Origin of the sequence: Streptomyces sp. NPDC057302, from assembly GCF_042667685.1 — a bacterium.
Lineage (GTDB): Bacteria > Actinomycetota > Actinomycetes > Streptomycetales > Streptomycetaceae > Streptomyces.
The window spans coordinates 1-55,603 of record NZ_JBHUZJ010000059.1; the positions used below are offsets into that span (position 1 = coordinate 1).

The 55,603-nt window shown below is 70.3% G+C and carries 54 protein-coding genes and 1 riboswitch (1 of these 55 cut by a window edge); of the genes, 23 read left to right on the forward strand and 31 right to left on the reverse strand.

All coding sequences use genetic code 11. From position 1 onward, the window contains the following. Positions 1 to 640, reverse strand: a 640-nt coding sequence (locus ACFUPX_RS31220) for a TetR/AcrR family transcriptional regulator C-terminal domain-containing protein (RefSeq protein ID WP_383330297.1), incomplete at its 3' end; no start/stop codon positions are given. A gap of 28 nt (positions 641 to 668) precedes the next feature. Between ACFUPX_RS31220 and ACFUPX_RS31225 the strand changes: the two genes are divergently transcribed. After that, positions 669 to 2,201, forward strand: coding sequence for an FAD-dependent oxidoreductase (locus tag ACFUPX_RS31225; protein ID WP_383330158.1), 1,533 nt, complete (start codon positions 669 to 671; stop codon positions 2,199 to 2,201). 33 nt (positions 2,202 to 2,234) lie between these two features. Further along, a complete protein-coding gene (locus tag ACFUPX_RS31230) occupies positions 2,235 to 2,699 on the forward strand; it encodes a MarR family winged helix-turn-helix transcriptional regulator (protein WP_383330161.1) in 465 nt (154 codons plus the stop codon). A gap of 19 nt (positions 2,700 to 2,718) precedes the next feature. On the opposite strand, the gene leuE is transcribed toward ACFUPX_RS31230, so the two are convergent. Beyond that, entirely contained in the window at positions 2,719 to 3,372 is a 654-nt protein-coding gene (leuE, locus tag ACFUPX_RS31235) for a leucine efflux protein LeuE (RefSeq protein WP_383330164.1), read from the reverse strand. A gap of 84 nt (positions 3,373 to 3,456) precedes the next feature. After that, a complete protein-coding gene (locus tag ACFUPX_RS31240) occupies positions 3,457 to 5,037 on the reverse strand; it encodes a methylmalonyl-CoA mutase (RefSeq protein WP_383330167.1) in 1,581 nt (526 codons plus the stop codon). 163 nt (positions 5,038 to 5,200) lie between these two features. Here ACFUPX_RS31240 and ACFUPX_RS31245 point away from each other — a divergent pair, with 163 nt between their 5' ends. Beyond that, a complete protein-coding gene (locus ACFUPX_RS31245) occupies positions 5,201 to 6,073 on the forward strand; it encodes a L,D-transpeptidase family protein (RefSeq protein ID WP_383330299.1) in 873 nt (290 codons plus the stop codon). A gap of 241 nt (positions 6,074 to 6,314) precedes the next feature. Here the strand turns inward: ACFUPX_RS31245 and ACFUPX_RS31250 are convergent, their stop codons facing one another. The 4 genes from ACFUPX_RS31250 to ACFUPX_RS31265 all read right to left on the reverse strand — a co-directional run bounded on the left by ACFUPX_RS31250 (position 6,315) and on the right by ACFUPX_RS31265 (position 10,660). Then, on the reverse strand, positions 6,315 to 7,496 hold the full coding sequence (locus ACFUPX_RS31250; protein WP_383330170.1) for a hypothetical protein: 1,182 nt from the start codon (positions 7,494 to 7,496) through the stop codon (positions 6,315 to 6,317). Further along, positions 7,496 to 8,161 carry an RNA polymerase sigma factor gene (locus ACFUPX_RS31255; protein WP_383330173.1) on the reverse strand — a complete coding sequence of 222 codons (666 nt, stop codon included), beginning with the start codon at positions 8,159 to 8,161 and terminating at the stop codon, positions 7,496 to 7,498. The genes ACFUPX_RS31250 and ACFUPX_RS31255 overlap by 1 nt, the downstream gene beginning before the upstream one ends. Positions 8,162 to 9,020: 859 nt before the next feature. Next, complete coding sequence (locus tag ACFUPX_RS31260; protein ID WP_383330176.1) at positions 9,021 to 9,689, reverse strand: RNA polymerase sigma factor; 669 nt, start codon at positions 9,687 to 9,689, stop codon at positions 9,021 to 9,023. A gap of 161 nt (positions 9,690 to 9,850) precedes the next feature. Further along, positions 9,851 to 10,660 carry a hypothetical protein gene (locus ACFUPX_RS31265; protein ID WP_383330178.1) on the reverse strand — a complete coding sequence of 270 codons (810 nt, stop codon included), beginning with the start codon at positions 10,658 to 10,660 and terminating at the stop codon, positions 9,851 to 9,853. A gap of 405 nt (positions 10,661 to 11,065) precedes the next feature. Between ACFUPX_RS31265 and ACFUPX_RS31270 the strand changes: the two genes are divergently transcribed. Continuing rightward, complete coding sequence (locus tag ACFUPX_RS31270) at positions 11,066 to 13,687, forward strand: FG-GAP-like repeat-containing protein (protein WP_383330180.1); 2,622 nt, start codon at positions 11,066 to 11,068, stop codon at positions 13,685 to 13,687. Between the two features lie 461 nt (positions 13,688 to 14,148). Here ACFUPX_RS31270 and ACFUPX_RS31275 read toward each other — a convergent pair whose 3' ends face one another. The 8 genes from ACFUPX_RS31275 to ACFUPX_RS31310 all read right to left on the reverse strand — a co-directional run bounded on the left by ACFUPX_RS31275 (position 14,149) and on the right by ACFUPX_RS31310 (position 23,087). Further along, positions 14,149 to 14,808 carry an RNA polymerase sigma factor gene (locus ACFUPX_RS31275; RefSeq protein ID WP_383330183.1) on the reverse strand — a complete coding sequence of 220 codons (660 nt, stop codon included), beginning with the start codon at positions 14,806 to 14,808 and terminating at the stop codon, positions 14,149 to 14,151. A 45-nt stretch (positions 14,809 to 14,853) separates the two neighbouring features. Continuing rightward, positions 14,854 to 15,288: a hypothetical protein gene (locus ACFUPX_RS31280; protein ID WP_383330186.1), complete on the reverse strand. Its 435-nt coding sequence runs from the start codon at positions 15,286 to 15,288 to the stop codon at positions 14,854 to 14,856. Positions 15,289 to 15,391: 103 nt separating this feature from the next. Beyond that, entirely contained in the window at positions 15,392 to 15,835 is a 444-nt protein-coding gene (locus tag ACFUPX_RS31285; protein ID WP_383330189.1) for a hypothetical protein, read from the reverse strand. 97 nt (positions 15,836 to 15,932) lie between these two features. Then, positions 15,933 to 18,947, reverse strand: a complete 3,015-nt coding sequence (locus tag ACFUPX_RS31290; protein ID WP_383330192.1) for an RHS repeat domain-containing protein — start codon at positions 18,945 to 18,947, stop codon at positions 15,933 to 15,935. Between the two features lie 211 nt (positions 18,948 to 19,158). Then, positions 19,159 to 19,746: a hypothetical protein gene (locus tag ACFUPX_RS31295; protein ID WP_383330195.1), complete on the reverse strand. Its 588-nt coding sequence runs from the start codon at positions 19,744 to 19,746 to the stop codon at positions 19,159 to 19,161. Between the two features lie 125 nt (positions 19,747 to 19,871). Then, positions 19,872 to 20,378: a hypothetical protein gene (locus ACFUPX_RS31300; protein WP_383330198.1), complete on the reverse strand. Its 507-nt coding sequence runs from the start codon at positions 20,376 to 20,378 to the stop codon at positions 19,872 to 19,874. A 176-nt stretch (positions 20,379 to 20,554) separates the two neighbouring features. After that, positions 20,555 to 21,397 (reverse strand): DUF4328 domain-containing protein, encoded by an 843-nt coding sequence (locus ACFUPX_RS31305; protein ID WP_383330201.1) that lies wholly within the window; start codon positions 21,395 to 21,397, stop codon positions 20,555 to 20,557. An 82-nt stretch (positions 21,398 to 21,479) separates the two neighbouring features. Beyond that, complete coding sequence (locus ACFUPX_RS31310) at positions 21,480 to 23,087, reverse strand: glycoside hydrolase family 20 protein (protein WP_383330302.1); 1,608 nt, start codon at positions 23,085 to 23,087, stop codon at positions 21,480 to 21,482. Between the two features lie 269 nt (positions 23,088 to 23,356). On the opposite strand from ACFUPX_RS31310, the gene ACFUPX_RS31315 reads away from it, so the two are divergent. The 7 genes from ACFUPX_RS31315 (at position 23,357) to ACFUPX_RS31345 (ending at position 28,791) form a co-directional block, all read left to right on the forward strand. Continuing rightward, on the forward strand, positions 23,357 to 23,920 hold the full coding sequence (locus ACFUPX_RS31315; protein ID WP_383330204.1) for a 2-oxo-4-hydroxy-4-carboxy-5-ureidoimidazoline decarboxylase: 564 nt from the start codon (positions 23,357 to 23,359) through the stop codon (positions 23,918 to 23,920). Between the two features lie 149 nt (positions 23,921 to 24,069). Continuing rightward, entirely contained in the window at positions 24,070 to 24,450 is a 381-nt protein-coding gene (gene sdhC / locus ACFUPX_RS31320; protein ID WP_283779093.1) for a succinate dehydrogenase, cytochrome b556 subunit, read from the forward strand. 8 nt (positions 24,451 to 24,458) lie between these two features. Continuing rightward, positions 24,459 to 24,941, forward strand: coding sequence for a succinate dehydrogenase hydrophobic membrane anchor subunit (locus ACFUPX_RS31325; protein WP_383330207.1), 483 nt, complete (start codon positions 24,459 to 24,461; stop codon positions 24,939 to 24,941). A gap of 16 nt (positions 24,942 to 24,957) precedes the next feature. Then, on the forward strand, positions 24,958 to 26,712 hold the full coding sequence (gene sdhA / locus ACFUPX_RS31330; RefSeq protein ID WP_383330210.1) for a succinate dehydrogenase flavoprotein subunit: 1,755 nt from the start codon (positions 24,958 to 24,960) through the stop codon (positions 26,710 to 26,712). After that, entirely contained in the window at positions 26,712 to 27,482 is a 771-nt protein-coding gene (locus ACFUPX_RS31335; RefSeq protein WP_383330213.1) for a succinate dehydrogenase iron-sulfur subunit, read from the forward strand. The genes sdhA and ACFUPX_RS31335 overlap by 1 nt, the downstream gene beginning before the upstream one ends. Before the next feature lie 337 nt (positions 27,483 to 27,819). Next, on the forward strand, positions 27,820 to 28,077 hold the full coding sequence (locus tag ACFUPX_RS31340) for an SMI1/KNR4 family protein (RefSeq protein WP_383330216.1): 258 nt from the start codon (positions 27,820 to 27,822) through the stop codon (positions 28,075 to 28,077). 258 nt (positions 28,078 to 28,335) lie between these two features. Then, positions 28,336 to 28,791 carry a VOC family protein gene (locus ACFUPX_RS31345; RefSeq protein WP_383330219.1) on the forward strand — a complete coding sequence of 152 codons (456 nt, stop codon included), beginning with the start codon at positions 28,336 to 28,338 and terminating at the stop codon, positions 28,789 to 28,791. Between the two features lie 22 nt (positions 28,792 to 28,813). On the opposite strand, the gene ACFUPX_RS31350 is transcribed toward ACFUPX_RS31345, so the two are convergent. Then, positions 28,814 to 29,434, reverse strand: a complete 621-nt coding sequence (locus ACFUPX_RS31350) for a MarR family winged helix-turn-helix transcriptional regulator (protein ID WP_383330221.1) — start codon at positions 29,432 to 29,434, stop codon at positions 28,814 to 28,816. A gap of 80 nt (positions 29,435 to 29,514) precedes the next feature. Here ACFUPX_RS31350 and ACFUPX_RS31355 point away from each other — a divergent pair, with 80 nt between their 5' ends. Beyond that, positions 29,515 to 30,810, forward strand: coding sequence for an MFS transporter (locus ACFUPX_RS31355; protein ID WP_383330224.1), 1,296 nt, complete (start codon positions 29,515 to 29,517; stop codon positions 30,808 to 30,810). Here the strand turns inward: ACFUPX_RS31355 and ACFUPX_RS31360 are convergent. Continuing rightward, positions 30,750 to 31,193 (reverse strand): Lrp/AsnC family transcriptional regulator, encoded by a 444-nt coding sequence (locus tag ACFUPX_RS31360; protein ID WP_383330227.1) that lies wholly within the window; start codon positions 31,191 to 31,193, stop codon positions 30,750 to 30,752. The two genes, ACFUPX_RS31355 and ACFUPX_RS31360, sit on opposite strands and share 61 nt — an antisense overlap. A 111-nt stretch (positions 31,194 to 31,304) precedes the next feature. On the opposite strand from ACFUPX_RS31360, the gene ACFUPX_RS31365 reads away from it, so the two are divergent. After that, a complete protein-coding gene (locus ACFUPX_RS31365) occupies positions 31,305 to 32,234 on the forward strand; it encodes an SMP-30/gluconolactonase/LRE family protein (RefSeq protein WP_383330230.1) in 930 nt (309 codons plus the stop codon). A gap of 46 nt (positions 32,235 to 32,280) precedes the next feature. Here ACFUPX_RS31365 and ACFUPX_RS31370 read toward each other — a convergent pair whose 3' ends face one another. Continuing rightward, positions 32,281 to 34,758 (reverse strand): MMPL family transporter, encoded by a 2,478-nt coding sequence (locus tag ACFUPX_RS31370; protein WP_383330305.1) that lies wholly within the window; start codon positions 34,756 to 34,758, stop codon positions 32,281 to 32,283. A gap of 170 nt (positions 34,759 to 34,928) precedes the next feature. Here ACFUPX_RS31370 and ACFUPX_RS31375 point away from each other — a divergent pair, with 170 nt between their 5' ends. Both ACFUPX_RS31375 and ACFUPX_RS31380 read left to right on the forward strand, forming a co-directional pair. Next, a complete protein-coding gene (locus ACFUPX_RS31375) occupies positions 34,929 to 35,663 on the forward strand; it encodes a response regulator transcription factor (RefSeq protein WP_383330233.1) in 735 nt (244 codons plus the stop codon). Positions 35,664 to 35,680: 17 nt separating this feature from the next. Beyond that, on the forward strand, positions 35,681 to 37,105 hold the full coding sequence (locus ACFUPX_RS31380) for an ATP-binding protein (protein ID WP_383330236.1): 1,425 nt from the start codon (positions 35,681 to 35,683) through the stop codon (positions 37,103 to 37,105). Between the two features lie 48 nt (positions 37,106 to 37,153). Here the strand turns inward: ACFUPX_RS31380 and ACFUPX_RS31385 are convergent, their stop codons facing one another. The 3 genes from ACFUPX_RS31385 to ACFUPX_RS31395 all read right to left on the reverse strand — a co-directional run bounded on the left by ACFUPX_RS31385 (position 37,154) and on the right by ACFUPX_RS31395 (position 39,229). Next, positions 37,154 to 37,549 (reverse strand): ATP-binding protein, encoded by a 396-nt coding sequence (locus ACFUPX_RS31385; protein ID WP_383330239.1) that lies wholly within the window; start codon positions 37,547 to 37,549, stop codon positions 37,154 to 37,156. 147 nt (positions 37,550 to 37,696) lie between these two features. After that, positions 37,697 to 38,956 (reverse strand): metallophosphoesterase, encoded by a 1,260-nt coding sequence (locus tag ACFUPX_RS31390; protein ID WP_383330242.1) that lies wholly within the window; start codon positions 38,954 to 38,956, stop codon positions 37,697 to 37,699. Between the two features lie 30 nt (positions 38,957 to 38,986). Further along, positions 38,987 to 39,229 (reverse strand): SCO4848 family membrane protein, encoded by a 243-nt coding sequence (locus ACFUPX_RS31395; protein WP_249588213.1) that lies wholly within the window; start codon positions 39,227 to 39,229, stop codon positions 38,987 to 38,989. Positions 39,230 to 39,347: 118 nt separating this feature from the next. Here ACFUPX_RS31395 and ACFUPX_RS31400 point away from each other — a divergent pair, with 118 nt between their 5' ends. Next, positions 39,348 to 40,610, forward strand: coding sequence for a D-alanyl-D-alanine carboxypeptidase family protein (locus ACFUPX_RS31400; RefSeq protein WP_383330245.1), 1,263 nt, complete (start codon positions 39,348 to 39,350; stop codon positions 40,608 to 40,610). Here ACFUPX_RS31400 and ACFUPX_RS31405 read toward each other — a convergent pair. The 4 genes from ACFUPX_RS31405 to ACFUPX_RS31420 are packed head-to-tail and all read right to left on the reverse strand — an operon-like array spanning position 40,558 to position 43,403. After that, positions 40,558 to 41,508, reverse strand: coding sequence for a YihY/virulence factor BrkB family protein (locus ACFUPX_RS31405; protein WP_383330248.1), 951 nt, complete (start codon positions 41,506 to 41,508; stop codon positions 40,558 to 40,560). The two genes, ACFUPX_RS31400 and ACFUPX_RS31405, sit on opposite strands and share 53 nt — an antisense overlap. After that, entirely contained in the window at positions 41,496 to 41,921 is a 426-nt protein-coding gene (locus ACFUPX_RS31410) for a GtrA family protein (protein ID WP_383330308.1), read from the reverse strand. The genes ACFUPX_RS31405 and ACFUPX_RS31410 overlap by 13 nt, the downstream gene beginning before the upstream one ends. Positions 41,922 to 41,947: 26 nt before the next feature. Then, complete coding sequence (locus ACFUPX_RS31415; RefSeq protein ID WP_383330251.1) at positions 41,948 to 42,889, reverse strand: decaprenyl-phosphate phosphoribosyltransferase; 942 nt, start codon at positions 42,887 to 42,889, stop codon at positions 41,948 to 41,950. Next, positions 42,882 to 43,403: a phosphatase PAP2 family protein gene (locus ACFUPX_RS31420; protein WP_383330254.1), complete on the reverse strand. Its 522-nt coding sequence runs from the start codon at positions 43,401 to 43,403 to the stop codon at positions 42,882 to 42,884. The genes ACFUPX_RS31415 and ACFUPX_RS31420 overlap by 8 nt, the downstream gene beginning before the upstream one ends. 166 nt (positions 43,404 to 43,569) lie before the next feature. Here ACFUPX_RS31420 and ACFUPX_RS31425 point away from each other — a divergent pair, with 166 nt between their 5' ends. Further along, the gene (locus tag ACFUPX_RS31425) at positions 43,570 to 44,985 is read left to right on the forward strand and encodes an FAD-binding protein (RefSeq protein ID WP_383330257.1); all 1,416 of its coding nucleotides are present in this window, start codon (positions 43,570 to 43,572) and stop codon (positions 44,983 to 44,985) included. A 20-nt stretch (positions 44,986 to 45,005) separates the two neighbouring features. Beyond that, entirely contained in the window at positions 45,006 to 45,761 is a 756-nt protein-coding gene (locus ACFUPX_RS31430) for a decaprenylphospho-beta-D-erythro-pentofuranosid-2-ulose 2-reductase (RefSeq protein ID WP_383330260.1), read from the forward strand. 25 nt (positions 45,762 to 45,786) lie between these two features. Here the strand turns inward: ACFUPX_RS31430 and ACFUPX_RS31435 are convergent, their stop codons facing one another. Next, entirely contained in the window at positions 45,787 to 46,374 is a 588-nt protein-coding gene (locus ACFUPX_RS31435; RefSeq protein WP_383330263.1) for a 2'-5' RNA ligase family protein, read from the reverse strand. A gap of 85 nt (positions 46,375 to 46,459) precedes the next feature. Further along, entirely contained in the window at positions 46,460 to 47,473 is a 1,014-nt protein-coding gene (gene trpS, locus ACFUPX_RS31440; RefSeq protein ID WP_383330266.1) for a tryptophan--tRNA ligase, read from the reverse strand. 202 nt (positions 47,474 to 47,675) lie between these two features. Here trpS and ACFUPX_RS31445 point away from each other — a divergent pair, with 202 nt between their 5' ends. From ACFUPX_RS31445 to ACFUPX_RS31455, 3 genes are all read left to right on the forward strand, one after another. Continuing rightward, positions 47,676 to 48,257, forward strand: a complete 582-nt coding sequence (locus ACFUPX_RS31445) for an RNA polymerase sigma factor (RefSeq protein WP_383330311.1) — start codon at positions 47,676 to 47,678, stop codon at positions 48,255 to 48,257. Continuing rightward, on the forward strand, positions 48,250 to 49,080 hold the full coding sequence (locus ACFUPX_RS31450; RefSeq protein WP_383330268.1) for a hypothetical protein: 831 nt from the start codon (positions 48,250 to 48,252) through the stop codon (positions 49,078 to 49,080). The genes ACFUPX_RS31445 and ACFUPX_RS31450 overlap by 8 nt, the downstream gene beginning before the upstream one ends. Positions 49,081 to 49,155: 75 nt before the next feature. Continuing rightward, positions 49,156 to 49,950, forward strand: coding sequence for a hypothetical protein (locus ACFUPX_RS31455; protein ID WP_383330271.1), 795 nt, complete (start codon positions 49,156 to 49,158; stop codon positions 49,948 to 49,950). A 70-nt stretch (positions 49,951 to 50,020) separates the two neighbouring features. Here the strand turns inward: ACFUPX_RS31455 and glyA are convergent, their stop codons facing one another. Continuing rightward, positions 50,021 to 51,370, reverse strand: coding sequence for a serine hydroxymethyltransferase (gene glyA / locus ACFUPX_RS31460; RefSeq protein ID WP_383330274.1), 1,350 nt, complete (start codon positions 51,368 to 51,370; stop codon positions 50,021 to 50,023). Between the two features lie 40 nt (positions 51,371 to 51,410). Then, positions 51,411 to 51,501, reverse strand: a riboswitch (ZMP/ZTP riboswitch). Positions 51,502 to 51,612: 111 nt separating this feature from the next. On the opposite strand from glyA, the gene rocD reads away from it, so the two are divergent. Together rocD and ACFUPX_RS31470 are read left to right on the forward strand one after the other, a co-directional pair. Further along, positions 51,613 to 52,815 carry an ornithine--oxo-acid transaminase gene (gene rocD / locus ACFUPX_RS31465; RefSeq protein WP_383330277.1) on the forward strand — a complete coding sequence of 401 codons (1,203 nt, stop codon included), beginning with the start codon at positions 51,613 to 51,615 and terminating at the stop codon, positions 52,813 to 52,815. A gap of 213 nt (positions 52,816 to 53,028) precedes the next feature. Beyond that, entirely contained in the window at positions 53,029 to 53,358 is a 330-nt protein-coding gene (locus ACFUPX_RS31470) for a hypothetical protein (protein WP_383330279.1), read from the forward strand. Here the strand turns inward: ACFUPX_RS31470 and ACFUPX_RS31475 are convergent. The 3 genes from ACFUPX_RS31475 to ACFUPX_RS31485 form a co-directional block, all read right to left on the reverse strand. Then, entirely contained in the window at positions 53,348 to 54,133 is a 786-nt protein-coding gene (locus tag ACFUPX_RS31475) for an SAM-dependent methyltransferase (RefSeq protein ID WP_383330282.1), read from the reverse strand. The two genes, ACFUPX_RS31470 and ACFUPX_RS31475, sit on opposite strands and share 11 nt — an antisense overlap. A gap of 79 nt (positions 54,134 to 54,212) precedes the next feature. After that, complete coding sequence (locus ACFUPX_RS31480; protein WP_383330285.1) at positions 54,213 to 55,406, reverse strand: glutathionylspermidine synthase family protein; 1,194 nt, start codon at positions 55,404 to 55,406, stop codon at positions 54,213 to 54,215. 52 nt (positions 55,407 to 55,458) lie between these two features. Beyond that, positions 55,459 to 55,603: the final stretch of a hypothetical protein gene (locus tag ACFUPX_RS31485; RefSeq protein ID WP_383330314.1), read on the reverse strand. The gene runs 185 nt beyond the window's last position; the window shows 145 of its 330 coding nt (coding positions 186–330); its start codon lies off the right edge, out of view; the stop codon is at positions 55,459 to 55,461.

A 55,603-nucleotide genomic window follows, 5' to 3' on the forward strand; every position in this document is an offset into this window, starting at 1 on the left:
TCGCCCCGATCCCGGCGACCACCGCGGCCAGGCCCTTCTCGAACCCCGCGTCGAAGTCGCGGAACATCTCGTGGCCCGCCGCCGCGGCCAGCGGAAAGCCGTCGAGCCGCCGCGCGCGGGCCGCCAGGTCGTAGCCGCCCTCCTCCTTCACGGGGTCGGGGCCCATGGACTGCTCCTCGATCACGTAGCCGATCGTGTAGCTGTACGCCGTGAACCAGGCGCGGGCCGCGCCGCCGGGCGTGAAGCCCCCCTCGGTGAGTCTGCGCAGGTGGGCCTCCATCGGGACCGCGTACGACATGTCGGTGAAGTGCGTGCCGCTGTAGACCTTCGCGCCGTCGCGATACCTCAGCAGATGGTGCCGCAGACCCCGCATCGCGGCGGCCAGGGTCTGTGACCAGTCGGCGCCGGGGATCGCGTCCGCCGCAAACTCCTCGTTCATGCGCCGCAGCATCACCGTCGCCATCTCGTCGAGCAGCGCCTGCTTGTCCTTGAAGTGCCAGTACAGAGCGGGCGCCTTGACGTCCAGTTCCTTGGCGATGGCGCGCAGCGAGAGCCCGTCGAGGCCCGTCTCGTTCAGGAGCTCCAGGGCGGTCTGCGCGACGCGGGTGCGGTCCAGGGGTGTCGTAGCCACCTTGACAATTTAACACCGTTAAGCGCAGGCTCTGGACATGGCACTTAACAGCGTTAAGGACACCTCGCCCACGAACTCTCCCGCGGGCTCTCTCGCGGACTCCCTCACGACCGACGTGCTCGTCGTCGGCTCGGGGCCCACCGGCCTGACCCTCGCCTGCGACCTCGCCCGGCGGGGGGTGCGCGCCCTGGTCGTCGAGCGGGCCGACACCCTCTTCCCCGGCTCGCGCGGCAAGGGCATCCAGCCCCGCACCCAGGAGGTCTTCGACGACCTCGGGGTCATCGAAGCGGCCGAGGCGGCGGGCGGCGGCTACCCGGTCGGCATGATCTGGCGGGACGGCGAGCGGCAGGGCGAGCACCGGATGTCCGACGAGACGGAGCCGACGCGGGACGCTCCCTACAACCGGCCGCTGATGCTCCCCCAGTGGCGTACGCAGGAGATCCTGTACGCCCGCCTCAAGGAACTCGGCGGCGACGACATCCTGTTCGGCGCCGGTCTGACCGACCTCGCCCAGGACGAGGAGGGCGTCACCGCACGGCTCGCGGACGGGCGCACCGTCCGCGCCGCGTACGCCGTGGCGGCGGACGGCGGCCGTTCGACCGTGCGCGCGGCGCTCGGCATCGGCATGACGGGCGAGACCGTCGACCCGCATCCGATCCTGGTCGCCGACGTCCGCATCCCCTGCCTGGACCGCGACAACTGGCACATGTTCCCGCCCGCCGAAGAGGGCGCGGGCTTCCTGGCGATCTGCCCGCTGGCGGGCACGCCGGACTTCCAGCTGACGGCCCAGTTCACCGACGGCACCGAGCCCGATACCTCGCTCGAAGGCGTACGCAAGGTCGTCGCCGCCCGTACGCATCTCACCGGCGACGAGGTGACCGAGGTGCGCTGGGCCTCCGACTTCAGGCCGCGCGCGGCGATGGCGGACCGGTTTCGCGAGGGCCGCGTGTTCCTGGCCGGGGACGCGGCGCACGTGCACTCACCGGCGGGCGGGCAGGGCCTGAACACCAGCGTGCAGGACGCGTACAACCTGGGCTGGAAGCTGGGCGCGGTGCTGCGCGGCGGCGCGCCCGCGGCCCTGCTCGACACCTACGAGGCCGAGCGCCTGCCCAACGCGGCGCAGATGCTGGGCCTCTCCACCCGCATCCACCGGGGCGAGGAGCGGCGCGGGGGCGCCACGCGCCAGTTGGGCCTGGGCTACCGGGACAGCTCCCTGGCGGTGGAGACCCGTGCGGAACTCCCGGAGGAGGCGCTGCGGGCGGGCGATCGCGCTCCGGACGGGCCGTGCGGCGAGGGAAGGCTGTTCGACGCTTTCAGGGGCCCGCACTTCACGCTGCTCGCGGTCGACACGGATGCTGAACTCCCGCCGCTGGACAAGGAGTTGGTGCACGTACACCGCATCGGCGCCTACGCGCCCTACGGGAAGGGCCTGTTCCTGGTGCGCCCGGACGGGTACGTCGGCTGGGCGGGCGAGGACGCGAGGGGCGCGAAGGACGCGAGGGGTGCGAAGGACGCAAGGGACGCGAGGGGGCTGACGGAGTACTTCGGGCTGTTCAACTCGGGCAGTTGACCTCAATCAAGCTTGAGGTTCTACCTTCTGGGCATGGACACTTTCACGTACTCCCACAGCGACGCGGACCTCATCGACCAGCCCATCGGCTACTGGGCAACGGCGGCGGGCGAAGCCGTCGTCCACCACATCCGCACCATGCTGGCCGAGTCGGGACTCACCCAGCCCCAGTGGTGGATCCTGAACCAGATCCGCGGCGACGAGGGCCGCGACAAGGCGGACGTGGTGGGCACCCTGCGCGGCTACCTGAGCACCGGCGACGGGGCCCTCCTGCACAACATCGGCGCCCTGCACGACCGCGCCCTGCTCACCGAGGACGCCGGCGGCCGCCTCCGCCTCACCGACGCGGGCCGCGCGCTCAGGGACGAGACCGCCGCGCGTCAGCAGAAGACCCGCGCGGAGATCCAGGAGGACATCTCGGACGAGGAGTACGTCCAGGTCATCAAGGTCCTCCAGCGGATGATCCACAACGTGGGAGGAGCGGCCTGGCACCACTGAGGCCCGTCCTCAGTGCCGCTCACCCACTGGCGAGGGACAGCTTCGCCGCGAACCCGAGAAACAGCGCACCCGCCGCCGAGGTGGCTCCCGCCGAGAGCCGCCTGCGGCGGCGGAAAGCGGCCGAGAGCTTGGTGCCGCTGAATATCAGGGCGGTGAGATAGAGGAAGCTCGCCACCTGGGCGAAGGCGCCCAGGACGACGAAGGACAGCGCGGGATAGGCGTATCCGGGGTCGACGAACTGCACGAAGAAGGCGATGAAGAAGAGGATCGCCTTCGGGTTGAGCAGGCTGATCACGAGCGCCCTGCGGAACGGCCGCTCCCCGGCGCTCTCCGCCGCCCCCGGCCCGCTCTCGTCCACCGGCTGCCGCCGCGCCCGCCACAGTCCCCAGGCCGCCCGCAGCATCCCCACCGCGAGCCAGGTCAGATAGCCGGCGCCCGCGTACTTCACGATCCCGAAGAGCACGGCATTGGCCTGAAGGAGCGAGGCGACACCGGCCGCCGACAGCGTCATCAGGACCGTGTCCCCGCACCAGACGCCCGCGGCGGCCGTATAGCCGGTGCGTACGCCACGGCGTGCGGCCACGGAGAGCACGTACAGCGAGTTCGGCCCCGGCAGCAGAATGATCAGGGCGAGGCCCGCGAGATAGGTCGGAAGATCGGTGACACCCAGCATGGGGCGGAGTCTCGCACGCGTGTACGGCATGAAGGACACGGTGTCCGCCAAGCGGACACCCGTCCCGGCCGCGACGCCAGAACGTCAGAACGCGTCCGTCGGCACGTACGCCCCCCACACCTCCCGCAGCGCGTCGCACACCTCGCCCACCGTCGCCCGCGCCCGCAGCGCGTCCTTCATCGGGTAGAGGACGTTGGCCTCGCCCTTCGCCGCCTCCTGGAGCGAGGCGAGCGCCGCGTCCACCGCCGCCTGGTCGCGCTCGGCCCGCAGCTTCGCGAGGCGGGCCGCCTGCCGGGCCTCGATGGCGGGATCGACGCGCAGGGGTTCGTAGGGCTCCTCCTCGTCGAGGCGGAAGCGGTTGACGCCGACCACGACACGCTCGCCGGAGTCGGTCTCCTGGGCGATGCGGTAGGCGCTGCGCTCGATCTCGCCCTTCTGGAAGCCGTTCTCGATGGCGGCCACCGCGCCGCCCATGTCCTCGACGCGCTCCATGAGGCCGAGGGTCGCCGTCTCGACGTCGTCCGTCATCTTCTCGACGACGTACGACCCGGCGAACGGGTCGACGGTGGCGGTCACGTCCGTCTCGTACGCCAGGACCTGCTGCGTGCGCAGGGCCAGGCGCGCGCTCTTGTCGGTCGGCAGCGCGATCGCCTCGTCGAAGGAGTTCGTGTGCAGGGACTGCGTGCCGCCGAGTACGGCACCGAGGCCCTGGACCGCGACCCGGACCAGATTCACCTCGGGCTGCTGGGCGGTGAGCTGGACGCCGGCCGTCTGCGTGTGGAAGCGCAGCATCAGGGATTTCGGGTTCTTCGCGCCGAACTCGTCGCGCATCACCCGCGCCCAGATCCTGCGTGCGGCACGGAACTTGGCGACCTCCTCCAGGAGCGTCGTACGCGCCACGAAGAAGAAGGAGAGGCGGGGTGCGAAGTCGTCGACGTCCATGCCCGCGGCGACCGCCGTGCGGACGTACTCGATGCCGTCGGCGAGGGTGAAGGCGATCTCCTGCGCGGGCGTCGCGCCCGCCTCTGCCATGTGATAGCCGGAGATGGAGATGGTGTTCCACCTGGGGATCTCGGCCCGGCAGTACTTGAAGATGTCCGCGATCAGACGCAGGGAGGGCTTGGGCGGGAAGATGTACGTGCCCCGCGCGATGTACTCCTTCAGGACGTCGTTCTGGATCGTGCCCGTGAGCCGACCCGCGTCGACCCCCTGTTCCTCGCCCACCAGTTGGTACATCAGGAGCAGCAGGGCGGCGGGCGCGTTGATCGTCATCGACGTCGAGACCTTGTCCAGCGGGATGCCGCCGAACAGGACCCGCATGTCGTCGATCGAGTCGATCGCGACGCCCACCTTGCCGACCTCGCCGCTCGCGAGGGGCGCGTCGCTGTCGTGGCCCATCTGCGTGGGCAGGTCGAAGGCGACGGAGAGGCCCGTCGTGCCGTTCGCGATCAGCTGCTTGTAGCGGGCGTTGGACTCGACGGCCGTGCCGAAGCCCGCGTACTGGCGCATCGTCCAGGGGCGCCCTGTGTACATGGAGGGATACACGCCGCGCGTATACGGATAGGCGCCCGGTGCGCCCAGCTTCGTCGCGGGATCCCAGCCGTCGAGGGCCTCGGGGCCGTACACGGGCTCGACGGGCAGTCCGGACTCCGACTCACGCGTCATCGCTCTGTGCCTCCTGCCAGAGATCCTTCTCCGTTACTTCTCCGGTATAGCGGTCCTCCCCCAGCATGCGGCAACGTTCAGGGGTGGTCACTCGCGGGGAACACTCTCAGCGAGTCCGTGGAGCCGAGGAGCGATGGCGGGGGTCATTGTGGGCAAAGGTGCGATAGCCGTGGGAGCCGTGATCGCGGTCGCGCTGGTCGGCGGGTGCAAGGCGCAGGCCGTCGACCAGGACGGGAAGGCGCAACAACCGATCAAGATCTCTCCCACGAAGACGGAGAAGCCGGATGAGCCGGGTGGGTCGGACGGGACAGGCGGGACGGAGCAGTCGGAATCGGGTGGCGCCGATGAGCCGTCCGGGCCGTCGAAGCGGGAGCGGGAGCGGACGGCGACCCCTCAGCCGCCGCCGAAGACGCTGCTCGCCCCGGGCCAGCGCGACGGCCAGGTGCGGGAGCTGCAGGCCAGGCTCCGGCAGATCGAGTGGTTCGTCGAGGACCCCTCGGAGACGTACGGCGCGTCCACGACCACCGCGGTCAAGGGGTTCCAGGAGAAGCGCGGGCTGCCCGCCACCGGTACGACGGACACGGTCACCTGGCAGAGGCTGCTCGCCATGACGCACGAGCCGTCGAAGTACGAGCTGTACTCCGGGGGCGGCATTCCGGCGTCGAAGCCCGACAAGCGCTGCATGACCGGCCGGGTGATGTGCATCAGCAAGGAGAGCCGCACGCTGACCTGGATGATCGACGGCAAGGCCGTCTCGACGATGGACGTGCGCTTCGGCTCGCAGTACACGCCCACCCGTGACGGCACGTTCACCGTCTTCTGGAAGTCCCGCCACCACGTCTCGACGTTGTACGACAGCTCCATGCCGTACGCGATGTTCTTCAGCGGCGGCCAGGCCGTGCACTACTCCACGGACTTCGCGGCGACCGGCTACAGCGGCGCTTCGCACGGCTGTGTGAACGTACGCGACGAGAAGAAGATCGCGAGCCTGTACGCGCAGGTCAAGAACGGCGACAAGGTCGTCGTCTACAAGTGACGCCCGGGATTAATCAGCGTGGGCGGGATCGGGGGAACGTCTCCCGCCCACGCTGGTGGCACTGAGCCAAAGGTACGGGGGGAACCCCTGGCTCGTGCGCGGGCCGATGACCAGTCGGCTCACTTCTTACTGCGCCACTGCTTCAAAAAACGTCACACCCGCGACGAATGATGTTTCCGGGCAGGTCAGGAGCACGGCGGGGGTGGCGCGGGAGGGGTGCGGGAGGGGGTGCGGGACCCGGCTAGGACGCGTTGCCGGGCAGTACGGGCTGGGCGCTGTACGAGGCGGTCGGGGTGGGCGCCGGGTTCGGCCGGTGCGGCACCGAGGGGGCCACGATCGGCGGGAAGGGGCGGCTGCCGCCGTTGCCCCAGTGGTCGTTGCCGCCGCCGGATGATCCGCCGCCGCCGTCGTTGTCGCCGGCGCCGTTGTCGCCGTCGTCGTCACTGCCGCCGTTGCCGCTGTCGTCGCCGCCGTCGTGCTCGCGGTCGCCGCCCGGTCCGTCCAGGACACGGCCGCAGAACTCGGTCACCCGCCGGGATCCCTTGGCGGCTTCCTCCAGGCGGCGCCTCTTCTCGCCCTGGAGCTCTCCGCTGCGGTAGTCGCGACAGGCGGAGACCACCTTGCGGTACCAGTCCCCCGCCTCGTTCTCGCGCTGCGGGTCGCCGGCGCCGGGCTGTGCGGTGTTCGCGCCGCCCTTGGAGGTGCCTTCGTCGGGGTTCTCGACGCCTTCGCCCTGCGGGGGCGGGCTGCTGCCGGGTCCGCGTGGGGGGTCTTCCGGCGTGGTGGTCACGTCGTCGGGCTCCACGTCCGGGCTGCCGCTCGCGTCGTTGGACGGGGACGAGAGCGGTTCGGGCGAGGCGACGGACGAGGCGGAGGCCGCGGGGCCGGGCCTGTCCCGGTCGCCGCCGCCGAACGGCGAGGGAAGCACGCCCGTGCCCGCGGCCACGGCGACTCCGCCGATCATGCAGCCGGCGAGCACCGCGGCGAGTCCGTAGCGCATGGGGCGGGCCCAGCGTGCGGGGCGCGGGGGCTCGGCCGAGCGCCCGATATGCACCGTATCGCCCGCTCCCACGCGCGTAGAAGCCGCCCGTTTCTTCGTCGCCTCAGGGCCGCGGGCCTCCCGGAAGGCCGCGAGGGCGGCTGCTTCACCGGGGAGTTCGGAGGAGATGTCGGCGGGTACGACGGAACCGGCGCGGTCGTCCGCGGCGAGCGCGGCCAGGGCCTTGGCCAGTCGCGCGGCCTGTTCACGCGCGTGATGGCCGGTGCCTGCGCCATTGATGGCGGTGCGGTCGGTGGTGCCTGCACCGTCGACGCCTACGCCGCCGATGCCTGTGCCGTCGATGCCTGTGCCGTCGATGGGCTCACCGCTCAGCAAACGCTCCGCCGTGTCGCGGTCCAGCCACCTGTAATCCTCGTCGGCCATCACATGTCCTTCTGCGCCCGGGAACGCGAATGCGTCACACCGGCGGACGTCACCGCACTCCCGCGCCGTTCCCTCTGGGGCGGTACGGCGTCCAGCGCGCCCTCGCTCGGCGGGTCGTCCGCGCCGAGCAGTTCCGCGAGCCGCTTCAGGCCTCGGTGGGCGGCGGTGCGGACCGCGCCGGGGCGCTTGCCGAGGGTCAGGGCCGCGCTCTTTGCGTCGAGGCCGACGACCACCCGGAGTACGACCGCTTCCGCCTGGTCCTGCGGGAGTTGGGCTATCAGGGCGAGGGCGTCGCTGGTGGCCAGGGACTCCATCGCCTCGTCGGCGGTGTCCGCCTCGCCCGGCTTTCCGGTCAGCTCGGTCTCGTCGCCGCCTATCGCCGGGCGGCGGCCCCGCATGCGTATGTGGTCGAGCGCGCGGTTGCGCGCTATGCGTGCGGCCCAGCCGCGGAACCGGTCCGCGTCGCCGCTGAAGCGGTCGAGGTCCCTGGCTATCTGCAGCCAGGCCTCGGACGCGACGTCCTCCGCGTCCGGGTCTCCGACCAGCGTGCGTACGTAGCCGAGCAGCCGCGGGTGCACGGCGCGGTACACAGTCCGGAACGCGGTCTCGTCCCCGTCCTGCGCCGCAAGCACCGCGGCGGTCAGTTCCGCGTCGTCCCCCAGCACAACTTCTCCCTATGCGCCTACACCGGTCGCGGTCCTGCCCCCGCAGCCTGGCGCGAAGCAGCACGCTACGGGCTGAAGTGGGCCCACGTCCATGTTTGGTACAACGTGCAACTAGCGGGTGACAGAACGCGGTGTGACAGAAAACGCACCGGCGGCGCTGAAGGGAGTACGGACCGCGTGCGGTCCGTCCGCGTGACGGCCGGGGTCTCTCCTGTGGGGGGTGGCGACCCCGGCCGCTCACCTTGGCAGGGGCCTCAACCAGCCCCCCCTTCCTTACCTGCGCATGCGTTTCCGTCTGCACGTGCATGGGGGTTGCTCGCGCAGTTCCCCGCGCCCCTTACGGGGCGCCCAGCCAGGGGCGCGAGGAACTGCGCGCTCGGCCCCCACGCACGTGCACCCGAGAACCGACGGCCACCCCCCCCTCAGGGGCGCGAGGAACTGCGCGACAAGCCCCCACTCGCCCGCACGCAAGACACAACGGACCAGCCCCGTCAGGGGCGCGGGGAACTGCGCGACAAGCCCCCACGCACGTGCAGACGAAACACAACAGGCACCCCCTCAGGGGCGCGGGGAACTGCGCGCTCGGCCCCCACCGGCCCGCGCCCAAAGATCCCCCCAAAGCCCCCCGCCAGGGGTCACCGCCAGTCGTCGTCAGGACGCGTCGGCCGAGCCGAAGCCCCCTCCCCCCGCGCCAACCGAAACGCCGCCACCGCCCGCCGCTGCCCCTCCACATCAACCCACTCCCCCCGCACCGCCTCCCCCAGAACCACAGCAAGCACCTCCCCGAAGGAAGAAGAGAGGGACGAGCCGGAGTCCACCCTCGGGGACTTCCCCCTCGGCGACTCCCCCCTCGCCCCCCTCACCCCGCACCCCCCAACCACTCAGCAAGCCGCTTGAGCCCCCGATAAGAAGCAGTCCGCACAGCCCCCGCCCGCTTCCCGAGCACCCGCCCCGCCGCAGAAGCATCCAGCCCCACCACGACCCGCAACAGCACCGCCTCCGCCTGGTCCCGAGGCAACCCGGCGATCAGCGCGAGCGCCCTCTCCGTGGAGATCGATTCGAGCGCCTGCTCCGACGTGCTGTACGGCCCAGGCAGGTCGAGGATGTCCTGTTCGAGCGCGGACGGACGCGGCCTGACCTTCTGGCGCCGCAGGTGGTCAAGGGCCCGGTGGCGCGCGATGGTCGCCGTCCAGCCCCGGAACCCCGCCCCGTCACCACGGAACCGCCCCAGATCGCGGGCTATCTCCAGCCAGGCCTCGGCCGCGATGTCCTCGGCGGTCTCACCGTCGTACCCGACCAGGCCCCGCAGATAGCCGACGAGCCCCGGCTGCACCAGGCGGTACGCGACGGCGAAAGCCGCCTCGTCACCCTCCTGCGCCCGCGCGACGGCAGCACCAAGACCCTCGTCCCGAGCATCCTGAGCGTCCCGAGCATCACGCGCACCCTGAGCATCACGCCCACCCCGAGCGTCACGCGCACCCCGCGCACCCCGCGCCCGCGCGCGACCGGGTTCCCCTCCTCGACCCACGCTTTCCCATCCGTACCGACGCGACACAGCTCACCGTGTCCATGCCCCCACGCTGAGCTGCGTCAGAGCCCACGGAAATGTCACAGGCCCGGCGGATGACCCGCACCCCGATCCCCGGCCCCCGGCCCCGGCCCCCGGCCCCGGCCCCCCGCCCCCGCTCCTCAGACCTCGAACAGCGAACCGCCACCGACATCCATGCCGAGCGCTTCGGGGTCAAGGACCAGGGACGGGTCAGGGGCGTGCGCGGCGACCGGCTTGTAGTAGTCGGACATCCGCATCTCCATCCGCTCGTCGCCCCGCGTCTGCGTCATGCCGACGATGAACGGCTTGTCGCCCACCGCCAGATAGGCCGTCATGTCGTGTCCGCCGTCCGTCGCGGCGAGCGGCGTGACCTGCTGGCCGTGCCACCGCCTCTCCGGCAGGGCGCGGGCGCCGCTCAGGCCGGAGCCGGACGCCCCCGAGCCGCTGCCCAGCTGCCCGAGAACCTTGTCGAGGTCGCACATCTTCGCCGGCGACGCGGCGCCCGAACTCCCGCTCGCCTTCGGCATCTTCAGATACTTCCCGCGTACGAGATCCGTCCGCTCCCTGGCCGTGGCCGCGACCCCCGGACCTCGCGCCGCGGCGGCATCCCGGATCGCGTCGAGCGACGTGTCCGAGTACCGGATGTAGACGTCGCCGCCACCGACCATGACCAACTCGCCCTGCTGCATGGGCCCCGCGTCGAAGGTGCCCGTGCAGTTGCTCCGGCGGTCCATGTGCAGGGAGACCTCCTGGTGTCCCTCGGGGGAGTTCATCTCGACCCCGATACGGACGGATTCGGTGTCCCTGAGCAGCCCCATGGCCTCCCCGCCGAGCCGCTCGCCCCGCACCTCGTCGGCGGGCTTCGACGGTGCCGTTTCCGTGGGCGTCCGGTCGACGAGCCCCTCGTGCACCTTTCCCTCGCCACCACCACAGGAGGCGAGCGCCCCCATCACGAGAGAGCAGACGGCCCCCCGCACCCACACCCGGCGTCTCTTCCCCACCACAGAACCCACAGCCCCCACCCGCACTTCTTCTCCCACTCCCTGTCCACAGCTGTCAGGGGACCCAGCGCAATCCTGCGTCCACCTGTCACACCCCTGAAGTGCGGGATACGTCACGTCACATTTCACCCACCCGCGTACAACCGTTCAGACCCTCGGGCAGTCGTACGAACTCGCTGTTGTTCAACGTTGTTCGTCCGGCAATTCCGCTAAGGGGTGGGGCATTTGAGCCCGCGCAAACCGCGCGAGTCAGCGCGAACCACGCATGCGTACAGGCCACTGAGCCTCAAGCGCAGGGCGTGGCTGACGATCGGAGCCGTTGTACTGGGGGGCGCGGGGGCCGTCACGTACGCGATGGCGGATTCCTCGACCGGCGAGCCGCCCGGCGGCGAGGTCTCCCGCGACAAGCGCCCGGTGAGCGTGCACGACATCGCGCTCAAGGCCGACGGCGCCAAGGAGAGGGAGCTGCCGCGTACGTCGACGCGGCAGTTCTCGCTGCTCGGCGTCTCGTGGGCCGGCGTGACGAAGGAACTGGAAGGCACGGCCCAGGTCCGCACCCGCTCCATCGAGAGCGCCGGGTGGACCGGCTGGCAGAACCTGGACCTGGAGCTGCACCTGCCCGAGAAGGCCGAGGCGGGCATGCGTGCCGCGTCCGAGCCGCTGTGGGTCGGCCCGTCGGACGGCGTCGAGGTCCGCGTGGTCGCGGCCGACGGCACCGCGAGTGCCGAGCTGCCCAAGGGCCTTGAGGTCAACCTGGTGGACCCGGGTGTGACGTCCAAGGAGGCGAAGAACCCGGCGCTGGACGGTTCGGCGATGGCCCCGGCGGCGTTCGCGGCCGACGAGACGGAGCCGCCGGCCTCGGAGCCGAGCGCCCCGGAGTTTCCCGCGCCGTCACAGGACCCGACGGAGACCCCCGCCTCACCGACCCCCACCCCCTCGAACCCCGCATCACCCGACGCGGACCCGGACCCGGAACCGGACCCGGAGCCCTCAACCCCGACGGCCCCGCCCTCCACCGTCACCAAGCCGCCCGTGATCAGCAGGGCGGCATGGGGCGCGGACGAGTCGCAGGTCAAGGACCCGCCGGAGTACATATCCAAGGTCAAGGCGGTCTTCGTCCACCACACGGTCGGCACGAACGACTACAGCTGCGCCCAGTCGGCGTCCCTGGTCCGCGGCATCATGACGTACCACGTGGAGACCGAGGGCTGGAACGACCTCGGCTACAACTTCCTCGTGGACAAGTGCGGCCAGGTCTTCGAGGGCCGCGGCGGCGGCACCGACCTGCCGGTGCGCGGCGCGCACACGTACGGCTTCAACGGCGAGTCCGCTGGCATCGCGGTCCTCGGCGACTTCGAGGGCAACGAGTCGCCCGCGTCCGGCGAGACGTACAAGAAGGCGGGCAAGCCGAGCCGCGCCGCCCTGGAGTCGGTGTCCCGGGTGGCGGCCTGGAAGCTGGGCCAGTACGGGGGCGACCCGGCCGCCAAGGTCACGCTGACGGCGGCCGACGACACCGGCGTATGGAAGAAGGGCGACACCCCTTCCCTCAACACGGTCTCGGGCCACCGTGACGGCTTCGCGACGGCGTGCCCCGGCAAGAACCTGTACTCCAAGCTCGGCGAGATCCGCCGCTACGCGACGAGCGCGGCCCGCAACTCGGCGATCCCCACCTCCGACTTCAACAGGGACGGCATCACGGACCTGGTGGCGGGCACGCCCAAGGCGTCGGGCGGCGTGGGCAGCCTGACGATCGTCCCGGGCGGCCTCGAAGGCCCGGTCAGCGGCTCCAAGAAGACACTCACCCAGTCAAGCCCCGGCGTCCCCGGCGCCTCGGAGGCGGGCGACAACTGGGCAGCGGCCACGGCCTGGGGCGACATCAACGGCGACGGGTACGCGGACCTGGCGATCGGCGCCCCCGGCGAGGACGACACCACGAACAAGGACCGTGGCGCGGTCACGATGCTCTACGGCCCGGACTTCACCACCGGCACGGACATGCAGCTCGCGGACGACTTCCACTACCCGGGTGCCAAGTTCGGCTCCGCGGTGGCGGTCGGCGACTTCAACGCGGACGGCAAGGCGGACGTCTTCGCGGCGTCCACCGGCACCGGCGGCAGCTGGGCGGCACGCTTCAAGGCGGGCAACGAGGTGGGCGGCACGCTGACGTCGGGCGACACGGCCATCTCGTACGCCGATGCCGTGTCCGGCGACTTCAACCGTGACGGCTACGCGGACGTGGCCCTGAACTACCGCGACCAGTCGGGCGTCGGCCGGGTGCAGTGGTTCAAGGGCACCAGGTCGGGCCTGAGCAGGGTCGGTGCCCTGTCGGTCAAGGGCGGTCGCTCGCTGGCGGTGGGCGACGTGAACGGCAACGGCTACGACGACCTGGTCATCGGCCAGCCCTACACGGCCGAGTCGGGCGCGTTCGCGGGCGGTCAGGTGACGGTGGTCCCGGGCACGTCGACGGGCTTCACGACGACCGGCATGAAGACGGTCCACCAGGACACGACCGGAGTCCCGGGCGTCGCCGAGTCGGGCGACGCGATGGGCTGGTCGGTCTCGGCGGGCGACTTCAACCAGGACGGCTACGCGGACGTCCTGACGGGCGCCCCGAACGAGGACATCACGCGCGCGGGGGCGGCCAAGAAGGACGCGGGAACGTCCCTCCTCCTGAAGGGCACGTCATCGGGCCTGACGGGCGCGGGCGCGCAGGCGTTCAGCCAGGACACGGAAGGCATCACGGGCTCCACCGAGTCGGCGGACCGCCTCGGCTCATCGGTCACACTCGCGGACCTGTCGGGCTTCGGCCGCGCGGATCTGGCGATCGGCGTGGACGGCGAGGACGAGGGCACCGGCACGATCCTCCAACTGGACAGCGGGGCGTCGGGCGTCTCGACGTCGAGCGGGGTCTACTACGGCCGTACGCAGCTGGGCACTCCAGCGGCGGCGCACTTGGGCCAGCTCCTTACGCCGTAACCGAGGTGTGCTACCTCCAAGCGCCGTGCCGCTCCCCGAAGTCGAGGGGGGCGGCACGGCGCTCGGCGTATGCCGCCCCAGGCGCAACGCCCTGCCGCAGGGCAGCACGTACGGCGTTCGCGCCTCGCACGGTGGACCGGACCCCGCCGGAGGTCTCCGCCCGTGCCTGACGGCAGACGGCGCAGAGAACCTCACCGGCGAGGGGCCGAAAGAGCCGAGGCTGAACGTGCGCGCCCGCGCACTCCACCATCTCCGAGACGCCCGCCCCCGAAGCGGGCAGCGCGTCGAGAGGGGGCACCTTCCGCAACACGTACCGGACGAGTCCACCGGGCCGATGGACGGGCGCTCCGGGACCCGGCAGCTAGCGCCGAATCCCGCGGAACGCGGAGACGAGGGTCGAGCAAATGCAAGACATCGACCGTGCGGCAGGCATCCGGGGACGGTTGGAGGCCCCGGTCGCTTCAGCACACCGCCCGTTTCTCCCGCCGCATGGCAAACCCGCTCCCCACGGGACGCCGACGAGGAGGAGGACCGACAGGCTCCGCCTGGCAGGCCAACTGCCGTGCCAGCCGGCGCAGTCCGCGATACGTCGCCGCTCGCACGGCGCCAGGCCGCTTGCCGAGTACTCGCGCGGCTGCAGGACCGTCAAGCCCCACCACGACACGCAACAGCACCGCCTCACCCTGGTCCGGCGGCAGTTCGGCCACAAGAGCCAGCACGCACGAAGTGGTCATCGACTCAAGGACCTCACCGGCGGTGTCATCAGCAGCCGGCAGGGCGAACGCGTCCCACTCCAGGAGGGAGGCCCGCGGCCTGCTCTTCTGGCGGCGGAGGTGGTCAATGGCGCGGTGGCGGGCGATGGTTGCCGTCCAGCGGCGGAAGTCTGCCCCGCTCCCGCGAAACCGCCCCAGATCCCGAACGATCTGCAACCATGCCTCGGAAGCCACGTCCTCGGCGTCCTCACGGACGAGCCTACGCAAATACCCGAGAATCCCAGGCTGGACGCACCGATAGACGGCCGCGAAGGCCGCCTCGTCCCCGTCCCTGGCACCCTCCAGCGCCCGCGTCAGCTCCTCGTCACCGGCCGCCGTACGGCGGTGTTGTTCCCCACCCTGCCCCACGCTCTCCTCTTAACCCCGTTGACACTGTCCACCGTGCCCGTGCCCCTACGCTGCGCGCCGAGAGCGCCCCGGAAGGGTGAGGTAGAAGGTCTGCAATGACTGCTCCGCAGCATCGGCGGCAGCATCAAAGCAATTGACCACTTTCCCCAGGGGATTCCACACCCTCCCGTCCGGCATCCGTACACCCACAGAATGTCCAAAGAACAGACGCTGGCTCTCGTCGAAATCGACCCAGACGGCACCCGCCCGGCGCACCAGGACCTCCCCGACATAGGCGCCAAGACCGAGGAGCGCACCGGCCACCTCATCGCGCCCGCGCCCGCCCTTGCGCAGCCCTTCGATGAGGAAGTCGACGATGCGGAGGCTCGCGACGGAATAATCAAGCGGGAGCCGATTCCGCACGGTCACCCGCGCAACGAACTCCTGGGCCTGCCCCCGCATCTCCCCCGCTCTCGGCACCTGTCTTCCCTCACCGTCCATGACTCCCACCCCTTCAACCCAGTAGTCGGGAGGGCGCACAGCGCACCCTCCCCCTACCAAGCGGAAGTCACCGCTCTCCCGTGACGGCTCCCCTGCCTGCACGTCAGTCCCAGTTGAACGTCGCCAGCGCCTCCTCGACCCCACCCCATACGCCGTAAGTGTTCGCCAGGAGGGAAGTGAGACCTTCCCGTGCCGCAGGAAGCAACAGGGACTCGGCTCGACTCAGAATTCTTTTCTCTCTGAGGAACTGATCATAGACCTCGAAATGAAGCGCCCCCTGCACATATTCGTCCTCACTCAGCGCAAGCCCTTCGATGAAGGCAAAACTACCTTTAAGCAATTCACCATCAGGATGATCCGCGAGGAGCTCCGGCAACAGGGCGGGGCGCATGAACGCGCGGGACAAGAAATCGTACAGGTCTACCCCCGTGGACCACTGCTCAAATTCGGTTCTCACCTCGTCAGGCAACTTCTGCAGCGCTTCAGACCCTTTGGGCACAAGTCGAAGGAATTCGTGGGCAATTTCAGAGAAAGGAATGGGTTCCATATCGATTCCAACGTACCTGGAGGCCTGCCGGGCATACGTGACGTACACCCGGCAGGCTCTCTACGAATGGAGAGTTTTCAAGTACACGTAGTTCCCGCTACGCACAGTTCCCGGAAGCGGGATCACAGATCCCGCCGGAGCCGCTGGGCGACTCCACCGCCTCGTGGAAACCGAACGGATCTATGGAGTCCTTCACGATCTCCCAGGCTCCCACTGCGACTCCGAATTGCCGAATGTAGCTGGGGGCTTGCGCCACGACGCCGACTCCGGCGCCGGCCAAGCCAAAGGCCTTGTACCCGCCACCGAGCTTGGTCGGTTGTCCGACAGGGCGTGGCGCGGCCTTCGGGTGGTGCTGCTCGAAGCCCTGACCCGTGATCTCTGACATCGCCACCGAGTTGACGATGGACTTCCTGTTCTTCCGCACGGCCGCGAGAGTGTTCGGACTGGATTGCACATGAGCGGTCACGGCACCGGTCACATCTCGTGAATTGAGCGCCTTCCACAGGCCATCGGCCTCGGCCCCGGCGACCTTGAGATCGGCCTCGGAGAGCAGACCTTTTCCGCCCTTGAGTCTTGCCTTTCTGTCCTTCTCCAAGAGATCCGCCAATCCGGCCAGCTTGTTGGAAGCCTTCTCTACGTGCCACTTCCCGACAGGCTTGCCCGTATTGTATTCAGCGATCAGAGCGGTAGCCGTACGGCCGTCGCCCGTAACACTGCTGTCAGGAACTTGCTTACGAGCGTAGAGCTCTCCGATGATATTCCGAAGATCCTCGTTGGCCACATTGGGCACGTGGGCACGCGGCTTGCTCATGCCCGGATTGAAGTTGGTCGCGCAGACCATGCACCAGGCTCCGGCACTGGATGCTCCGCCACCGCATGCGCCCTTGATGCCGTCTGCGCACGGCACGTGCCCGTCCATCTCTACGAGACTGGTCGGATTGCCTCCCGTGAACGCGTACCGGTTGCTGGTGTAAGGATCAGCCCCCAGCCCCATATCAGCCAACGCCGCGTTGTACATATCCCGAGTAGTGAACCGGTTCAGCCCCGGACTGTAATCCCGGAACCCCATGTCATACGTTGCCGAAGCCGCGTCCCACCGCTTCGAGTTGAAGCGGTACGGGTTGTACGCGTCCTTCGTGGGGTTGCCCGCGTCCGGCTTGTCGATGCCCGTGAAGTCGGCCTTGTCGTCCGATCCGTACGCCGAATAGCCGTACGTGGCCTTCGTGTTGCCGTCCTTGTCGGTCACTGTCTCGACGTCCGTGTGGCTGTTGTAGCCGTAGTAGGTCGATTCATCCGCGGTACCGCCGGCTCCGTGCTTGACCTGCGAGAGGCGGTCTCCCCACGGCCCGTACTGGTACGACTTCGTGAGCTTGCCGGCGACCTCCTCGCCGAAGACCTCACCCGACATGCCGAGGTAGGTGTAGTCCGTCGACTTGCCTCCCGCGTCCCTCCGCGAAGACGTGCGGTCCAGCGGGTCGTACGCGTACTTCGTCGTCTTCAGCGCACCCGTCCCCGCGTCCGCCTTCTCGTGCTGCTTGACGCGGTCGAAGCCGTCGTACGCGTTGCGCTCGATGACCTTTCCGCCCGCCGTCACCGAGTCCTGACGGCCGAAGGCGTCGTACGTGTGCGATGCCGACGCGCCGCCGGTCGTCGTCTTCAGCAGACGGTTGCGGTCGTAGCCGAACGTCGTCGTCTTGCCCTTGACCGTCTGCGAGATGACGTTCGCGTTGTCGTCGTGGACGTACGTCTCCGTGCCCGCGCCGTCCCCGGTACGGGCGGACTTGGACAGGCGGTCCGCCGGGTCGTACGTGTAGTCCGTCGTCGACGACACGTACTTCGCGTGGTCGTCGGCGTTCATCTTCTTGGCGACGTCCTGCGCCTTGTTGCCGTTCGCGTCATAGGCGTAGGAGTGGGACGAGACCAGTGCGCCGTTGCCCGGCTTCTTCTCCGTCTGGGACTTGAGCGCGCCGTCCAAGTAGTAGACGTAGTCCACCGTGTTCTTGTTGGCCTTGGTCTCCGTCTTGCGCTCGCCCCGGTACGTGTAGTCGTACGACGTGACCTTCGGTGACGCGTCCGACGCCGACTTGCCGACCGTCGCCGTCTTCACCAACTCGCGCAGGTCGTACGTGTACTTCGCGTACTGGTCCGGGTGCTTCAGCGTCTCCGGCTGACCGTTCGCGTCGTAGGTGTACGACGTGGTCTTCTTCTCCTGGCCCGCCAGCGCCTCCGCCACCTTCTCGACCTGGTTCAGACCGCTGTACGACATCGTGTACGCGTCGACCTTCGTGCTGGTCGAGGTGTCGTCGATCGAGGTGAGGTTGCCGTTGACGTCGTACGCGTACGCGAAACGCTTGCGCTCCGTGTCCGCGGCCTTCTCCGCCGAGTTGTCGCGGACCAGCTTCACCGTGTCCGCGGCGGCCTTCAGGTCGGCGTTCTCGCCCTTCTTGTAGGTGGCGGTGCCGAGCTTCGTCCACTCACCCGGCTTCTCGGACTCCGCGTACGCCGTGTACTTGCCCGCCTTGCCGATGTTCAGCTTCCAGGTGTGCGGGGACGACTCCGTTCCCTTGCCCGCGCGAGCCTGCGACTCGTACGCCACCAGCTCGTTGGCTCCCACCGGAATGCCGTCGTCGTCACGCGACTTCAGCTTGCCGTCGGGGTAGTGGCCCCACCGCATGGTCCGGCTCGTCGAGCCGCCCGCCGACGTCAGCTGGCGGGCCGTCTGCTGTCCCAGGGCGTTGTAGTCGTACGTCGTGCGGATGTCCCACACGTCCTGCGACGTCTTGACCCAGCCGTTGTCGTAGTAGCCGTATGTCGTGTCGTTGCGGGTGCTCTCGCCCTCCGAGGGCGGCATCGACGTCTTCTGCACCCGGCCCACGGCGTCGTACGTCGTCTCCGACCAGACCTTCTTGTTGTAGCGCGGGTCCTTCGGGTCGTAGGGCTGGATCTGCCGGGAGGGGCGGTTCAGTGGGTCGTACGTCGTCTCGGCGACGAAATCGTCGGGCTGGTCCTCCGTTGCCACGCCTCTCGGCGTGAAGACCTTGATCTGGTTGCCGACCTCGTCGTAGCCGAACTTCGTCGTACGGACCTTCGCGCCCTCGTGCGGAGCCTCCACCACCGCGAGCTTGCCGCGTATCCGGGGCGAACACAGGCAGCGGGCAACCGCGTTCGGATCCTACGGGCGGGCCACCTGCACCGCCGATATCCCCGAGTAATTCCGGTGCAATGTACGGCGTGATGTCCGGCGTGATGTGCCGGGGAACATTTCAACCGCAGCGGCGGTGAGGAGTGGGCGGCAAGAAAGGGCCGGATCCCTCTGCCCCCGATCAGACCCTGCTCCCCCGCTCCCGCCGCGAAACGACCGCCCGCAGCACCCGCCGCCCCTCGATGGACACCTCCAGCGCCTGCCGCAGCGCCCCGGCGCCCGCGCCCTGGTTGGCGAGCAGTTCGAGGATGCGCGTCTGGCGGCGCAACTCCGCGGCCACCAGCGGTGACATGCCCTCCGTGCGGCCCTGGCGCCTCGCGCCCAGGGGTGATCCCCTGGTGGGTCCGTCCGGGGCGGTGTCGAGCAGGCGGTGGATCTGCAGGGCGGCGACGGAGCAGGCGTCGGCCCACTCCCGTAGTTCGGTGGCGGAACGCGTGGAGGGTGCGGCGCCGAGCATGCGGTAGGCCAGGGTGAGGGCCTCGTCCGCGGAGGAGTCCTCCAGGATGTCCGCGCCGCCCAGCTTCACCCGCACTTCGGCGAGCGCCGCGTCCCAGGCGCGGCCCTCCGCGAGGCTGCCCCACAGCGGGCGCAGCACCTCGTCGCCGCCGCCGAGGAGTGGCACACACCGGTCGAGGCAGGCGAGCCCGCTCGCCGCCAGACCTCTCTCGTCGGCTCCGGCAATCAGCTCGACCAGACTCGGGCCGCCCATGTCGTACGCCTCCCGTTGCGGACACTGCACGTCCCCTACTGCGTGCGGGCCCCCAGGAACGTCACTACGACGGCATGCGCGCACCCAGGAACGTCACTACGACGGCATGCGCGCACCCAGGAACGTCACTGCGGCACCACGCCGAGTCGGTCCAGGAAGCGGAAGAAGAGTTCCTCCGCCGACGGCTCCGCCGCCGCGTTCAGTACGTCGAGGAGCGGCGCCGCTCCGACCGTCCTGCCCGACTCCGCCGCCCAGGTCACCGCGCGGGTCGCCGCGTCGCGCGGTTCGAGGAAGTAGTCGTCCAGGCTCAGGCCGTCGTCGCCGAGGTAGCCGGCCATCGCCTCGCGGGCCAGACACGTTGTCCACACGCCGCTCTCCGGGGCCGCCGCCTCGACGACCACGCAGTCGCTGTCCATGACGTATCCGAAGAGCGCGGGTGAACCCGTCTCCAGGGCCAGGGTGTTCATGTTGCCGACGTCCCGCGTGCCGTCACCGCCCGGCACCTCCCACACCTGCCAGCCGTCGTCGCGCTGGACGAGGAGGCTCAGCTCTTCCCGCACCGCCGCGACCGCCGAGAGCTCCACGAGCGGCCGCTCGCTCCTGCCCACGACGTAGTAACCCCAGTAGCCCATGCCTGCGTCTCCCCGTGTACTCGACTCACCCTGCTCAACCGCGCGCGATGACCGGGCGCTACGGCTGTGCTCACCGATTGCGGTCGGCTTCGGCCGAATACACCACAGACGTAAGCAAGTTCGCCACCAAAAAGCCGAAAACGGATCTCGTGGGCCTCTTGGCCGCAGTGCGCCGATCAGGCCGAAACGTGCCCGCCCGGCAGCGGACCCGCCTTCGCCTTCGCCTCCTGCATCCGCGTCAGACGGCGTACGAAGAGGATCGCCATCACGGCCGCCGCGATGTGCAGGACGTCCGCGAACATCATCCGGGAGATCGCCGCGTCGATCTCGTCGGCCTCCTCCGCGGCCCAGTACCCCGAAGCCGCCCACCGCCCCACGAGCAGACTCGCCACCCACAGCGTCCACCAGCCGTTGATCAGCGGGTGCGTGGCGCGGGTCGTGGGGTCGCCGAGGGTCATCGTGCGGTCGAGGGCCACCGAGCGGTCGCCGCTCGCGTCCCAGATGTCCAGCGCGATCCGCCGCGGGAACCACAGGTTCACCACCGGCACGAACCAGCCACCCACCGTCCAGCCCCGCGTCTTGCTGTGGATGTGCGGTTCGAACACCTCTGCGTTCACGCGGACCCGGTGGAACCAGCAGAGGAAGACGACACAGGTGGCGACGAGCGCGGCCGTCTGGAGCCAGCCGGAGACGGCGTACATCGTGTCGGCCCGTTCGGCGTCCCGCACCAGCTCCGTCGCCCCGTAACCCGCCGTGAAACGCGATTCGATCAGGTCGTCCATCACGTCCTGGACGACCGTGCCCGCCCACAGCGAGTACAGGTCGGCGGCGATGACGACGCCGAGGAGCGCGATGCTCGCCCGTGCCAGTCCGACCGGTGAGCGGAGCCAGGCGGGGCGGGCGACGGACGCGTACCCGGGGCGCGGGGCCGGCTGCGCGTGCGCGGCCGCCCCGACGCAGATGCCGCAGAGGCCGTCCGACGTCGTCGCCGCATTGAACTGACATTCCGTGCACAGCATGACTGAGCGGCCCCCCGCGGGTTGATCCAGATCGACAGAGGCCGCCCGCGTCCCTCCCCAGGGCGCCGACGGCCTGGGGAACCTATCCCACTTGGTCGGCCAGCTTCACGAATTCCGCCCAGGACAGGCCTGGTTTGCGCGCGTCCCACAGTTTCTGGACGGTCGCCTGCAGCGGCAGCCGGATCCCCCGCGCCACCTGCTCCTGCGTCTGCGAGCCCGCCAGGTCGCACCAGACCGCGAAGGAGCCGCCGAGGACCTGGTCGTCGTACTTCGCGTCCACCGGCTTCGTCCCGCGGATCACCAGCGGGGTCCACTGCTCGTAGATCCGCTGCCCGGTCGGATAGCGGAAGGTGTTGGGCTGGCCGAGGACGTAGTAGAGGTACTCGTCGTTGTAATTGATGACCTTGCGGCCCGCCTTCAGGTACTCGGCCGGCTCCCTCGCCCCGATCTCCTTGCCCGTCCAGTAGGCGACATCGAGATCGTCGTCGGCCTTCTCGACCCCGCCACCGAAGAACCCGTCGTTCCAGGCCCTGAGCCCGCGCTCGTAGGGGCGCATGGTCTCGGCCCTGTCGTTGAGCCAGCCGGTCGCGAGGTCCTTGACCCGGGCGCCCGACCCGTACCTCTCGCGGGCGGCGGCGGCCAGCTGCGGATAGCTGGCCTCCGGATTCGCGACCGTGAGGGCGCGGTACTCGTCGGCGCCCAGATGCCAGTAGCGCCCCGGGAAGAGGTCCGCGTACTCCTCCAGGAGGTCGTCGACGATCTCCGCGGCCAGCGGCTTGGAGATGTCGACCGCGCCGCGCGCGGCCACTCCACGGGTGTCGCGGAGCTGGAGCGAGGGGTGCGCGGCGATGACCGTGCCGAGGTGGCCCGGTGAGTCGATCTCGGGCACGACCGTGATGTGGCGGCTCGCCGCGAGCTTGAGGATGCCGCGGACCTGGGCCTTGCTGAGGTGGTCGCGCGAGACGATCTCGGGGTGCGACTTCGACTCGATGCGGAAGGCCTGGTCGTCGGAGAAGTGCAGGCCGAGCTCGTTGTACTTGAGGTCGCCGAGCTCCCGGATCCGGTCCTCGATCCACTTCGCGTCGAAGTGCTTTCGCGCGATGTCGATCATGAAGCCGCGACGCGGTTTGGCGGGGCGGTCGCGTACGACGCCTTCGGGCGCGGTCCTGCCGCCGCGCACCTCCTGCTTCAGGGTGCGCGTCCCGTAGAAGACGCCCGCCTCCTCGGGAGCGCTGATCTTCACGCGCTGCCCCTTCACGGAGAGGGTGTACGACTCGTCCCTGCCGCCCGACGCGTCGGCCTTCTCCGGGGTGAGCGTGAGCTCCACGTCACCCTTGCGGGGGTCTGCGTCACCGGCGTACTTCAGCTTCAGTTCGCCGGCGAGCAGCTTCCCCTCGTCCGCGAGGTCGCCGTCGCCGCCACCGATGACCACGCGGCCACCGTCCTTCGGCTTCCAGCCCGGCCCGCGCGCCGCCTTGTGCTCGTTGACGGCGGGGATCGTGGAGGGGGCCTTGGAGAGGGGGTACGACTTCGTGGGCGAGGGCGTCGGGGAGACGGCGGACTTGCTGTCGGAAGGGGGCGACGCGCTGGACGCGGGCGCCCCGTCCCCGCCGTCGGGCCAGACGGCCACCGTCAGGACCACGGCTCCGGCGGCCACGCCTGCGGCGGCGATGGCGAGGGGGCGGGAGATCACGGGTTACCGCCCTGCGTCGGGTGATGCGCTGCGGGGCGGAAGGACGGGTGGGCGGGAGAAATCCGCCGCGCAGCGGCGGCACGGAGAACCCCCCACCGGGCGGCACAGGCGGCAGTCATCCGCCCACGGTAGAGCGGGGCCCGCGGCCACCTCGTCCACCACGCGAAGCCAAACTCTCCCATCCGGGTGAAATTCACGCATCCGTCAGACAGTCCCCACCAAGCCTCGCTAGCGTTACGACAAATCCCCCCACTCGTCCCTCATCGATGCCCCCTGCCCTGGAGCTCCCGCTGCCCCCGCACCGTTCACCGAGACCCCCGGCGGAGCCGAACCGCGCCCCGGAGCAACTGAACACCGCAGAGCCCGGCGCAGCCGAAGCCGCCTTCCTCACCTGCTGCGGCAGCCACCTCTGGGCCCGCCGCCTGGTCGACCACCGGCCCTATCCCGACCTGGACGCCCTGCTCGCCGCGTCCGACGAAGCGGCGTACGACCTCCCGCCCGGAGACCTCGCCGAGGCTCTGGCCTGCGAACCTCTGCGTCCCGTCATCCCCGGGCAGCGCCCCGGGCAGGGGACGTACACCGCCGCCGACACCGCCCTGCGGGCCGCGCACGCCGCGTACGAGAGCCGCTTCGGTCATGTCTTCGTGATCTGCCTGGACGACGTACCGCCGAGCCAGGCGCTGAACCATCTGCTCGCCGGAATCCGGGCCCGCCTGGCCAACGACCCGGAGGAAGAGCGGGTCCTGGCGGCCGAGGAACTGAGGAAGCTCGCCCGCGGGCGACTCACCCGACTCGTGCACGAACCGAATAGCCCGTACGTGCCTGTTTGATTGCCTGTTTGATCACACCTGGCTACCCCGCGCGAACGAACCGACAACTCGTCGATACGATGACGAGCGGCCGGTGGACCGTACCCGGCCGGGCCCGTCCGACCACCCAAGCCGGCTGGCCCCAATCCCCGCTCCCGGAGGGTTCTGCCGTGCCGGCTGGAACGCTGTACCGCGGCCGGGAAGGAATGTGGTCCTGGGTGGCTCATCGAGTCACCGGCGTCCTCATCTTCTTCTTCCTGTTCGTGCATGTGCTGGACACCGCTCTCGTCCGCGTCTCCCCGGAGGCGTACGACGATGTCGTCAGCACCTACAAGACGCCCCTTGTCGCACTCCTTGAGTACGGCCTGGTCGCCGCCATCCTCTTCCATGCCCTGAACGGCCTGCGTGTCATCGCCGTCGACTTCTGGTCCAAGGGCCCGCGTTTCCAGAAGCAGATGCTCTGGACCGTCGTGGGCATCTGGGTCGTCCTGATGGTGGGGGCGCTCTACCCGGTCCTCGGCCACGCCGTCCGCGAAGTCTTCGGGAGCTGACGCCAGACATGTCCGACACCACGCTCGAGAAGTCCGGAGTGGGTCCCGTCGAAGGCGCATCCCGCTACGACGCCGACAACCCGGCTCCCCTCATCGAGGCACCGCGCAAGCGCACCTCCAAGACCCCGCGCTCGACCCGCGGCAACTTCGAGATGGCCGCATGGCTCTTCATGCGCCTGTCCGGCGTCGTCCTGGTCGTCCTGGTCCTCGGCCACCTGCTGATCCAGCTGGTGCTCGACGGCGGTGTGAGCAAGATCGGCTTCGCGTTCGTCGCGGGCCGCTGGGCCTCGCCGTTCTGGCAGGTCTGGGACCTGCTGATGCTGTGGCTCGCGATGCTGCACGGGGCCAACGGCCTGCGCACGGTCATCAACGACTACGCGGAGCGCGCCAACACGCGCCTGTGGCTCAAGGGCCTGCTGTACACCGCCACGGTGTTCACCATCCTTCTGGGCACGCTGGTGATCTTCACCTTCGACCCGAACATCCGCTAAAGCCGAGGCGAACCCAGTGAAGATTCACAAGTACGACACTGTCATCGTCGGCGCCGGCGGTGCGGGCATGCGCGCGGCCATCGAGTCGACGAAGCGCAGCCGGACCGCGGTCCTGACGAAGCTCTACCCGACCCGCTCCCACACCGGTGCGGCGCAGGGCGGCATGGCCGCCGCGCTCGCCAACGTGGAAGAGGACAACTGGGAGTGGCACACCTTCGACACGATCAAGGGCGGCGACTACCTGGTCGACCAGGACGCCGCCGAGATCCTGGCGAAGGAGGCCATCGACGCGGTCCTCGACCTGGAGAAGATGGGCCTGCCGTTCGGCCGTACGCCCGCCGGTGAGATCGACCAGCGCCGTTTCGGCGGTCACTCCCGCAACCACGGCGAGGCTCCTGTCCGCCGTGCCTGCTACTCGGGCGACCGCACCGGTCACATGATCCTCCAGACGCTCTACCAGAACTGCATCAAGGAGGGCGTGGAGTTCTTCAACGAGTTCTACGTCCTGGACCAGCTCCTCGTAGAGGTCGACGGCGTCAAGAAGAGCGCGGGCGTGGTCGCCTACGAGCTGGCCACCGGCGAGATCCACCTCTTCCAGGCGAAGTCCGTGGTCTACGCGTCGGGCGGCACCGGCAAGTTCTTCAAGGTGACGTCGAACGCTCACACGCTCACGGGTGACGGCCAGGCGGCGTGCTACCGCCGCGGTCTGCCGCTGGAGGACATGGAGTTCTTCCAGTTCCACCCGACCGGCATCTGGCGCATGGGCATCCTTCTTACGGAAGGCGCCCGTGGTGAGGGCGGCATCCTCCGTAACAAGGACGGCGAGCGCTTCATGGAGAAGTACGCGCCGGTCATGAAGGACCTCGCGTCCCGTGACGTCGTGTCCCGCTCCATCTACACGGAGATCCGTGAAGGCCGCGGCTGCGGCCCCGAGGGCGACCACGTCTACCTCGACCTCACGCACCTCCCGCCGGAGCAGCTGGACGCGAAGCTTCCCGACATCACGGAGTTCGCGCGTACGTACCTCGGCATCGAGCCCTACACGGACCCGATCCCGATCCAGCCGACCGCGCACTACGCCATGGGCGGCATCCCGACGAACGTCCAAGGTGAGGTCCTCGCGGACAACACCACGGTCGTCCCGGGTCTGTACGCGGCGGGCGAGGTGGCCTGCGTGTCGGTCCACGGCGCCAACCGCCTGGGCACGAACTCGCTCCTGGACATCAACGTCTTCGGCCGTCGTGCGGGCATCGCGGCTGCGGAGTACTCGGCGAAGAGCGACTTCATCGAGCTCCCCGAGAACGCCGAGGAGCTCGTCGTCGCCCAGGTGGAGCGCCTGCGCGACGCCTCGGGCAACGAGCGGGTCGCCGAACTCCGCAAGGAGCTCCAGGAGACCATGGACGCCAACGTCATGGTGTTCCGCACGGAGCAGACGATCAAGACGGCGGTGGAGAAGGTCGCGGAGCTCCGCGAGCGCTACCTCAACGTCTCGATCCAGGACAAGGGCCGTCGCTTCAACACCGACCTCCTGGAGGCCATCGAGCTGGGCAACCTGCTCGACCTGGCCGAGGTCATGGCGCAGTCGGCCCTGGCCCGCAAGGAGTCGCGCGGCGGTCACTACCGTGAGGACTTCCCGAACCGCGACGACGTCAACTTCATGCGCCACACCATGGCGTACCGCGAGGTAGGCGACGACGGCACCGAGTCGATCCGACTCGACTACAAGCCGGTCGTGCAGACCCGCTACCAGCCGATGGAGCGTAAGTACTGATGGCAACCCCGACCCTCGACAAGGAAGACGCCAAGCCCGAGGCCGGCTTCGCCGACTCCCCGTACATCACGGCCACGTTCCGCATCCGCCGCTTCAACCCCGAGGTCTCGGCGGACGCGACCTGGGAAGACTTCCAGGTGGAGATCGACCCCAAGGAGCGTGTCCTCGACGCCCTCCACAAGATCAAGTGGGAGCTGGACGGGTCGCTGACCTTCCGCCGCTCCTGCGCCCACGGCATCTGCGGCTCGGATGCCATGCGCATCAACGGCCGCAACCGCCTGGCCTGCAAGACCCTGATCAAGGACTTGAACCCCTCCAAGCCGATCACGGTCGAGCCGATCAAGGGTCTGACGGTCCTGAAGGACATGGTCGTCGACATGGACCCGTTCTTCCAGGCGTACCGCGACGTGATGCCGTTCCTGGTCACGTCCGGCAACGAGCCGACGCGCGAGCGCCTCCAGTCCCCGGAGGACCGCGAGCGCTTCGACGACACCACGAAGTGCATCCTGTGCGCGGCGTGCACGTCCTCGTGCCCGGTCTTCTGGAACGACGGCCAGTACTTCGGCCCGGCGGCGATCGTCAACGCGCACCGCTTCATCTTCGACTCGCGCGACGAGGCGGGCGAGCAGCGCCTGGAGATCCTGAACGACAAGGACGGCGTGTGGCGCTGCCGCACGACGTTCAACTGCACGGACGCGTGCCCGCGTGGCATCGAGGTCACGAAGGCGATCCAGGAAGTAAAGCGCGCGCTGATCACGCGCCGCTTCTGATTTCTTCTTCGTCCGTACGCTGACGTGGGCCCCGCTTCTTGAGGAGCGGGGCCCATGTGCGTCGGGGCTGTGTGTACGGGGCCCGGCGGCTGCTGCGGACTGCTGTCCCGCACCCGGGCCGGCGAAGCCCGCGACGGCAAATGCCGCCGGGCTCCGAGGCCTCACGGGCGGCGCCCTCCTGAACGGAACCTTCGACGGGACGCAGGACGTCACTGTCCAGGAGATCCAGTCCATCAACCGATAGACAACGGCACAGCAGAACCGGGGGAGACGGCATGGCGGGGAATCGTCGCAAACCCCAACCCAACCCGCCAAGAGGTCCTCGATCACGTGACCGGTGGCGAGTGAGCTGGGTCAACCCATCCCTTCATCTCTCGCTTCGCTCCTCGCGGAAACCGACGGCATCGATTTCGATGCATTGCTCTTCTTTGGAGACAACGGCGGGGGTGACCAGTTCGCTTTTGTGCGTACCCCGGAGCGGGACGACATTTTCGCGTGGGACCACGGGACAGACTCCCGTAAGTGGATCGCGCCCCATCTGGAAAGCTTCCTGCGGGACGCTCTGGGCAGCGCGGGCGAAGATTGGTACCGATGACGATCCGCTGGACCACACCACCGGCTGGCCCGTAGCCGTGACGCAGGCTGGCGGTCATGTCCGGCACATGGAGTACGGCGCGTGCGGCGAGCCGACCGCCGAAACGGAACGAACCCCGAGAACGTGGCACGTCCGGGGGTTCGGCACGACCCGGCCCGGACGGATCCGCCTCCGCCGTTTGGGCGGCGATTGGTCCGAGCGCCCCGCCGACCATCCACGATGCGGCCGAATCGGCACCTTCCGACCTACTCTGACGAAATGTCAGACAACCAGTCGGTCGGCCTGTCCGTTGACCAGTCCGTTCGTCAATCCGGTGAGCAGTCGACCGAACTGCTCGGCTTCGACAACGTCCTCTTCCCTGTCGGCGACCTCGCCGAGGCCGTCAGCTTCTACGAGCGTGCCGGGTTCCCCGTGGCGCACCGGATCGACGAGATCGGGCTCGCGATCCTGAAGGTGGGCAAGGAGACGCCGGGGATCCTGCTGCGGGTGGAGGACGGGGTCGAGCACCGGCCGTCCGCGTGGTCCACGCCCCGGGTGTGGATCGAGGTGGCGGACGCGCGGGCCGCCGGGCGGGCGCTGGAGGCCGCCGGGGTCAAGGCGCTCGCGCCGCCCTTCTCCGTGGCCACCGGGTGGACGGTCGAGGTCTCCGACCCGTGGGGGAACGTCGTGGGGTTCACCGACTATCGCAAGCGGCCCGAGCTGGCCCGGAGTTAGCCAGAGGGCGCAGGGGCGCGCGTCACTTCCACTGCGCCCCGCCGCCCTCCTCCGCCACCACCATGATGCGGCGCAGCATGTCCGAAAGCTGCGCCCGCTCCTCCTTGGGGAGGACCCCGAGGAGGCGGTACTCCTCGTGGCCCAGTACGTCCATCGCGCCCAGCCAGATCGAACGGCCGGACTCCGTCAGCTCCACGTCCACCCGGCGGCGGTCCGCCTTCGACGGCGTGCGGCGGAGGAGGCCGCGCCTCTCCAAGCCGTCCAGGCGGCCGGTCACCGACGCGGGGGCCAGGTCCAGGTCGGCGGCCAGTTCGGAGGGGGTCGCACGGCCGCCGCGGCCCGCCAGTTTGTGGAGGGTGTCGAACTCGGGGCGCTCCAGGTCGAAGTCGACCAGGGACTGTTCCCGTACCCGGCGCAGATGGACGGTGAGCTTCTTTATGCGGGTGACCGCGCCCTCGATGTCCGGGTCGAGAGTGGGGAGCACCGGCAGCCAGCGCTCCACATGAACGTCGGTCCAGTCGCGTGACGGCCCGTTCACCCGCGCCACCTCGACCTCGGCCTCGGACTCCACCTCGGACTCGACCTCGGACTCAGCCGCGGCCTCGACGCCGCCCGCGTTCTTGCTCCCGTGCTTCCTCGCCATGGACAGCAGCCTACTTCGGCATGCTTCGGTCTCTGATATTTCGTTGACGAATAATTCGGTTCCGAAATACAGTCCTCTCCATGCTGTCGCACCTCCTCCTGCGCAACCGCTCCTTCCGGCTGTTCTTCATCGGCCGCTCCCTGTCCCTCATCGGCGACGCCGTCATTCCCACCGCCCTCGCCCTCGCCGTGCTCCGCGCCACCGGCTCCGCCTCCGCGCTGGCGCTCGTACTCGGCTGCGCGATGGGGACGAGGCTGCTGTTGCTGCCGCTCGGCGGTGTCGTGGGCGACCGGTTCAACGCCCGTACCGTGGCCCTCACCGCCGACGTGGTGCGGTGCGTGACCCAGCTGTTCGTGGGCGTACAACTGCTCGGCGGCGATCCCCACTTGTGGCACATCGCCCTCGCGGAAGCAGTCGGCGGCGCCGCGTCCGCCTTCGCCATGCCGACCCTTTCGCCGCTCGTCACGGGAACGGTCGGCGCGAAGGACCGGCACGCGGCCAACGCCCTCCTCGGCGTGGTCCGCAGCGGATCCCGCGTCGGCGGCCCCGCGCTCGCGGGGCTGCTCGTCTTGGCCGCGGGACCCGGCTGGGCCTTCGTCCTCGACGGCGTCTCCTTCGCCGTCAGCGCGTGCCTCCTCGCGGCCGTCCGTATCCACCGCCCCGCCGAAGAGCCCTCCGACGAACCCGCCGCGCGCCGATCGCTGCGCAAGGACCTCGTCGAAGGCTGGCACGAGGTACGCAGCCGCGACTGGTACTGGACCAGCCTCGTCGCACACTCCGCGTGGAACGGCGCCGCCGCCGTCCTCACCACCCTCGGGCCCGTCATCGCCGTCGAGGAGCTGGGCGGCGAAGGGACCTGGATCGCGATCGTCCAGGCGGGCGCCTTCGGCCTGCTCGGCGGCTCCCTGCTCGCCGGGCGCGCGAGACCCAAGCGCCCGATCCTGGCGGCCAACCTCGGCCTCGCGACGTACGCCCTGCCCCTGGCCCTGCTCGCGGCCGAGGCACCGACGCCGGCCGTGATCGCCGCGTACGCCCTCGCGCAGGCGGGGCTCGGCTTCCTCAGCCCCATCTGGGAGACGTCGGTCCAGGCCGCGATACCGTCCGGCTCACTGGCCCGCGTCACCTCGTACGACTGGCTGCTCTCGCTGGCCGCGATGCCCCTCGCGTACGTCCTGGGGCCGCTCGCCGCGGACGCGTGGGGCACGGCGACCCCGCTGTGGATCGCGGCGGCCGTGGTGGGGGTCGTGTGCGCGGGGACGGCGGCTGTGCCCGGAGTGCGCCGGTTCGGGGTGAGCGACAGCGGGGGTCGGGCGGCTCAGGCCGCCCCCGGGGACACCGGCCTCTCGAAGAAGGTCTCCAGCGACACCGTCGCCTGAGTGCCGCTCACCCCGTCGATCGCGTACAGCCGCCGCAGCACGTCCTGCAGTTGCTCCGTGGTCCCCGTGCGCACCTTGACCAGGACGCTCGCCGCGCCCGCGATGACGTGCGCCTCCTGGAGCTCGGGGATCGCGGCGAAGTCCGCGGCCCTATCCCCCATCCAGGCCGTCGAGTCGACCATGACGAAGGCCAGCACACCCTGGCCCACGGCCGCCGGGTCCACGTCCACCGTCGTGCGGCGGATCACCCCGCGCTCGCGCAGCTTGCGCACCCGCTCATGGGCCGCGCCCGCCGAAAGCCCCACCGCCTTGCCCAGGTTCGCGTACGACTGGCCGGCGTCCTGTTGCAGCAGGGCCAGCAGTTCTCGGTCGGTGTCGTCCATCGGCTGCTCTCCCGCTCCACGTTCGCCCATCCTTGACGTACACCATATCTCGTACTGCAATATCACTAATAAGCCGAACATCATTCACTCATGCATCAGACAGGGGCCGTCATGCCTTCCCAGAAGTTCCCGACGTCGTACGAGGTTCTGGACGAGCGCTTCCGCACAGGACGGTGCGCCAACGGGGACGCCAAGCTGGAAGTCCTGTACGACGACTGCCGGTGGGCCGAAGGGCCGCTCTATCTGCCCGCCTGGCGGCAGCTCGTCTGGAGCGACATCCCCAACGACCGGCTGCTGCGCTGGGACGAGGCGACCGGCACCGTCGGCGTCTTCCGCACGCCCGCCGGGTTCGTGAACGGCAACACCCTCGACAGGGAAGGCCGGTTGATCTGCTCCGAGCAGGGCAACCGGCGCGTCACCCGCACCGAGCACGACGGCCGCGTCACCGTCCTCGCCGACCGCTTCGAGGGCAAGCGGTTCAACAGCCCGAACGACTCCGTGGTCCGCTCCGACGGGTCGATCTGGTTCTCCGACCCCGACTTCGGCATCACCAGCGACTACGAAGGGCATCGCGCGGACGCCGAGATCGGTGGCTGCCACGTCTACCGGATCGATCCCGTGACCGGCGACGTGCGGATCGCCGCCGACGGCTTCGACGGTCCGAACGGACTCGTCTTCTCGCCCGACGAGCGCCAGTTGTACGTCTCCGACTCCCGGGCCGCCCAGATCCGCGCCTTCGACGTGCGTGACGACGGGACGCTCTCGGAGGGGGTCGTCTTCGCCGAGTCGAAGGAGTCGGGCTTCGACAACATCCGCTTCGACGACGGAGGCCGGCTGTGGGCCGCCGCTCTCGGCGACGGGGTGCACTGCTACGACCCCGACGGCACCCTCATCGGGCGGATCACGGTCCCCGAGGCCGTCTCCAACATCGCCTTCGGAGGGCCCAGGAACAACCGGCTCTTCATCACGGCGACGACCTCGCTCTATTCGCTGGTGATGTCCGTGACGGGGCTGCCCCGGGTCAGGACGACGGCCTCCTGACCCAGGACCCGGGGGACCCGCGCCCGCTCCCGCGCTCGCGCCCGCCTCAGTTCACCGCGTCCATCTCGCCCATCGCCAGCTCCACGTCGTACACCAGCGGTTCGTCCGCGACCACGACGTGCCGCGCGCGTGCCGCGTAATGGGGCGCCGTGACAGCCAGCAGATAGGCGCCGGCCGACGGGGCCGCGACGATGTACGAGCCGTCGGCCAGGGAGGTGACGCGGTCCAGCTGGCGGCCCGCCTTGGAGAGGAGGGTCAGGATCGCGCCCTCCACCGGCTCGCCCTCCGCGGTGCGGATGAAACCGTGCACTACGGAGGCGCCGTGTTCGCCGCCGGGCTCCCCCACGCGCGCGTGCGGCACGGGCGCCTTCTTCTCCGCCCCCTCCGTCTCCTCCGTCTCCTGCGGTGCCTCCTGCGGCTCCCGCGGCTCCACCGCCAGGTGCGGCAGGTGCTTCTCCAGGCCCGCGGGGAGCCACCAGTTGGAGCGGCCCAGCAGGTGCATGGCGGCCGGGACCAGCGCCGTGCGCAGGATGAACGCGTCCAGGGCGACCGCCGCCGCCAGGCCGATGCCCGCCATCGCGCCCTCCATGTCGCCGCTCAGGACGAACGCGGAGAAGACGCAGATCATGATCAGGGCCGCGCAGTTGATGACCCTGCTCGTCTCGGCGAGGCCCACCCGCACCGCGCGGGCGTTGTCCTTCGTGTGCACCCATTCCTCGTGCATGCGGCTCACCAGGAACACCTGGTAGTCCATCGAGAGCCCGAAGAGCAGCGACAGCATGATGACGGGCAGGAAGGCCGTGATGGGGCCCTCCTTGCCGATGCCGAGGAGCTCGGTGCCCCAGCCCCACTGGAAGACGGCCACCAGGACACCGAAGGACGCCGCCGCCGCGATGAGGTTCATCAGGGCGGCCGTCAGCGGCACCACCAGCGAGCGGAACGCGATCAGCAGCAGGAGGAAGCCCAGCGCGATGATCACGCCTACGAAGTAGGGCAGCCGGTCGCCCGTCACCGCGGCGAAGTCCTTGAAGACGGCGGTGACGCCGCCTACGTGGGCCTCGACCCCGGCCTCCGGGATCACGTCTCCCCGTAGCCGGTCGATGAGTTGGTCCGTCTCCACCGACTGGGGGGACGTGGTCGGGACGACGTTGATGACCGAGATGCCGTCCGCGGGGGGAGCCGCCGCCACCCTCGCGACGCCCTCCGTCCCACGGATGGCCGTCACCAGGGCTCCGGTGTCGGTCTCTTCGGCCACTACTTGGAGTGGGCCGTTGAATCCCGGACCGAATCCCTCGGCCAGCATGTCGTACGCCTGCCGGGTCGTCGTCGACTCCTGGTGGTTGCCCTGGTCGGTCGCGCCGAGCCGCAAGGAGAGCAGCGGCAGGGCAAGGAAGGCCATCACCACGAAGGCGAGCGCCGCGATCGAGCGCGGGCGCTTTTGGACGTACGAGGACCAGCGCGCCGCCAGGCCGCTCGGTTCGGCGGACTCCGGTCCCGTCGCCGCGAGATGGCGCCGCTGCCTGCGGCTGAGCACCCGGGGGCCGAGCATGCCCAGGAGCGAGGGCAGCAGGGTGATGGCCGCGAGGACGCTCAGGATCACCGTCAGGGATGCGGCGACGACCACGCCGTCCAGGAAGCGCATGTTCATCACCAGCATCCCGGCGAGCGCGATGCACACCGTGCCGCCCGCGAACAGCACCGCGCGGCCCGAGGTGTTCAGGGCCTGCACCGCGGATTCCTCGGGCTCCATGCCGCGCAGGATGCCGCGCCGGTGCCGGGTGACGATGAAGAGCGCGTAGTCGATGCCGACGCCGAGGCCGATCAGCGAGCCGAGCAGCGGGGCCACTTCGGGGATGTCCGTCACATGGCTGAGCAGCATCGTCGAGAGCATGCCGAGGCCCACTCCGAAGACGGCGATGACGATCGGCAGGGCCATCGCGAAGAGCGAACCGAAGGCCAGGAAGAGGACGACGGCCGCCGCCGCGATGCCCACAAGCTCGGAGGTGCCCGTGGGCGGCTCCTGGATGCGGGTGATGGCCTGGCCGCCGAGTTCGACCTGCAGACCGGCCTTCTCGGCCTTCTGAGCGGTGTCCACGGCGTCCTGGACCAGCTCCTTGGGGACCGAGTTCGCCTCCTCCGCGAACGTCACCTGGGCGTAGGCGATGCGCCCGTCCCCGCTGATCTGGGCCGCGCCCGCCTCCTTGGACGCGTACGGGCTCCGGACCTCGCCGACGCCCTTCATGCCGGCGATCTCCTTGAGCGCGGGCTCGATCCGGGAACGTACGTCCGCGTCGCGGGCCGAAGCTCCCTCGTCGACGCGCCAGACGACCGTGTCGGTGTCTCCCGAGCTCTCCGGGAAGGCCTTCGTCATCAGGTCGTACGCACGTTTGGAGTCCGTGTCCGGCAGCGAGAACACATTCGAGTAGTCGGTGCCCGCCGAGGTCCCGGCGGCCCCCAGTCCGAACAGGGCCCCCACCCACAGCACAAGGACCACCAGACGGTGCCGATAGCACCACCGCGCCAATGCCGTCACGATCCGCTCCTCCTTCGCGTCGTCAGGTCCCCCGGGTCCGTGCTTCAGGAGCCTCAGCATCGGCGGCACGGCGCCCGTACGGCGTCGCGCGGCCATGATTCTCAAGTAACTCCAAGGCACGGACCGGGTCTTCGTACAACGCGCGTGCCGATACTGGAGGCATGAGCCACGCCGAAGGCCAGCAGGGAACAGATGTCGGAGTGCCGCGGGGACCGGGCGCCGCGGCCACCGTCCTGGTCGTCGAGGACGAGCCGAGCATCGCCGACGTGCTCGCCATAGCCCTGCGCTACCACCGCTTCGACGTGATGGTGGCGGGCACCGTGCGCGAGGCCCTCGCGCTCGCCGGCCGCACCCGGCCCGACGCGGCGCTCCTCGACGTGATGCTCCCGGACGGCGACGGCCGCGCCCTCGCCAGGGAACTGCGCGCCCGGCGCCCTGACATGGCCCTGCTCTTCCTGACCGCGCGGGACGCGCCCGCGGAGGTCGTGGGCGGGCTCGGCTTCGGCGACGACTACATCACCAAGCCGTTCAACATCGACGAGGTGGTCGCCCGCATCGGCGCGGTCCTGCGCCGCACCGGAGCGCAGGACGTGCTCCCCCAGCGCCCGCCGCTGCGCTACGGAGACCTGGAACTCGACGAGACGACGTACGTGGTGCGCCGCGCGGGCCGCACGGCGCAGCTCACGCCCACCGAGTACGCCCTGCTGCGCTTCCTGGTGCGCAACGGCGGCCGTGTGGTGCCCAAGGAGCAACTCCTGCGCCATGTCTGGCAGTACGAACACCCGGCCGAGTCGACCGTCGTGGAGACCTACATCAGCTATCTGCGGCGCAAGCTGGCCGCCCTCGGTCCGCCGGTGATCACGACCCGGCGGGGTGTCGGATACGGCCTCGCATGAGGCGTGCGCGCCGCGGCATGAGCTCACTGCGCGCCAAGCTCACGTGGGTGAACGTGGCCCTCCTTGCGCTCGGTGTCGTCGTGGCGACCGGGGTGAGCGTCATGGGCATGCGCCACTACCTGCTCGACAGCGTGGACGCCGAGCTGACGCAGTCGCGCACCTCGCTGCTCAGCACCGGGCTCACCATGAAGGACGTCGAGAGACTCAGTGAGCTGGGCATCGCGCTCGACAAGCTCTCACCCGGCGGCAAGGAGCGCGCGAGTGCCCTGCCGCGCGGGGACAGTGTGTTCGTGGCGGTGGACGAGCGCGGCGAGCCCGTCGCCATCGGCACGCTCGCGCCGACCCCGCGCCAGCGCGCCCTGGCCGCCGCCGTCGACGACCCCGATGCGGTCGCGGGCGAGTCCGAGCCGCAGGACGTCACCCTGGACGGCGACGCCCACCGCATGGTGGGCGCGCAGCTCGCCGACGGCACGACGGTTCTGATGGCGGCGGCCACCCAGAACGTGGAATCGGGCATCAAGAAGGCGCTCAAACTCGACGCCGCCTTCGGAGTGGCCTTGTTGGGGCTCCTCGCCGTCCTGACGATGATCTCCGCGCACCACCGCCTTCGCCCCCTGGAGGACATGGTCGAGACCGCGTCCGCCATCGCCGAGGGCGATCTGACCCGGCGCGTGCCCTCCAGCCGCGCCCCGGCGACGGAGACGGAGCAGCTGCGCCTCGCCCTCAACTCCATGCTCCACCAGGTGGAGTCCGCCTTCGAGACCCGGGAGCGCAGCTCGGCCCAGCTGCGCCGCTTCGTCGCCGATGCCTCGCACGAGTTGCGTACGCCCTTGTCGGCGATCCGCGGCTATCTCCAGCTGTACGACAAGGGGATGCTCCGCGACCCGGCGGAACGCACGCGCGCGTGGAGCCGCGTCATCGCCGAGACCGACCGGATGGGACACCTCGTCGACGAGCTGCTCACCCTGGCCCGCCTGGACCAGCAGCCGGAACTGCGCTTCAGGAACGTCGACTTGAGCCGTCTCGTCCGGGACGCCGCCGACGACCTGCGGATACAGCAGCCGCAGCGTCCGCTGACCGTCCGCGCCGACGGGGCGGTGCTGATCCGCGCGGACGAGTCGGGGCTGCGCCAGGTGCTCGGCAACCTGCTGGGCAACGTCCAGGTCCACACGCCTTCCGACGCGCCGGTCACGCTGGGCGTGGAGCGGCGTGACGGGGTGGTGCGGCTCCGCGTGGCCGATCAGGGGCCCGGCCTCGCGGCGCAGGACGCGGCGCGCGTGTTCGACCGGTTCTTCCGCGCGGGCGGCGGCGCGGGCAGCGGCCTCGGCATGGCGATCGTGCAGGGGGTCGTGGCGGCACACGGCGGCGAGGTGGGGGTGGAGACGGCACCGGGGGCGGGGCTGACGGTCGTGGTCACGTTGCCTGCGCGCACCGGGGGTTGACCTGCGCGCACCGGGGGTTGAGGGGCCGCCGCGGGGCCGATGGTCGCGTCAGCCCCGCACCAGCGCCCACACGGTCTTGCCGTGCCGCCCCCGCTGCCACACTCCCCACGCCTCGGAAACGGCGTCGAGCAGCCGCAGTCCCCGGCCGCTCTCCTCCCAGGGCCCCAGCTCCCGCAGCTCGGGGTTTCCCGAACTCTCGTCGGACACCTCTATGAAGCAGTCGCCGTCGGCGAGCACCGTGATCGCGACCTCGAACTCCCGCTCCAGGACGTCCCCGTGGCAGACCGCGTTCGTCGCAAGCTCCGACACGACGAGTACGGCGTCCTCCAGCGCTCCGCTCTCCTCCTTGTGCCCCCAGGCCGCCAGATGATCGTGCACTCTGAGCCGCGCGAGCGAGACGGATGCCGGGTGCGGTGGCAGCCGGAAAGCATGACGTCGCAACAACGTTCCCCCTATGGCACACCAAAGCATCAAGAACAGCACACACTTCCGACACTTAATGCTGCGCAGAGGTAGTGCTCGGTGTCACACCGTCACCTTATGGCCCGACATTATCCAGCCAGGTTCGTATCGCATCGAACCAACTAGCGATTACGCCTGGCGGGAGGCCAGTTCGACGACCGTGATGTCGGACGGCGCCCCGACCCGCACCGGCGGCCCCCACGCACCCGCACCACGCGTCACATACAGCTGGGTGTCGCCGTACCGCTCCAGTCCCGCGAGGGTCGGATTGGCCAGATCGGCGATGAAATTGCCTGGCCACAGCTGTCCGCCGTGGGTGTGACCGGAGAGCTGCAGATCGACGCCGTGCTTGACGGCGTCATGGATGACGACCGGCTGGTGGGCCAGGAGCACGGACGCCCGCGAGCGGTCCCGGTCCCCCAGCGCCTTGGCGAAGTCGGGCCCATGCCCCTCGCTCTCACCGGCCACGTCGTCCACGCCCGCGAGGTCGAAGCCGGGCAGTTCGGTGCGGGCGTTCTCCAGGGGGCGCAGGCCGAGTTCGCGTACGTGTTCGACCCACTGCTCGGCTCCCGAGAAGTACTCGTGGTTGCCGGTCACGAAGTACGTGCCGTGCCGCGCGCGCAGCTGGGCGAGCGGGGCGGCGGCAGGACCGAGGTCCTCGACACTGCCGTCGACCAGATCGCCGACGACCGCGATGAGGTCGGGCTGCGTGCCGTTGATCGTGTCGACCACGCGCTGGGTGAAGCCGCGGCCGAGGACCGGCCCCAGGTGGATGTCGCTGACCACGGCGATCCGGAACCCGTGCGCCCCGCGCGGCAGCTTGGCCAGCGGCACGGTGACGCGCTTCACCCGGGGCCCGCGCAGGACTCCGTACGTTCCGTGGCCGACCGTTCCGACGGCGACGGCGGCGGCCGTCCCGCCGACGATCCGGGAGACGAAGAGGCGACGCGAAGGGGTGGGTCGCTTCGGGGCGGGGTCCTCCGTAGGGGCGGGGTCCTCCGGGGCGGGGTCTTCTGAACCGGGGTCCTCCGGGGCGAGGCCTTCCGAACCGGGGTCCTCCGTAGGGGTGGGTTTCGCGCGACGACTCAGGAAGAAGGGCCGTACGAGCTCACCCACCAGGAGCGCGAGCACGAGATAGATCGACAGCGCCATCCACATGAAGCCCGGCCAGGCCAGCGCCTTCTGCAGCCAGAACGGCGCCCCGGCCCGCTCGCCGGCGACCGCCGCGAACATCAGCAGGGGCCCCGCCACGAAGACCACGGCGCCCGCACGCCGGGCGAACCCGGGCCCGGCCGTGGTGTCGCGCACCAGGCGCCGCCACGCGTACCACTGCATTCCGGCGAGGGCCGCGAGCGCGGCGATACCGGCCAGCACGAACAGGATGACCACGGAGCGAGCCCCTCGACAGTGACCGACCAGCTATGACGTACGGCGCAGAGCACGCACTCCGCGCAACCCGATGGTCCCTACCACCGTCCCCAAGACAAAGGAGGCGACGGCGAGCGTCAGGTGGACCCAGAAGTACGCGGTCGGGTCGCCTGCGTCATCGAAGGCGAGCCCACTGCCGTCCTTCCACAGGTTCTTGACGAAAGTGATCCAGATGAACCAGCTCCACACACCGAAGGCGAGCAGGAACCAGGAGACCGGGCGGCTGAGCTTCATACGTTCAGTATCGCGAGCCTCCCTTCCGGGCCGCCGCCGGGGTGGGGAGTCCGGGCCGCCCACAACACAGCCCACCTCGGCGGCGACTTCCACAGCGGCGCCCTGTACGTTCTCGTCCGTGCCTGCCGTAAAAAAGACCGCCTTGTTGGTCGCTTCCGCCGCATTGCTGACCATGTCGACCACGGCCCCCGCGTGGGCGGACGGCAAGCCGGGGGGCGAGAACAAACCCAAGCCCCCCGCCAAGATGTCGACCGTCGGCGGTGCCAAGCTCGGCGAGCCGGGCACCCAGGTGAGCCTGAAGGCGGGCGCGCCCGTCCTCCCCAAGAAGCTGTCGGCGCGCTCATGGATGGTCTCCGACGCCGAGACGGGCGAGGTGCTCGCCTCGCACAACTCGCACTGGCGGCTGCCCCCGGCGAGCACCCTGAAGATGCTCTTCGCGGACACGGTCCTGCCGAAGTTCCCCAAGACGCAGGAGCACAAGGTCGAGCTCTCCGACCTGGCGGGCATCGGCGCGGGCAGCAGCATGGTCGGCGTCAAGGAGAACGAGACGTACTCGGTCCACGACCTGTGGCTCGGCGTCTTCCTGCGGTCGGGCAACGACGCCGTGCACGTCCTTTCGGCGATGAACGGCGGCGTCCCGCAGACCGTCAAGGACATGCAGTCGCACGCCGATGAGCTCCAGGCCCTGGACACGCACGTGGTCAGCCCGGACGGCTACGACGAGAAGGGGCAGGTCTCCTCCGCGTACGACCTGACGCTGTTCGCCCGCTCCGGGCTGCAGAAGAAGGACTTCCGCGAGTACTGCTCGACGGCCACCGCCAAGTTCCCCGGCGAGACCAAGAAGGTCACGAAGGGCAAGGACAAGGGCAAGAAGAAGCGCGGGTCCTTCGCGATCCAGAACACCAACCGACTTCTTACGGGTGACATCGGTCTGGACGCCTACAAGGGCATCGCGGGCGTCAAGAACGGCAGCACCACAAACGCGGGCAACACCTTCACCGGTGTCGCCGAGCGCGACGGCAAGGTGCTGCTCGTCACCGTCATGAACCCCGACTCCGGGGAGCAGCACGCGGTCTACAAGGAGACCGAGCGCCTCCTCGACTGGGGCTTCAAGGCCTCCGGCAAGGTCGACCCCGTGGGTGAACTGGTCGCCCCGAAGGGTGCCGGTACGGGCAGCGGCAAGGGTGCTCCCGGCGCGGGCAAGGGCGGTTCGGACTCGTCCGAGAACGTGGCGCACGCCTCCGACAAGGAGTCGGGCGGCGGGGTCGGCGTCGCACTCGGCGTCACGGGCGGCGTTCTCGCGCTCATCGCCGCCGGGTGGTTCGTGATCAGCCGCCGGATGCCGCTGCCGGACCTGGTGCGGCGGAAGAGCCGCCGCTGACCTCGCCGGTCTCCTGCCGCTCTTCTTGTGCCTCTTCCGTTTCCGTACGCCGCTGCTTCCGCGTCGCCGTCCAGGCGGCGCAGAACAGCAGCAGTTTCGCGGTGAAGTTGATCCACAGGAGGAGCGCGACGGGCACTCCGAAGGCGCCGTACATGCTCTTCGACGCGACGCCCTTCATGTAGCCGCCGAGCAGCAGCTTGAGGAGTTCGAACCCGGCCGCGCCGATCAGGCCCGCGGTGATCAGGTGGCGGCGCGGCGGCTGGACGTCCGGCAGCAGCGTCAGGACGTAGAGCAGCAGCAAGAAGTCGGCGAAAACAGCGATGGCGAACGCGAACGCCTGGAGCAGCACCCCGCCCCAGCCGCCCTCGGAGACCCCCAGGAGGTCGGCGCTCCGGCCGACCGCGGTCGAGGCGAGGGTCGACGCGGCGACGGACGCGAGGCCGGCGCCACCGAGCCCGACGAGCACCCCGGCGTCCTTGATCTTGCGCATGACGGGGTTCTCGTCGCTGTCCTCAAGCTCCCAGACGGCCCGCAGGCACTCCCGCATCGAGCCGACCCACCCGATGCCGGTGAAGAGCAGCAGGGCGCCCGCGATGAGGCCCACGGTGCCCGCGTTGGCGACCAGGGCGTCCAGGTTCAGCTGGTCGGAGATGCCGGGGACCTGCTTCGAGATGGTGTCCTCGAGCTTGTTCTGCTGGCTCTTGGAGAGCGTCGCCGCCGCGACCGCCGCCGCGACGGTGATCAGTGGGAAGAGCGCCAGGAAGCTGATGAAGGTCATCGCCGCCGCGAGGCGGGTCCAGTGCACGCCGTCGAGTCGCTCGTACGCGCTCCACGCGTGCGTGCGCATCAGACGCTCCACCTGGGGTCCGATGCCGGGGAGCTTTTTCAGCCAGTCCATGATGCCTCCCTGCCCGCTGTACGGAAGACCAAGGTCCGAGTACCCCAGAAACGCAGAACGGTGGCGAGTGCCATACCGACTCCCGCACCGGAGACGGTGTCCGCGCGCTGTGAGGTGAGACCGAGGCCGTAGTGGGACACCGCGATGCAGAGCAACTGCACCAGGGCGCCCGCGATGTTGACGGCGAAGAAGATCCCGTACTGACGCAGGCGCGAGACCTCGGCCGCCGTGCGTCGCCGGTAGGTGCCGAGCGCGTTGCCCGCATAGGCGACCGTGCAACCGGCCACGAAGGACAGCGCCTTGGCGGTCAGCGGGTCGAGGCCGACGGGTCCGCGCAGCCAGATGAAGAGGCCGAGGTCGACGGCGTACGCGCAGATCCCGGCGGTGGCGAAGCCGATCAGTTCGGGGCCCATGGCCCGCAGCCGCTCCCTGAAGGGGCTCACAAGTCGGCCACCGCGAGGGCGTACATCGCGATCCACACCAGACCGATGACGGCGAGCGCCCGGTCGCGCAGGACGACGTCCTCGGGCTCGCCCGCTGAGCCGCGGTCGGCGAAGACGGCGTACCGCAGGACCGCGAGGACGAAGGCGGCCATGGACAGCTGCCGCCAGGGCAGCAGGCCGTTGCCCGTGCCGCCGCTCTCCATGGCCCACAGGCAGTACGCGAGGACGGCGACCCCGGCGGCGAGCTGCCAGACGAAGCGGAGGTAGCCGGTGGTGTATTCGGTGAGCAACGCACGCGTGGCGCCCGCTTTCCCGGACATCTGGACGGCTTCGGAGTAGCGCTTGGCGGCGACCATGAAGAGCGCGCCGAAGCCCGTGGTGATCAGGAACCAGCGCGAGAGGGGGATGCCGAGGGCCACTCCCCCGATCATCGCCCGCATCAGGAAACCCGTGGTGACGACGGCGAGATCGACGACCAGGACGTGCTTGAGGCTCACGCAGTAGGCCAGTTGCATCACTACGTAGGCGGCGAGCAGTCCCGCCGTCAGGGGCGTGCAGAGCGCGGCGGCGGCCACGGGCGCGAGCACGGCGAGCACGCCGCCGACCCCGTACGCGACCGCGACGGGCACCTGCCCGGCGGCGACCGGTCTGCGGCACTTGGTGGGGTGGGCGCGGTCGGCGTCGGCGTCGCGCGCGTCGTTGATGAGGTAGACGGCGGAGGCGGCGGCCGTGAACAGCGCGAACACCAGGAGGAGTTGGATCAGCGAGTGGCGCGAGAAGAGCTCGCCCGCGGCGGCCGGGGCGGCGACGACCAGGACGTTCTTCACCCACTGGCGGGGGCGCGCCGTCTTCAGGAGGCCCAGCGGCAGCGCGAGGGCGCTGGTGCCGGACGGCCGGGGCGGCTGGGGGCGTTCGAGCAGGGCGGTGTCGTCAGCCATGTGTGCGGCCCCCGTTCATCCAGGCGGAGCCCACGCGCGCGGTGAGGGCGCCGAGGGCCGCGCCGGCCGCCACGTCACTCGGGTAGTGGACGCCCACGACCATCCGCGAGACGCACATCGCGGCGGCGAGCGGCGGGACGATGCGGGCCCCTACGGGGCTCAGCGCGCCGTACGCGACGGTGGCCGCTGCGGCCGAAGTGGCGTGCGAACTGGGGAAGGAGTGCCGTCCCGCGGTCCTGACGAGGGGCTCCACGCCCGTGTCGCCGCCGGGGCGCGGGCGGCGTACGACCCGTTTGACGCCCATGCTGGCCAGGTGGGCCGCGGCGGTCAGCGCCGTGCCGCGCAGCCACGCGCCGCGCCGTTCGCGGTCGATCGCGGCCCCCGCGAGCCCCGCGACGATCCAGAGGGCGCCGTGCTCGCCGGCCCAGGACAGGGTCCGTGCGGCGGCGGCCACGCGCGCGTCGGAGCCGCAGTCGCGCAGGGCCGACAGCAGCCGGTGGTCCATGTCGTGCATATCGCCTCCTTCTCCGGGGACTTCAAGGACCTGACCACTCGACTCTTCTAGGCGACCTCTCAATATTTACGCCAATATAGGACGACACTCCATCAATCACCCATTTCGGTGAGAGCTCTGATGAATTAGGGCAAACTACCCTTGCCCGGACGATACGGTCACGCCTATGCCTGCCGACTCCGCTCCGCCCGCCGACCCCGCAACCGCGACGACGCCCGAGGCCGCGGCCATGGCGACGTCCGAGGCCGTGTCCATGGCGGGCTGGGGGCGCACCGCGCCGTCCACCGCCCGTCTGATCCGCCCCCGTTCGCCCGAGGAGGCCGTGGCCGCCCTCCAGGCCTGCGGGGAGCGTGGCGGCATCGCCAGGGGCCTGGGAAGGGCATACGGGGACGCCGCCCAGAACGCGGGCGGCGCGGTTCTCGACATGACCGGCATGGACCGTGTGCACGCCATCGACGCGGACGCGGGCACCGTCCTGTGCGACGCCGGGGTCTCCCTGCACCGCCTGATGGAAGTCCTGCTCCCGCTCGGCTGGTTCGTGCCGGTCACGCCCGGGACCCGCTATGTGACCGTCGGCGGCGCGATCGGCGCGGACATCCACGGCAAGAACCACCACGGATCCGGATCGTTCTCGCGCCATGTGATGGCGGTGGAACTGCTCACCGCCGACGGCGAGGTGCAGGCGGTCGAACGCGGCACTCCCCTGTTCGACGCGACGGCCGGCGGCATGGGCCTGACCGGCGTGATCCTCGCCGCGACACTGCAACTCCAGCCGGTCGAGACGTCGTTGATGACGGTGGACACGGAGCGCGCCACCGACCTGGACGACCTGATGGCCCGCCTCACCGCCACGGACCACCGCTACCGCTACTCGGTGGCCTGGATCGACCTCCTGGCGCGCGGCGCGTCGATGGGGCGCGCGGTGCTCACGCGCGGCGACCACGCTCCCCTGGACGCCCTTTCGCCACGCGCGCGTAGAGCCCCGTTGACGTTCCGCCCCGGCCAGCTGCCGCCGGCCCCGCGCTTCCTGCCCGAAGGGCTGCTCGGCCGGAAGTCGGTGGGCCTCTTCAATGAGCTCTGGTACCGCAAGGCACCGCGCCTGCGGGTGGGCGAACTCCAGAAGATGTCGACGTTCTTCCACCCCTTGGACGGCGTCCCGCACTGGAACCGCGTGTACGGGCGCGGCGGTTTCGTGCAGTACCAATTCGTCGTCGGGTACGGCAAGGAGGAGTCCCTGCGGCGCATCGTGCGGCGCATCTCGGAGCGCGGCTGCCCGTCCTTCCTCGCCGTACTGAAGCGCTTCGGAGAGGGCGATCCGGGCTGGCTCTCCTTCCCGATGCCCGGCTGGACCCTCGCCCTGGACATCCCGGCGAACATGCCGGGCCTCGGCGCCTTCCTCGACGGTCTCGACGAGGAGGTCGCCGCGTCCGAGGGCCGCGTCTACCTGGCCAAGGACTCCCGTCTGCGGCCCGAGACGCTCGCCGCGATGTATCCGCGGCTCGACGATTTCCGCGCGCTGCGGGCGGAGATCGATCCGCGCGGCGTGTTCCGCTCGGACCTCTCGCGCCGCCTCGCCCTCTAGCCCCTCCAGGAGTTGGTCCCATGAAGGACGCCTTCGGCACCCCCCAGTCCCTGCTCGTACTCGGCGGCACCTCCGAGATCGGCCTCGCCACGGCCCGCCGTCTGGTCGCGCGGCGCACCCGCACGGTGTGGCTGGCGGGGCGGCCGTCCCCGGGCCTGGAGAAGGCCGCCGCGAGCCTGCGCGACATGGGTGCGGAGGTCCGCACCGTCGCCTTCGACGCGCTCGACTCCGAGTCCCACGAGGCCACGCTCGGCAAGATCTTCGCCGAGGGCGACATCGACATGGTGCTGCTGGCCTTCGGCATCCTCGGCGACCAGGCACGCGACGAGGACGAGCCGCTCTCCGCGGTGCGGGTCGCGCAGACGAACTACACCGGCGCGGTCTCTGCGGGCCTGGTGTGCGCCCGGTCCCTCCAGGCCCAGGGGCACGGCGCCCTGGTGGTGCTCTCGTCGGTCGCGGGCGAGCGCGCCCGCCGCTCGAACTTCATCTACGGGTCGAGCAAGGCGGGGCTCGACGCCTTCGCCCAGGGCCTGGGCGACGCGCTGCACGGCACGGGGGTGCACGTGATGGTCGTCCGCCCCGGCTTCGTACGCTCCAAGATGACGGCGGGCCTGGAGGAGGCCCCGATGGCGACCACTCCGGAGGCGGTCGCGCTGGCCATCGAGACGGGCCTGCGGCGGCGCTCGGAGACGGTGTGGGTGCCCGGCACGCTACGGGTGGTCATGTCGGCGCTGCGTCACGTGCCGCGGACCGTCTTCAGGCGGCTCCCGGTGTGAGGCCCTTCGGGGGCGGCGCTCCGGGTCAGCGGGCGGGAAGCGTGCCGTGCGCGGCCGGGGCCGCCGCCTGGGGAGGCACTACGGGGCCGCCACCGCCGAAGGCGAACTCGCGCAGCTTGCGCCACACTCCGTCGGCGCCCTGTTCGTAGAGCGCGAAGCCGGTGCAGGGCCACTCGGCCTCGTACTCCGAAAGCTCCGCGTAGGCCCGGTCCATGGCCTCTTCGGAGATGCCGTGCGCCACCGTGACGTGCGGGTGGTAGGGGAACTGCAGCTCGCGCGGCATGGGCCCGGACGCGTCCCGCACCCGCTCCTGGAGCCAGCCGCAGGCCGCCCCGCCCGCCATCACCTGGACGAAGACGACGGGCGACAGCGGACGGAACGTCCCCGTTCCGTAGAGCCGCATCGGGAAGGGGCGCCCGGCGGCTGCGACGGCCCCCAGGTGCGCCTCGACCGCGGGCAGCGCCGTGGAGTCCACCTCGGTCGGCGGCAGCAGCGTGACGTGGGTGGGGATGCCGTGTGCCGCGGGGTCACCGAAGCCCACGCGCCGCTCCTGGAGCAGGCTGCCGTGAGGCTCCGGAACCGCGATCGACACACCGATCGTTACGGTCCCCACGTCGTACTCCTGTCGGTCGGGTGGTCGGTCGGGCGGCGGGCAGAGGGCGCTGCTGTACCTGGCTTGGTGCAGGGGGCTGTGTGGCTCAGTGCTTGGCGGGCAGCAGGCCCACCTTGTCGTACGCCTGGGCGAGGGTCTCCGCGGCGACGGCGCGCGCCTTCTCCGCACCCTTGGCCAGGATCGAGTCGAGCGTCTCCGGGTCGTCCAGGTAGGCCTGGGTGCGGTCCCGGAAGGGCGTCACGAAGTCGACCATGACGTCGGCGAGGTCAGTCTTCAGCGCACCGTAGCCCTTGCCGACGTACTTCTGCTCCAGTTCCGGGATACCGGTACCGGTGAGCGTCGAGTAGATGCTGAGGAGGTTGCTGACACCCGGCTTGTTCTGGGTGTCGTAGCGCACGACCGTGTCGGTGTCGGTGACCGCGCTCTTGACCTTCTTGGCGGTGGCCTTGGGCTCGTCGAGGAGGTTGATCAGGCCCTTCGGCGTGGACGCCGACTTGCTCATCTTGATCGACGGGTCCTGGAGGTCGAAGATCTTCGCCGTCTCCTTGAGGATGTACGCCGCCGGGACGGTGAACGTCTCGCCGAAGCGGCCGTTGAAGCGCTCCGCGAGGTCGCGGGTCAGCTCGATGTGCTGGCGCTGGTCCTCGCCGACCGGGACCTGGTTGGCCTGGTAGAGCAGGATGTCCGCGACCTGGAGGACCGGGTACGTGAAGAGGCCCACGGAGGCGCGGTCCGCACCCTGCTTGGCCGCCTTGTCCTTGAACTGCGTCATGCGCGAGGCCTCGCCGAAGCCCGTGAGGCAGTTCATGACCCAGCCGAGCTGGGCGTGCTCGGGCACGTGGCTCTGGACGAACAGCGTGCAGCGCTCGGGGTCGAGTCCGGCGGCGAGGAGCTGGGCGGCGGCGAGGCGGGTGTTGGCGCGCAGCTCGGCCGGGTCCTGCGGGATCGTGATCGCGTGCAGGTCCACCACCATGTAGAAGGCGTCGTGGGACTCCTGCAGCGCCACCCACTGGCGGACCGCGCCGAGGTAGTTGCCGAGGTGGAACGAGCCCGCGGTGGGCTGGATTCCGGAGAGCACGCGAGGACGATCAGTGGCCATAGGGCTCATTCTCTCAGGTGTCTCTCATTGCTCGGAAACAGTCGTGTGACGGGTGTGCCGCGATCTTGTGATGCGCCGCCTCGTCCCGTCGCACCGATCGGTCGGCACGAATGCGGAACCGATCTCGTCCGGCCGGTGTATCAAGAGTGTGAGGGCACAGGGGGAGGTCCTGGAGGGGGTCCGCGTCGTCGACGAGGGTGCGGTGATCGCGCGTGTGCGCGCCGGGGAGACGGAGGCGTACGCGGAACTGGTGCGCGCTTTCACCGGGCTCGCGCTCAGGGCGGCCGTGGCACTCGGGGCGGGAGCGGACGCGGAAGACGTGGTGCAGCAGGCGTTCTTCAAGGCCTACTGCTCCTTGGGGCGGTTCAGGGACGGCTCGGCGTTCAAGCCGTGGCTCCTTTCGATCGTCGCCAATGAGACGAGGAACACAGTGCGTTCGGCGGTGCGGCAGCGGTCGCTGGCCGGCCGCGAGGCCGCGCTGGCGGAGGCGGAGCCGCTGATACCGGAATCGGCGGACCCCGCCGTGGCGGCGCTGGAGGACGAGCGCCGGACGGCCCTGCTCGTCGCGCTCGACCGGCTGAGCGAGGAGCACCGCCTGGTCGTCACGTACCGCTATCTCCTGGAGATGGACGAGACGGAGACGGCCCAGGCGCTTGGCTGGCCACGGGGCACGGTGAAGTCCCGGCTGAACCGCGCGCTGCGGAAGCTGGGGCGGCTGCTGCCGCAGGCACCGGAGCATCGGGAAGGGCCGGAGGGACCGGAAGGGGGTGACGGGCATGAGTGAGCAGGACGAAGGCCGGGGCGAGAGCGGCGCCCGTCGGCTTCCCGAGGAGCTGCGGGCGCTGGGCCGGTCCCTCGACCGGCCGGGGACCTCCGGTGCGTCGATGGCCGAGCGGGTCATCGCGCAGCTCATCGCCGAGTCGGTGCCGGTCCCGGTGGCCGAGCCGCCGGGTCGCCGCTCCCGGCTGCGGTCATGGCTGCGGGCGCGGTGGCGGGTCCTGACGGCGGCGCTGTGCGGGCTCCTGACGGCGGCGGTGCTCACGCCGCCGGTGCGGGCCGCGGTCTTCGAGTGGTTCGACTTCGGCGGGGTCGAGGTGCGGTACGACCCGTCGGCGACCCCGCCGGCCACGGCCGGTGTGCCGGGGTGCGGCGGCGGGGTCGGTCTCTCCGAGGCGGGGCGGCGGGCCGGGTTCGTGCCCGCGGTGCCTGCCGCACTGGGGGCGCCGGACGCCGTGGCGGTGGAGCGGGAGCCGGGCGGGCGCGTCCTGGTCACCCTGTGCTGGCGCGAGAAGGGCCGGACGATACGGCTCGACGAGTTCGGGGCACTCCTCGACCTCGGCTTCAGCAAGACGGTGACGGAGCGTCCCGACTGGGTTCAGGTCGACGGGGAGACGGGGCTGTGGTTCCCGCGTCCGCACCGGCTCACGTTCTGGATGGTGGAGGGCGACGGCGACCGCTGGACGCGTTCGGAGCGGACGGCGGGCCCGACGCTCCTGTGGACGCACGGGCCGGAGCTCACGCTGCGGCTGGAAGGCGTGGCGTCGAAGGAGCGGGCGCTGGAGATCGGGAAATCCGTTCCGGCCCGTCCCGGCGAATCGGGAACCTGAACGGCTCGGGCGGTGTACCAGAAGTGACGCGGTGCGGACGGGCCGTGCCGGAGAGCGGCTGGGGGGGGATCGGACATGCGGGTGCGGATGGGGACGCGGACGGCAAGGGGACTGCGCGGGTCGGCGGCGGGGCTCGCCGCCGCGCTGGCGCTGGTGGTGATCGGTGCGCCTGAGGCGGTGGCGGGCGGGCCTACGAGCGTCCTCGTGGTCTCGCCCGAGAGCGGGCAGAGCACGGCGCTCTATGTGAGCGACAAGGAGTACGGCGAATTGGAGCGCTGTCTCGGCGCCATCGGCGACCTAGGTTCCGGCGGCGAGGGCAGGCGAGAGCAGCCGCCGGGCCTGAGCATGGGCGACGGCAGCCGTCAGATCAACGTGACGTGGATGGTCCACGACGTGGAGCCGTGGCGGGTGGACCGGGCCTATCCGGTGGCGTCCGGTTCCAAGAGCGGCAAGGACGGCAAGGACGCCAAGGCCGTGTGGATCCATACGACGACGGACGTCGAGTCCATGACCGGCACCTGGCACAAGGCGAAGGATCCGGCGCGGCTGACGGCACTGTTCAAGAAGCTGGGGGTCATGGGCGCGCCCGCTGACGGGGGCAATCAGGCGATACCACCGGGGGCGGATTCGGCCCCGCCGCCGACGTCCGCCTCGAAAGCGGGGCCCGAGGGGGCGGCCGGCGCACGGGCCGACGGCACTCCGGGGGACGGCGGCACCGACTGGTGGTGGGCGATGGCGGGCGCCGGGGCGGGGGCTGCGGGAGCGCTGCTGCTGCGAGGGCCGTTCACCCGGCGCCGGGCCTTGCTTTCCTCGCTGCGCGGGCGGCGGCCTCATGAGGACGGGCCACGGCAGGAGTTGAGGGACGTGTGAGGGCCCCGGCCGCCTCCGGCTGCCCCGGCCGGTGAGTTGGCCGACCGGGGCAGCCGTCAGGGCCGGTGGGTCAGTGGGCCGGCAGGCCCGGGGCCGGATGGACGGCCATCAGGTCGGCGACCTCGGACCGGATCTTCGTCAGGGCGTCCTCGTCGCCGGCACGGGCCGCGGTGACGCCTCGGTCGATCCAGTCGGCGACGGTCGGCATGTGCTGCGTCCCAAGGCCTCGGGAGGTGAGCGAGGGGGTGCCGATGCGGACACCCGAGGGGTCGAACGGCTTCCTCGGGTCGTACGGCACGGTGTTGTGGTTGACGACGATCCCGGCCCGGTCGAGGGCCTTGGCGGCGATCTTGCCCGGGACGTCCTTGGGGGTGAGGTCCATCAGGATCAGGTGGTTGTCGGTGCCGCCGGAGACCAGGTCGAAGCCGCGGGCGAGCAGCGCTTCGGCGAGGGCTTGGGCGTTGGCGACGACCGCGTGGGCGTAGTCGCGGAAGGAGGGCTGCGAAGCCTCGTGGAGGGCGGCGGCGATGGCTGCGGTGGTCTGGTTGTGCGGGCCGCCCTGGAGGCCGGGGAAGACCGCCTTGTCGATGGCCTTGGCGTGCTCCTCGCGGGACATCAGCATCGCGCCGCGCGGGCCGCGCAGGGTCTTGTGGGTGGTCGTGGAGATCACGTCGGCGTGCGGCACAGGTGAGGGGTGGGCGCCGCCCGCGATCAGGCCGGCGATGTGCGCGATGTCGGCGACGAGGACGGCCCCCGCCTCGTGGGCGATCTCGGCGAAGGCGGCGAAGTCGATGGTGCGAGGGAGGGCGGTGCCACCGCAGAAGATCAGCTTGGGGCGTTCCTTGAGGGCGAGGTCGCGTACCTCGTCGAAGTCGATGCGGCCCGTGTCGTGGCGGACGCCGTACTGGACGCCGCGGAACCACTTGCCCGTGGCGGAGACACCCCAGCGGTGGGTGAGGTGGCCGCCCATCGGGAGGGCCATGCCCATCACGGTGTCACCGGGCTCGGCGAAGGCGAGGTAGACGGCGAGGTTGGCCGGGGAGCCGGAGTAGGGCTGGACGTTGGCGTGCTCGACGCCGAAGACGGACTTGGCGCGGGCGACGGCGAGGCGCTCGACGGGGTCGATGTTCTGCTGGCCCTCGTAGTAGCGGCGGCCCGGGTAGCCCTCGCTGTACTTGTTCTGCAGGACCGTGCCGGAGGCTTCGAGGACTGCCGTGGAGACGTAGTTCTCGCTGGGGATCAGGCGCAGGGTGTCGGCCTGGAGCTGCTCCTCGGCGCTGACCAGCGCGGACAGCTCGGGGTCCTGTGCGGCGAGCGCGGGATGGCTGAGGGCGTTCGGGAAGTCCCTGGAGCCCGGGGCATCCGCGGAAGCAGCAGAAGCAGCGGAAGCGTCGGAATTCAAGGAAGGGGGGTGGGTCATGGCGTCCTCCGGGGCGAGCGGTGAGTGTCCGGTCGTGGTCCCGGGGTGCCCAGGCGGTCGGCACCTCGAAGGTTCTGCCTCGCACGGCTTCCTCGGGGTCCGTTCCCCGTGCGCCAGTCGCCGTGCTGTAGGGCCCAGACTATCGGGCACGCCGGGACGGCAGGTTTCCTCGTCCAGGATCCGAGCGACGATAGAACTTGGGCGCCACACCCGCCCCATGCCGCAGGACGAACGGAGACCCCGTGTCGACTACCGAAGAGTTCATCACCTCGGCCGAAGCACACAGCGCGCACAACTACCACCCGCTGCCCATCGTGGTGGCGTCGGCGGAGGGTGCGTGGATGACGGACATCGAGGGGCGCCGCTACCTCGACATGCTCGCCGGGTACTCGGCGCTGAATTTCGGGCACGGCAACCGCCGTCTGATCGACGCGGCCAAGGCCCAGCTGGAGCGGGTGACGCTCACCTCGCGGGCCTTCCACCACGACCGGTTCGCCGACTTCTGTACGCGGCTCGCGGAGCTGTGCGGCAAGGAGATGGTGCTGCCGATGAACACCGGCGCGGAGGCGGTGGAGACGGCCGTGAAGACCGCGAGGAAGTGGGGGTACCAGGTCAAGGGCGTGCCCGACGGGCGAGCCAAGATCGTCGTCGCGCGCGACAACTTCCACGGGCGGACCACGACCATCGTCAGCTTCTCGACGGACCCCGAGGCGCGGGCGGACTACGGGCCGTACACCCCGGGTTTCGAGATCGTGCCGTACGGCGATCTGACGGCGCTGCGGGCCGCGGTCACGGAGAACACCGTGGCCGTGCTCCTCGAACCGATCCAGGGCGAGGCCGGGGTGCTGGTGCCTCCGGCGGGATATCTGGCGGGCGTGCGGGAGTTGACCCGGGAGCGGAACGTCCTCTTCATGGCGGACGAGATCCAGTCGGGGCTCGGCAGGACGGGCAGGACCTTCGCGTGCGAGCACGAGGACGTGGTGCCGGACGTGTACATCCTGGGCAAGGCGCTCGGCGGGGGCGTCGTGCCGGTGTCCGCGGTGGTGGCGGACGCGGATGTCCTCGGCGTCTTCAAGCCCGGTGAGCACGGGTCGACGTTCGGCGGCAATCCGCTGGCTTGCGCGGTGGCGCTTGAGGTCGTCGCGATGCTGAGCTCGGGAGAGTTCCAGCAGCGGGCCACCGAGCTGGGCGAGCATCTGCACGCCGAGCTGGGGCTGCTCGCCGGCACGGGCGTGGTGACGCAGGTGCGGGGCCGGGGGCTGTGGGCGGGCGTCGACATCGATCCGTCGCACGGCACGGGCCGCGAGATCTCCGAGAAGCTGATGGCCCGGGGCGTGCTGGTCAAGGACACCCACGGGTCGACGATCCGGATCGCGCCGCCACTGGTGATCAGCAAGGAGGACCTGGACTGGGGGCTTGATCAACTCCGGGCGGTGCTGGCCTAGTTCACGGCAGGCGGTACTCGGGCAGCGGGACTGGGCTGGTGCGGCGCGGCGCGGCGCGGCGCGGTCCGGTCCGGTGCGGTCCGGTCCGGTGCGGTCCGGTCCGGTGCGGTCCGGTCCGGTGCGGTCCGGTGCGGTCCGGTGCGGTCCGGTCCGGTCCGGTGCGGTGCGGTGCGGTCCGGTGCGGCGCGGTCCGGCGCGGCGCGATGCGGTCCGGTGCGGCGCGATGCGGTGCGGCGCGATGCGGTCCGGTGCGGCGTGGTCCGGCGCGGCGCGCCCACCGCGCCCGCACCGGGTCCGAACAACCTCTTCCGCGCCGCGACCCACGAGGCGACCCTGCGCGGCATGCTCGTCAGCAGCCACTTCGATCTGTTCCCCGAGTGGATCGGCAAGGCCTCGGGGCTGCTCGCCGACGGCACCCTGCGCACCGAGCAGACCGTCGTCGAGGGCATCGAGCAGGCGCCCGACGCCTTCCTCGGTGTGCTGCGCGGCGCCAACACCGGCAAGATGCTCGTCCGCCTGGCAGGGCCGGGCCTCAGCGCTTGAGGCCCACTCCCCCGAACATGGCCACGTCCTCGACGCCCGGCGCCGCCTCCGTGCGCCAGCGGTTGCACGACACCACGCCGGGGTCGAGGAGCTCCAGACCTGCGAAGAACTTGGTCACTTCCTCGGGCGTGCGCTGGGTGAGCTTGGGGGTGCCGTTCTCGTTCCAGAACGCCACCGCCTCGTCCACGTCGGGCATCTCCGGACTCCTGATCGTGTGCGAGAGGACCAGGTGGCTGCCGGCCGGGAGCGCGTCGAGCAGGCGGCGCACGATGCCGTACGCCTCGGAGTCGTCGTCGATGAAGATGACGACCCCGAGCAGCACCAGCCCGACCGGCTTGTCGAAGTCCAGTGTCTTGGCGGCGTGTTCGAGGATCGCGTCCACGTTGCGCAGATCCTCGTCGAGGTAGTCGGTCCTGCCCTCGGGGGCGCTGGTGAGCAGGGCGCGCGCGTGGGTGAGGACCAGCGGGTCGTTGTCCACGTAGACGACACGGGACTCGGGGGCGATCCGCTGGGCGACCTCGTGGGTGTTGTCGGCGGTCGGGAGGCCGGTGCCGATGTCGAGGAACTGCCGGATGCCGCACTCGGACACAAGGTGGCTCACGGCACGCCCGAGGAACTCCCGGTCGGCCAGTGCGTACGCGCCGATGCCGGGGTGCAGCGAGCGGATCTGGTCCCCGGCGGCCTGGTCGACGGGGTAGTTGTCCTTGCCGCCGAGCCAGTAGTTCCAGATCCGGGCCGTGTGAGGCTGCGTGGTGTTGATCCTGCTGTCGGCCATGTCCGCTCCGCCTCCGAGTACGTCGTCCCGATCAACCGGCAGCGTACTAGCGGCATTTCCCCACAGCCCCACCCGTACCTCAGAGAATCACGTGCGGCAGGAACCTCGCGTACTCGTCCGTGATCAGACCCGCCGACTCCCGGATGCCGAGCCCCGCCGCCTCACCCTCGACGACCCACGCGCCGAGCACCACACGGTTGCCGTCGAAGTCGGGCAGCGGAGCCAACTCCTGGTAGCAGTAACCCTCTTCAGCGCGTACGTCGGTTTCGGCCTCGCCCGGCGGATGGACCGTGACTCCGGCGCCCTCGCGGCCGAGGAGCGGCTTGGCGACGTAGCCGCGCCCGGTGGCGAGCTCCCGGGGGCCGTCCAGGTAGGCGGGGAGGAGGTTCGGATGGCCGGGGTACAGCTCCCAAAGCACCGCGAGGAGCGCTTTGTTGGAGAGGAGCATCTTCCAGGCGGGCTCGATCCACAGGGTGGAACCGGTGCCGCCGCCGTTGTCCAGGGTTTCCAGGACGTGCGGGGCGAAGCGGTCGGTGGTCAGCCACTCCCACGGGTAAAGCTTGAAGCAGCTGCGGATGAAGCCGAGCTTCTTGTCGACGAAGCGGCGCGAGAGGCGGTCCCAGCCGATGTCCTCCATCGAGATCGCCTCGGTGTCGAGCCCGGCCTGCTGAGCGGTCTCGCGCAGATACGCGACCGTCATCAGGTCCTCGCCGAGCTCGTCGCCCGCCGAGTGCGCGAAGTACAGCGGGCCGCCGGGCGGAAGCAGCGGGGCCTGCTTCTTCCAGGCGTCGACGAGGCGTTCGTGGAGGGAGTTCCACTGGTCGGCGCCGGGGAAGCACTCCTCCATCCAGAACCACTGGGGGCTCGCGGCCTCGACCAGGGACGTGGGGGTGTCGGCGTTGTACTCCAGCATCTTGGCGGGGCCGCTCGTGCCGTCGTAGCGCAGGTCGAACCGGCCGTAGAGGGAGGGCAGTTCGGCTCGGCGGCGCCAGGCCTCGGTGACCGCGTCGGCCACTCGGGGGTCCGTGATGCCGAGGTCCGCGAGGCGGTCGTGCGTGACGATGTGCTCGGCCGCCGCGAGGCACATCGCGTGCAGCTCCTCGACGACTTCTTCGAGGGCTTCCACCTCGGGCAGCGAGAAGACGTAGCAGGCGGACTCGTCCCAGTAGGGGCGCAGCGAGTCGTCGGGGTAGCGGGTGAGGGGGTAGATGAGCCCCTGGTCCTCGACGGTCTGCTGCCAGCCGGGGCGGGGGGTGAGGGTGCGGCGTTCCATGACCTCGGGTCTTCTCGTCAGGCCTTGTCGGGGCTAGGGGCGCACGGCCGGGTCAGCCGCCGCCGCTGCCCGAGCAGCCGAAGCCGTCGCGGTCCACTGCCTCGCTGCGGCTGAAGGTGCCGTCGTCGGCGTGGCGGCCGTCGATGTCGGCGTCGTAGTACCAGTCGGCCTCCATGCGGCCGGACTTGCCGGTGCCG

Excerpts from the sequence above, each read along its gene's own strand:
- ACFUPX_RS31225 (WP_383330158.1), top strand. The coding sequence starts at position 669 with ATGGCACTTAACAGCGTTAAGGACACCTCGCCCACGAACTCTCCCGCG.
- ACFUPX_RS31230 (WP_383330161.1), top strand. The coding sequence starts at position 2,235 with ATGGACACTTTCACGTACTCCCACAGCGACGCGGACCTCATCGACCAG.
- leuE (WP_383330164.1), bottom strand. The coding sequence starts at position 3,372 with ATGCTGGGTGTCACCGATCTTCCGACCTATCTCGCGGGCCTCGCCCTG.
- ACFUPX_RS31240 (WP_383330167.1), bottom strand. The coding sequence starts at position 5,037 with ATGACGCGTGAGTCGGAGTCCGGACTGCCCGTCGAGCCCGTGTACGGC.
- ACFUPX_RS31250 (WP_383330170.1), bottom strand. The coding sequence starts at position 7,496 with ATGGCCGACGAGGATTACAGGTGGCTGGACCGCGACACGGCGGAGCGT.
- ACFUPX_RS31265 (WP_383330178.1), bottom strand. The coding sequence starts at position 10,660 with ATGGGGGCGCTCGCCTCCTGTGGTGGTGGCGAGGGAAAGGTGCACGAG.
- ACFUPX_RS31270 (WP_383330180.1), top strand. The coding sequence starts at position 11,066 with ATGGCGGATTCCTCGACCGGCGAGCCGCCCGGCGGCGAGGTCTCCCGC.
- ACFUPX_RS31280 (WP_383330186.1), bottom strand. The coding sequence starts at position 15,288 with ATGGACGGTGAGGGAAGACAGGTGCCGAGAGCGGGGGAGATGCGGGGG.
- ACFUPX_RS31285 (WP_383330189.1), bottom strand. The coding sequence starts at position 15,835 with ATGGAACCCATTCCTTTCTCTGAAATTGCCCACGAATTCCTTCGACTT.
- ACFUPX_RS31295 (WP_383330195.1), bottom strand. The coding sequence starts at position 19,746 with ATGGGCGGCCCGAGTCTGGTCGAGCTGATTGCCGGAGCCGACGAGAGA.
- ACFUPX_RS31300 (WP_383330198.1), bottom strand. The coding sequence starts at position 20,378 with ATGGGCTACTGGGGTTACTACGTCGTGGGCAGGAGCGAGCGGCCGCTC.
- ACFUPX_RS31305 (WP_383330201.1), bottom strand. The coding sequence starts at position 21,397 with ATGCTGTGCACGGAATGTCAGTTCAATGCGGCGACGACGTCGGACGGC.
- ACFUPX_RS31315 (WP_383330204.1), top strand. The coding sequence starts at position 23,357 with ATGCCCCCTGCCCTGGAGCTCCCGCTGCCCCCGCACCGTTCACCGAGA.
- ACFUPX_RS31325 (WP_383330207.1), top strand. The coding sequence starts at position 24,459 with ATGTCCGACACCACGCTCGAGAAGTCCGGAGTGGGTCCCGTCGAAGGC.
- ACFUPX_RS31335 (WP_383330213.1), top strand. The coding sequence starts at position 26,712 with ATGGCAACCCCGACCCTCGACAAGGAAGACGCCAAGCCCGAGGCCGGC.
- ACFUPX_RS31345 (WP_383330219.1), top strand. The coding sequence starts at position 28,336 with ATGTCAGACAACCAGTCGGTCGGCCTGTCCGTTGACCAGTCCGTTCGT.
- ACFUPX_RS31350 (WP_383330221.1), bottom strand. The coding sequence starts at position 29,434 with ATGGCGAGGAAGCACGGGAGCAAGAACGCGGGCGGCGTCGAGGCCGCG.
- ACFUPX_RS31355 (WP_383330224.1), top strand. The coding sequence starts at position 29,515 with ATGCTGTCGCACCTCCTCCTGCGCAACCGCTCCTTCCGGCTGTTCTTC.
- ACFUPX_RS31360 (WP_383330227.1), bottom strand. The coding sequence starts at position 31,193 with ATGGACGACACCGACCGAGAACTGCTGGCCCTGCTGCAACAGGACGCC.
- ACFUPX_RS31365 (WP_383330230.1), top strand. The coding sequence starts at position 31,305 with ATGCCTTCCCAGAAGTTCCCGACGTCGTACGAGGTTCTGGACGAGCGC.
- ACFUPX_RS31375 (WP_383330233.1), top strand. The coding sequence starts at position 34,929 with ATGAGCCACGCCGAAGGCCAGCAGGGAACAGATGTCGGAGTGCCGCGG.
- ACFUPX_RS31380 (WP_383330236.1), top strand. The coding sequence starts at position 35,681 with ATGAGCTCACTGCGCGCCAAGCTCACGTGGGTGAACGTGGCCCTCCTT.
- ACFUPX_RS31395 (WP_249588213.1), bottom strand. The coding sequence starts at position 39,229 with ATGAAGCTCAGCCGCCCGGTCTCCTGGTTCCTGCTCGCCTTCGGTGTG.
- ACFUPX_RS31405 (WP_383330248.1), bottom strand. The coding sequence starts at position 41,508 with ATGGACTGGCTGAAAAAGCTCCCCGGCATCGGACCCCAGGTGGAGCGT.
- ACFUPX_RS31410 (WP_383330308.1), bottom strand. The coding sequence starts at position 41,921 with ATGGGCCCCGAACTGATCGGCTTCGCCACCGCCGGGATCTGCGCGTAC.
- ACFUPX_RS31415 (WP_383330251.1), bottom strand. The coding sequence starts at position 42,889 with ATGGCTGACGACACCGCCCTGCTCGAACGCCCCCAGCCGCCCCGGCCG.
- ACFUPX_RS31420 (WP_383330254.1), bottom strand. The coding sequence starts at position 43,403 with ATGCACGACATGGACCACCGGCTGCTGTCGGCCCTGCGCGACTGCGGC.
- ACFUPX_RS31425 (WP_383330257.1), top strand. The coding sequence starts at position 43,570 with ATGCCTGCCGACTCCGCTCCGCCCGCCGACCCCGCAACCGCGACGACG.
- ACFUPX_RS31430 (WP_383330260.1), top strand. The coding sequence starts at position 45,006 with ATGAAGGACGCCTTCGGCACCCCCCAGTCCCTGCTCGTACTCGGCGGC.
- trpS (WP_383330266.1), bottom strand. The coding sequence starts at position 47,473 with ATGGCCACTGATCGTCCTCGCGTGCTCTCCGGAATCCAGCCCACCGCG.
- ACFUPX_RS31450 (WP_383330268.1), top strand. The coding sequence starts at position 48,250 with ATGAGTGAGCAGGACGAAGGCCGGGGCGAGAGCGGCGCCCGTCGGCTT.
- ACFUPX_RS31455 (WP_383330271.1), top strand. The coding sequence starts at position 49,156 with ATGCGGGTGCGGATGGGGACGCGGACGGCAAGGGGACTGCGCGGGTCG.
- glyA (WP_383330274.1), bottom strand. The coding sequence starts at position 51,370 with ATGACCCACCCCCCTTCCTTGAATTCCGACGCTTCCGCTGCTTCTGCT.
- ACFUPX_RS31475 (WP_383330282.1), bottom strand. The coding sequence starts at position 54,133 with ATGGCCGACAGCAGGATCAACACCACGCAGCCTCACACGGCCCGGATC.
- ACFUPX_RS31480 (WP_383330285.1), bottom strand. The coding sequence starts at position 55,406 with ATGGAACGCCGCACCCTCACCCCCCGCCCCGGCTGGCAGCAGACCGTC.